Genomic DNA, 55,267 nt, shown 5'->3' with positions numbered 1-55,267 from the left:
CTGGAAAAACTCCCGCCGGGTCGACCTCGGCTCGCTCGCCGCCGCACCGTTCGCGGCCATGCAGTGGCGCCTGCTGCTGTTGTGGGTGGTCCTGCTGCTGCTGCCCACTGCCGCGGTCGCGCTGCCGTTGTGGAAGGCGCTCGGCGATTTGCTCGATCACTCGGTGCGCGTGCCGGAGTGGGCGCAGTCGTTCCACGCGATGATGTTCGGTGACGTGCTGGCGCAGTTCGTTCGCCACGATGGCTGGCTCGGCGGCGCGGCATTGGCCGGTCTGGCGCTGACCGTGGTGTTGCTGCCGCTGCTGCACGGCATGGTGGTGGCGGCCGGCCGCGCGGGGCGTGCGCTTGGTTTCGGCCACCTGCTGCAGAGCGGCCTGATCGAGTACGGCCGCATGTTCCGCCTGATGTTGTGGTCGCTGCTGCCGTATGCGGTGATGCTGGGGTTGTCCGCTTTTGCCATGAAGACGGCAAGCCGACACGCACAGGCCGACGTATTGCAGTCGCAGGCCGATGCGGCCGCGCACGCGGCGCAGTGGACGGTGCTGGTGCTGTTCGTGCTGGCGCAGGCGATCGTCGAGTCTTCCCGTGCCGCCTTCGTGGCCGATCTCGGGTTGCGTTCGGCCACGCGCGCGTTCGGCCGTGGCGTGATGCAGCTGCTGCGACGCCCGCTGAGCACCCTGCTGAGCTATCTGGTGATCAGCGCCATCGGTCTGGCGATCGCGCTGGCGTTGGGGGTCTGGCGCGCCCACACGCCGGCGATCGGCTTCGGCGGCTTCCTGCTCGCGCTGGCGATCAGCCAGGTCACGGTCGCGGTGACCGGATGGATGCACGCGGCGCGGGTCTTCGCGCTGGCGCGGGTGGCCGGGTCGCTGGTGCCCGCACGCCGTGGAGGCTTCTCGCCGACGCGCTGAGTGCCGACGATCCCGGTCGCTCAGTCGGCCGGGATCGTGCGGAAGCGCACCAGCAGCAACTCGCCCCCACCCTCCAGCCGCAAGCGCTGGCCCGTCCCGGAAGGAAGCCAGGCCGGTACGTCGGTGGCAAGCTCCCAGTCCGACGTGCCCAACTGCACCGTGGCGCGGCCGGCAAGCAGCCAGGCCAGCCAGCCCTGGCCGGTCGTGGGAAGCAGCATGGGTCCCTGCAGCGGGCGTGCGATCAGTTCGGCGCCTTCAGGGTGGCCGCCCTCCAGGCGGACGACGCGCGTGGGCTCGTGCAGATGCAGTGTCTGTCCTGGGTGCAGGCCTGCCACCTGCAGTCGCAGCAATTGCCGGCCGTCGGCAGCGTCCAGCGTCAGCGGTGCGTCGAGGGGTGCGAGCTGGGTCGGGGCGTCGTCGCGAAACGCGGAATGGATCCCGGGACCGAGATGCTGGAGATGCAGCCGCCATGGCGAAGCGGCATGGCCGTGGCGGTCCGCCGAGGCCAGTTCGATGCCGGCCGCGTGGCCGCTGGGATCCGGCACTGCCGGCAGCGTGCGCAACGTGACCGGGCCGGCGTTCATGCCCAGGCGCGGCGGGGCTCGCGGAACGGTGGGTAGTAGGCGAACACGTGCGTGTTGCTGCCGTAGAAGTCCATGTCCTCGATGTGCTCGCCGCCCAGTCGCTCGGCGACGCGGTCGGAGGCTTCGTTGCCGATGCGCACCAGGCTGATCACGCGCCTGGCGTGCAGGGTGTTCCAGGCGAAGTCGAGGATGGCGGCACCGGCCTCGGTGGCATAGCCGTGGTGGCGATGCTCGGGCTTGAGCATCCAGCCCATCTCCAGGTCCGGCCAGCCCTCGGGGTACATCAGCCCGGCGCGACCGAGGAACTCACCGGTTTCCTTCAGCTCCAGCGCCCACATGCCGCAGCCACGCAATTGCCAGTGGCCCAGCAGCATGGCCAGCGAGCGCCAGGCGTTGGTGCGGTCCAGTGGCTGGCCGTCGCCGATCCAGCGGGTGCTCTCCGGATCGGCCAGCATGGCGGCGTAGTCGTCGAAGTGCCGCTCGGTGAGCGCGGTCAGGCGCAGACGTGCCGTTTCGATGGTGGGGATGTTGGACATGGCCATTCGGTTTTCAGCGACGGCTATCCAGCAGTCGGCTGAGTGCTTGCGTACTTGAGGCCAGGGCGTCCTCCCAGGCCAAGCCCACGATTCTCTCACCTGTGACCGAATCCACAAAATCCTCCGCCTCGCCGGGCGGCAGCAGATGTCGGTAGTCAACGGTCACCTCGGTGCCGGCCGGCAGGTCGGTCAGCGCGAAGATGAATCCCAGATGCCAAAGCCCGGTGGGCGAGAAGCTGTGGTTGACGTAGCACTCGTCGGGCCAGTCCGGCGACACCGTGTAGCGGTCCTCGAACCAGCGTGCGCTGGCGTGGCGCAGGGCGGCGAGCTCAGGATCGCTCTCCAGTTCGGCGTGGCGCCAGGTGCGGTCGATCGCGTCGGGCGCGGTGATGATGCTGCCGGCGCGAACCGCTTCGTCGAGGAACAGGCCCTGGCCGGCACCGCCAATGGTGGAGGCGGCGATGCGGTAACGCGGAAGAATCATGGAAAGCACGGCGCTCGGGGCCCGGATCGGGCGCGGCGGAGTGTAGCGCAAGCGCGGCGGGTCGCCAGCGACCCGCCGCGCCGCCCCATCCATGGGTCGGGGACTCCTTCGGGGGGATTACTTGGCGCTGGCCTTGTGCTTCACCTTGGCGGCTTTGGCCGGTGCGCCGGCGGCGTTGCCGCTGAACTGGATGGCCTGCTGGTTGCGCTTGAGCGTGGCCGGGCCCATGCCCTTCACCTGGGCCAGGTCGTCCAGCGTCTTGAACGGACCATGCGCCTCGCGCCAGGCCACGATGGCCTTGGCCTTGGCCGCGCCCACGCCGTCGAGCGAGCTGGCGATGGTGGCCGCATCGGCCTTGTTGATGTTGACCGGGGTGGCAGCGATGGCCGGCAGGGTGATGGCCAGCGCAAGGGCGGCGGCGAGCAGGGTGCGAAGCATGGCGTTTCCTCCGTGAAAGCGGGACAGGGGCCGAATCGGGCCGTGGAGCACTGTGCGGCAACCGCGGCGGCGCCGATGCCGGTGCGGACCGCATTCGGCCCGGGAGCCGGCCGGCCGAGACTGTGGGCATGCCCCGACCCCGGTGTCGGACCCGGGAGGACGCCGGGTGGGCGCTGTTACAATGGCAACCTTTGCCAGCATCACGGAGTTGCCGATGGATACCACCCGCCTTTCCCGTTTCGTCAGCGGCCTGTGGGACGACGAGATCGTGCCGCAGCTGGTGGAGTACATCCGCATTCCCAACAAGTCGCCGATGTTCGACAAGGACTGGGTCGCCCACGGCTACATGGACCAGGCCGTCGAGCTGATGTCGAGCTGGGCCCGCGGCAAGCTGGCCGCGTTCCCCGGCGCCACGCTGGAGGTGGTGCGGCTGGAGGGGCGGACGCCGCTGATCTACATCGAGGTGCCGGGCGAGGGCGACGACACCGTGGTGCTGTACGGCCACCTGGACAAGCAGCCGGAGATGACCGGCTGGGCCGACGACCTCGGTCCGTGGAAGCCGGTGATCAAGGGCGACAGGCTCTACGGCCGCGGCGGTGCCGACGACGGCTACGCGATCTTCGGCTCGCTCGCCGCGCTGCTGGCGCTGCGCGAGCAGGGCATCGCGCACAGCCGCTGCGTGATCCTGATCGAGGCCTGCGAGGAGTCCGGCAGCTACGACCTGCCGTACTACGTCGACCATCTCGCCGACCGCATCGGCAACCCGTCGCTGGTGGTCTGCCTGGATTCGGGCTGCGGCAACTACGACCAGCTGTGGCTGACCACCTCGCTGCGCGGCATGACCGGCGGCGAGCTGACCGTGCAGGTGCTGGAAGAGGGCGTGCACTCGGGCGATGCCTCGGGCGTGGTGCCGTCGAGCTTCCGCATCCTGCGCGAGCTGCTGTCGCGACTGGAGGATCCGGCCACCGGCCGGATCGTGCCGAAGGAGCTCTATGTCGACATCCCGGCCGAGCGCGTCGAGCAGGCGCGCCACTCCACCGAGGTGCTGGGCACGGCGATCTACGACAAGTTCCCGTTCGTCGAGGGCATGCAGCCGGTCACCGACGACCTGGTCGAACTGGTGCTCAACCGCACCTGGCGTCCGCAGCTGGCGGTCACCGGCGTCGACGGCATGCCGCCGCTGGAAAGCGCCGGCAACGTGCTGCGTCCGAAGACCGCGGTGAAGCTCAGCCTGCGCGTGCCGCCGACGCTGAACGGCTCGAAGGCCGGCGACTTCGTCAAGCAGCTGCTGGAGAAGGACCCGCCGTACGGCGCCAAGGTCAGCTTCAAGGTGGAGAAGGACGGCAGCGGCTGGAACGCGCCGCAACTCTCGACGTGGCTGGCCGAAGCGGTGAAGGAGGCTTCCGAGCACTACTTCGGTGCGCCGGCGGCCTACATGGGCGAGGGCGGCTCGATCCCGTTCATGGGCATGCTGGGCGAGAAGTTCCCGCAGGCGCAGTTCCTGATCACCGGCGTGCTCGGTCCGCACTCCAATGCGCACGGTCCGAACGAGTTCCTGCACATTCCCACCGGCAAGAAGGTGTCGATGGTGGTGGCCGAGGTGGTGGCCCGGCACTACGAGAAGCAGGGCAAGTAAGCATGTCGGGGACGGTCGATCCGGTCGCGCTCGCCGCCAACCTGGCGGCGGTGCGCGCGCGGGTCGACGCGGCCTGCCTTGGGGCGGGCCGCGATCCGGCCGGGGTGCGCGTGCTGCCGGTCAGCAAGACCTTCGGCGCCGAGGCGGTGCGTGCGGCGTTCGCCCTGGGCGAGCGCCGCTTCGGCGAGAACCGCGTGCAGGAAGTGCGCGAGAAAGCGCCGCTGCTGGCCGATTGCGCGCTGGAGTGGGTGATCATCGGTCCGCTGCAGACCAACAAGGCCAAGGATGTCGCGCGCCTGGCACACGAGGTGCAGACGCTGGACCGGATCGAGCTGGCCGAAGCTTTGGATCATCGCCTGCAGCTGGAGGGGCGCGCCATCGACGTCCTCGTGCAGGTGAAGACCTCGCCGGAAGAGAGCAAGCACGGGCTCGCCGCGGAGGCACTGCCGGGCCTGCTGGCCGCATTGCGTCGCTTCGATACGCTGCGCGTGGGCGGCCTGATGACCATTGCCACGCATACCGACGACGAGACCGAGGTGCGCCGCTGCTTCCGGCAGCTGCGCGAGCTGCGCGATGCGATGGCGGCTGCGGGACACGATTTGCCGAGGTTGTCGATGGGCATGAGCGGCGACTTTGCCCTGGCCATCGCCGAAGGAGCGACCGAGGTACGCATCGGCAGCGCGATCTTCGGTGCGCGGCCGGCCATGACCGGCTGAGTCACGTTTCAGCGATCCGCATCGCGAATCGCGGGGGGAATGCTGACCTTCGGGGTTTAGTTAACCTCAATCCAACAAACCCGCCGGTCCGCTTTGATAGCTTTCGCCAGCTGTCCCCGGTCTGCGTGTCGCTGGTCGGGATTCCGACCTTCCGCGAGGGGCTGTCCCGCATGACGATCAAGCCGTTGACCGCGCTCGCTGCGCTGGCCATCGCCATGTTCGCCGCTCCGGTGCATGCCGCCGACGCCGCCGTCCCGACACCGTCGATGACCCCGGTGGTCGCTCCGCTGACCCAGGTGTTGCCGCTGGCCGATCCGGCCTCGAAGCTGGCCCTGGCGGTGTTGCCGACCGATCCGGCCGCACTGCTCGCCAGCGGCGAGGCCCGGTCAGGAAACGCCGGTACGGAAGCGGCCAGCCTGCGCCAGTCGCTGATCGGCCTGGCCATGACCCTGCGCCACATCCGCTACGTCCGTGGCGGACGGACCCCGTCGACCGGTTTCGACTGCAGCGGCTTCGTGCACTACGTGTTCGCCCAGGCCGTCGGCATGAACCTGCCGGCCAATGCTGCGGCCCAGTTCCTGGCCGGGTTCAAGGTGAGCCGCAAGGACATGCAGCCGGGCGACCTGGTGTTCTTCCGTACCGCCGGCCGGCGCGGTCGCATCTCGCACGTGGGCATCTATCTCGACAACGGCCGGTTCATCCACTCGCCCTCGCACGGGCAGACCGTGCGCGTGGACAACCTGGCCGATGCCTACTGGGCCCGGCACTTCGCCGGTGCCGCCCGCCCCGAAGGGCTGGCCGATGTCAGCCCGGTGCCCGGCAAGAGCTGAGCCACGATCCAAAGCATGATCCGACAGGGCCGCCGCATGGCGGCTTCTTTTTGCCTGCGGCCGGGAGTCGCAGGTGCCCGGCGCGTGCCGGGGTGTTGTGCCCTGTCGCCCGGCCCCCATCTCATCGGTCTGTACCCGTCACTTCCGAGGAGCCCCTGCGATGCCGTTGTCGACCCTGCTGGACCTGCCCGGCGTGACCGCCCAGCCGGAGGCCGCCACCCATGGCTATGTGTTCAACCACACCATGATCCGGGTGAAGGACGTCGCGGCCTCGCTGGACTTCTACACGCGCGTGCTCGGCTTCACGCCGGTGCACCGGCAGGTATTCGAGGAGGCGAAGTTCACCATCTACTACCTGATGCTGCGGGCCGATCGCGCGGCGATCCCCGACGACGACGCCGAGCGGCTGGAGTGGGTGCTGGGCCAGCCCGGCGTGCTCGAACTGACCTACAACCACGGCACCGAGGACGACCCGGATTTCCACTACCACGACGGCAACGGCGAGCCGCGCGGCTTCGGCCACCTGTGTGTGTCGGTGCCGGATGTGCATGCCGCCTGCGCGCGCTTCGAGGCGCTGGGGGTGCCGTTCCAGAAGCGCCTTTCCGACGGGCGCATGAAGCACATCGCCTTCATCAAGGATCCGGACGGCTACTGGATCGAGATCCTGCAGCCGGCGCGTTTCGTCGGCTGAGTCCGGAACCGCCGCGACGTGGCGCGGTCCGTGCCACGCCCGTCCCCCGACTGGAAACGCATCGATGCCCCTCTCGCTTGCCCCGGTGACCCGGAACCTGCTGATCGCCAACGTGGCGATCTTCCTGTTGCAGATGGTGATGCCCGGCATCGCCGGCTGGCTGGCGCTGTGGCCGCTGGGCAGCGGGTACTTCGAGCCGTGGCAGATCGTCACCGGCGGGTTCCTGCACGGCGGCTTCGCCCACATCGCGTTCAACATGCTGGCGCTGTACATGTTCGGCAGCCAGATCGAGCGGCTGTTCGGCTCGCGCCAGTTCACCGTGTACTACTTCACCTGCCTGGTGGTGTCCTCGCTGCTGCAGCTGGTGGTGCTGCGCTGGTTCATGCACGACTTCCAGACACCGACGGTGGGCGCGTCCGGGGCGATCTTCGGCCTGCTGCTCGCCTTCGGCATGTTCTATCCGCACGAGAAGGTCTACTTCATCCTGCTGCCGATCCCGATGCCGGCCTGGCTGTTCGTGATCCTCTACGGCGGGCTGGAGCTTTTGTCGGGCGTATTCGGCTGGATGCCGGGCGTGGCGCACTTCGCCCATCTCGGCGGGATGCTCGGCGGCTGGGTGCTGATCCAGTACTGGCGCGGCAAGCTGCCGATCAAACCGCGGCGACGGCTAATGTGGTGAGGTTTCGCCGGGACACGAAAAAGGCGGCCGGGTGGCCGCCTTTTTCGTAGTGCGGGGGTAGTCCGCTCAGCGCAGCGCGAGGAAGTCCGCGCTGACCACGAAGCGCACCGCATCCAGCCGCAGGCGGGCCTTGGGCAGCGCGTCGAGCAGGGCGTTGCGCTCGGCCTGCACCAGGGCGATCTCGGCCGCGCTGATCGACGGGTTCACCGCCCTCAACGCCTGCAGCCGGGCCAGTTCGGCGTCCAGCGTCTCGCCGGCCAGCGCCGTGGCTTCGGCCACCCGTTCCTGCGCCTGCGCGGTGGCGACGGCTTCGGCCTTTTCCAGCATCGGCGGCACCAGCTTGTTGAGGAATTTGCGGTAGCGAGCCACCTCGATGTTGCGGTCGGCGGCCTTGCGCAACGCGATCTCGCTGGGCTGGAAGTCGGGCCGCTCGGCCAGCCGGGTGTCGATGGTCACCGGCAGCGGCAGCACCGGCAGGAAGCGTTCGGCGTCGAGTGCGCGGTCGGCCACGCACTCCAGCACGAACACCGCCTGCAGCAGGGCGCTGCGCGGCCCCAGCGCGTCGTCCACCATGAACGCGGCATTGCCCTGTTCGCCGGACAGCACCAGGTCCATCGCGCCGAGCACCAGCGGATGGTCCAGCCGCAGCAGCGGCAGCTCTTCGCGGGCCAGCGCGGTGTCGCGGTCGAAGGTGACCGAGATCGGGCCTTCCGCGAAGCCGGGCAGGGCATCGGTGGACAGGTACTGCGGGTCGAGCAGCAGCACCTTCGGCCCCAGCTCCTCGGCGTGGATGCCGAACTGCTCGAGCAGGCGCTGGATGAAGGCATCGCGGGCCGGGTCGACATCCTCGCGGCGGAACGCCTGGGCCAGTTCCTCGGCGTGCAGGTCGCGGCTGGAGGCCAGTTCCAGCAGGTGGTCGCGACCCTCGCGGATCAGCGCGGCCAGCTCCTCATGGCTGGCGCGGGTCTCGGCAACCAGCACGTCCAGTTCCTGGTCGCGGCCATCGGCGCTGCGCGCGTGCTCGTCGGCCAGGCGGGCGAGTGGCTCGCCATAGCGTCGCAGCAGCTCACGACCGTCGGACGGACTCACGCGGAACGCATCCAGGCCCTCGTCGTACCAGCGCGCCAGCACGTGCTGTGCGCTGCCCTCCACGGCGAGCACATGGATCGAGATGTCGTGACGCTGGCCGATGCGGTCCAGTCGGCCGATGCGCTGCTCGAGCAGATCCGGATCCAGTGGCAGGTCCCACAGCACCAGATGGTGGGCGAACTGGAAATTGCGGCCCTCCGAGCCGATCTCCGAGCACAGCAGCAGGCGCGCACCGTCGGGCTGGGCGAAGAACGCCGCGTTGCGGTCGCGCTGCACGATCCCCAGCCCTTCGTGGAAACGGGCAATGCCGGCGCCGGTACGCGTGCGCAAGGCTTCTTCCAGCGCCAGCACCTTGGCCTGGCTGCGGCAGATCAGCAGGAACTTGGCCTGCGGGTGCGCCTCCAGCAGATCGACCAGGGCCTGCAGGCGCGGATCGTCGGCATAGTCCAGGGTAAGCGCGGGCGGCGGCTGCTGGATGTCGGCATGGAACTCGGCCAGCAGCGCCTGGCGGCGACTGTCGTCAAGCGTGTCCGCGTCGATCAGGTGCCAGGCCGGTACACGCTGCGGGAAGCCGCCGATGCCGGCACGGCGGTTGCGGAACATCGCGCGGCCGGTGCCGTGGCGGTCGATCAGCGCGGCGAGGATGGCACGGGCGTGCTCGGGTGCCACGGTCTCGGCGAGCTGGCCGGTGAGCTCGGCATCGTCGGCCAGCACGCTGGCCAGCAGGCTGCGGTCCTCCACGGTGAGCGGCTGGCCCTGGGTCAGCCGGTCGGCCACCTGCGACAGGGCCTGGAAGCCGTCCGATTCGGCCAGGTAGGCGTCCAGGTCGCTGTAGCGCTGCGGGTCGAGCAGGCGCAGGCGGGCGAAGTGGCCGCTGCGACCGAGCTGCTCCGGCGTGGCGGTGAGCAGGATCACGCCCGGCGTCTTCGCGGCGAGCTGCTCGACCAGCGTGTAGCGCGGGCTGGCCGCTTCCGGGGTCCACTCCAGGTGGTGCGCTTCGTCCACCACCAGCAGATCCCAGCCGGCGTCGAGCAGTTGCTGCGCGCGCTTGGGCGAGGACTCCAGGAAAGCGAAGTCGGCGATCACCAGCTGCTCGTCCTCGAACGGGTTGCTGCCCGGCTCGGACTGCTCCAGCGCCTCGCAGCGCTCCTCGTCGTAGATCGCGAAGCTCAGGTTGAAACGGCGCAGCAGCTCGACGAACCACTGGTACACCAGCGTGTCCGGCAGCAGCACCAGTGCACGCGACGCGCGGCCAGTGGCGAGCTGGCGGGCCAGGATCATGCCGGCCTCGATGGTCTTGCCCAGGCCCACTTCGTCGGCCAGCAGCACGCGGGGCGGCCGGCGCGCGGAGGCGATGCCGGCCACGCGCAGCTGGTGCGGGACCAGTCCGACACGCGCCGCACCCAGCCCCCAGCTCGGCGAGCGGCGGGCCTCGGCGCGCCGGCGCAGCGCATCCAGGCGCTGCTCGAAATGGGATACCGGATCGGTGCGGCCGCCGATCAGGCGGTCGTCGGCCTGGCTTACGGCCTGCTCGTCGTCGAGCTGACCTTCCTCCATCTCGCGACCCTCGCCGCGGTACACCAGCAGACCCTCGCGCACGTCCACGCGCTCGACCAGGAAGGAGATGCCCTTGCCGGCGATGCGCTGGCCGGGACGGAATTCGGCGCGGACCAGTGGCGCGGACTCCATCGCATACGGCCTGAGCACGCCGGCCTTGGCGAACAGCACCTGCACGCTGCGTCCCTGGACGCGCAGCACGGTGCCGAGGCCGAGCTCCGGCTCGGCAGTGGAGATCCAGCGTTGACCGGGTACGAACATTGAAAAACCGCGTGTCGATAAAGGGCGTCGATTATCCGCCCCTTGTCGCGCGCAGGGAACAGCGGCGTGCGATCAGGTCTGCGACCACTCGCGCAGCAGGTTGTGGTAGACGCCGGTGAGCTGCAGCACCGCCACCTCGTCGCCGCCGGCCGCGCGCAGTCGCGAGATGGCCTGGTCCAGCTCCAGCAGGGTGCGCCGGTGCGCCAGGTCGCGGACCAGGCTCTGGATCCAGAAGAAGGCCGCCAGTCGCGCGCCGCGGGTGACCGGGGTGACCCGATGCAGGCTGCTGGACGGGTAGAGGATGGCGTCGCCTGCGGGCAGCTTCACTGCGTGCTCGCCGTAGGTGTCGCTGACCACCAGCTCGCCGCCGTCATAGTCTTCCGGTTCGTTGAGGAACACCGTGCAGGACACGTCGCTGCGCAGCTGGCTGCCATCGGCCAGCGCCATCACGGCACCGTCGACATGGAAGCCGTACTCGCCGCCGCCCCGGTAGCGGTTGAAGCGGGGCGGCAATTGACGCGCCGGCAGCGCGGCGGCATGGAACAGTGGATGCCGGGACAGCGCCGCCTGCACCACTGCGCCCAGTTCATGGCGCAGCGGCGAGCTGTCCGGCAGCTGCTCGTTGCGCTTGACCCGGGCGCCCTGGGCACCGACGGTCTCGCGACCGTCGGTCCAGTCGGCCGCTTCCAGCGCCTGTCGCAACGGGTCGACCTGCGCTGCGCTCAATACGCCGGGAAGATGCAGAAGCATGGGAACCTCGTCCGGATCAGAAGCGGAAATTGACGGTCAGCATCGCCGAGCGCGGCGCCCCCGGGGTATAGCGGTAGCCGCTCTTGTTGATCGCGGCGACGTAGGAGCGGTCGAACAGGTTGTAGAGGTTCAACTGCAGGTCGAGGTGCCTGCTCACCGGGTAGCTGGCCATCGCGTCGACCACCCAGTAGGCATCGGCGTAGGCCGGCGTGCCGATCGCGCCATCGCTGCCGCGCTTGAGCTTGCCCGAGTAGCGCGCGCCGCCACCGATGGTCAGGCCGAACGGCAGGTGGTAGGTGGTCCACGCGGTGAACGCGCTCTTCGGGGTGTAGGCCAGTGCATCGGAGCCGTCTTCGGCCACCGCGATGCCGTTCTGCACGGTCGCGTCCATCGTGGTGAGGCCGGCGCTGACTGCCCAGTTCCTGGTGATTTCGCCGACTGCGGTCAGCTCCACGCCCTGCACCCGCTTTTTGCCGATCTGGTAGTAGACCGAGGTGTCGACCGGGTCCTGCACCAGCTCGTTGCTCACCGCGGTGCGGTACAGCGCGCCGGTGACCAGCAGGCGGCCGTCGAGCAGGTTCCACTTGCTGCCCAGCTCGATCGTGCGGGCCTTCTGCGGATCGAGGTTGGGGTTGTCCAGGCTGTTGGCCGAACCGCTCAGGGTGAGCGTGCTGCCGCCCGGCGGCTCCTGCGACTGTGCGAGGTTGAGGTAGATGCTGCTGTTGGTCGTCGGCTTGTACAGCACGCCGAGTTTGTAGTTGGGCAGGGTGCCGCGCTTGCGGGCATCCACGCCGGGCACGATGCTGCCCGCCGGCAGGCTGCCGCAGGCCGGGCCGCGACGTCCGCCACAGACCACCATGCTGGAGAAGTCGGTGCTGTAGCGGTCCAGTCGCGCGCCGGCGTTGACCTGCCAGTGCTGGCCGAATTTCAACGTGTCGAACAGGTAGGCCGCCACGGTGTTGGTCTTGCCGGAGCTGTAGGCTCCGTTGCGTGCATACCGCAGGCCGCCGACGCCGGCATCGGGGTGATAGAGATTGGCCGCCGGCCAGGTGCTGCCGTCGATCGTGGCGATGCCGATCGTGGTGGCCTTCTCCTGCGACAGCTCGACGCCGGCGCTGAGGTCCTGCGCCACGGTGTCGCCGTCGAAGTGCGCGGTGACATTGGTCTGGTTGGCCAGGATGCGGTTGGCCTGGTGCTTGAACGTCGGGTTGCTGCGGGCGACGGTCCAGGTCGACGGATCGGCCGGATCCGGGGTGAGCAGGTTCGCCGCCGAGGCCATGAACGAGGTCAGCAGGTAGTCCTGCCGGGTGCGGCCCCAGCGGGTGGTGTTGCTCAGCGCCACGTCCGGCGAGACGTCGTGCTGCACGATCGCGGTGAACATGTCCGCGGTGACGTCGTCGTGGTCCTGCGAGGTGCCGTAGAAATTGCCCGGGTCGACCTTCGGTGCGTCACCGATGAAGGGGCGGGACGGGTCCGGGCTGGTGTAGCCGGGCAGGCCGATGGTGGAGACGCCGCCATCCGGCACGTTGGTCTGCTTCACGTGCAGCGCATCGAGATAGACACGGGTCGGGGTGCCGATGCCGAAGGCGAGCGAGGGCGCGACGCCCCAGCGGTCGTTCTTCACCCGGTCGCGGCCCGGCACGCCGCTGTTCTGGCCCATCACGTTGAGGCGGAAGGCCGAATGCTCACCGGTCTGCTGATTCCAGTCAGCGGTGCTGCGCCTGTGCTGGCCACTGCCGTAGGAGACCGAGGCCGTCACGCCTTGGCCCAGCTCCGGCTGCTTGCTGACCAGGTTGACCGCGCCGGTGGGAGCGGTGCGGCCGTACTCGGTGCCGTCCGGTCCCTTGGTCACTTCGACCTGCTCGATGTTGAACACGTCGCGCGAGATCGAGCCGAGGTCGCGCACACCATCGACGAAGATGCTGCCGGAGGTGTCGAAGCCGCGCATGTAGATGGCGTCGCCGGTGCTGGTCGAGCCGTTCTCGCCGACGTAGAACGTGCCCACGCCGGGGCTGTTGCGCAGCGCCTCGGTCAGCGTGGTCGCGCCCTGTTCCTGCAGCAGCTCCTTGCTGATCACGGTGATGGTCTGCGGCGTGTCCAGCAGCGGCTGGGTGAACTTGGGCGAGGACAGCGTATCGACGCGATAGTCCGGCGCGCGGTTGGCCTCGACCTTGAGGCCGGGCAGGGTGCGGGCCTGTGCGATCTGCGCGTCGGTGTCGACAGCGCCGGCGGTCTGGGCGGCCGCCATGCCGGCGAGCAGGGCGGCGGCGGTGGGAAGGGTGTGCTTGCGCGCGGTGATGAAAGCCATGCCGATGTCCTTGTTGCTTCGGTTCGCCGGTCCGGTCGGCTGTTGCAGGCAAAGCGTCACCTTCCGATGAGCTCCTCGAGGAGGCATCGGAGACCGGGGCGGTGTGATGCGCTGGCGACCGTGGGGCGGGCTGTGCGCGGATGTCCTCATGTTATCTAAATGAGAATGATTTGCAACAATATTCGCAATGATGGCAAAGAAAAGGCCCCGCACTCGCGTGCGGGGCCCGTTGGCTCAACCGTGCCGGGCGGCTGCCCGGCGGGGGTCTTACCAGATCTTCACCTGCTGGTCGCCGGAGCGGACCATCGGATCGGTCGGCTTGCACTGGAACGCGGTGGCGAAGGCCGGCATGTTCGACGGCGCACCGATCGCACGCAGCGAAGCCGGGGCGTGCGGATCGGTGTTCAGGCGCAGCAGCGCTTCCTTCTCGCGGATGTTGCCGCGCCACACGCGGGCCCAGTTGAGGAAGAAGCGCTGGTCCTCGGTGTAGCCGTCGATCTTCTTGCCGGCTTCCTCCGGATGCTGCTTCAGCGCCTGTTGCAGGGCGTCGTAGGCCACGTTCAGGCCGCCCAGGTCGGCGATGTTTTCGCCCAGGGTCAGCTTGCCGTTGACGTGCGCGTCCGGCTTGTCCTTGATCGGCGTGTAGGCGTTGAACTGCGCCACCAGCTTGTCGGTGCGGGCGTCGAACTTGGCGCGGTCGTCCTTGGTCCACCAGTTCACGTTGTTGCCGGCGCCGTCGAACTGGCTGCCCTCGTCGTCGAAGCCGTGGCTGGCCTCGTGGCCGATCACCGCGCCGATGCCGCCGTAGTTGATCGCGTCGTCCGCCTTGGCGTCGAAGAACGGCGGCTGCAGGATCGCGGCCGGGAAGTTGATCGTGTTGTCGGTCGGGTTGTAGTAGGCGTTGACCGTCTGCGGGGTCATGCCCCACTCCTTGCGGTCGGTCGGCTTGCCGATCTTGTCGATGTCGTAGCGGTAGTTGAACTTACCGGCCGCCATCACGTTGGCGTAGAAGTTGTCCGGGGTGACGCTCAGGCCGTCCCAGCTGCGCCACTTGTCCGGGTAGCCGATCTTCGGCAGGAAGGTGTTCCACTTGGCGATCGCCTTTTCCTTGGTCTCGGCGCTCATCCAGTCGAGGTTCTCGATGCGCGCCTTCAGCGCGTTGCGCACGTTGTCGACCAGCTCCTGCGCGCGGGCCTTGGCTTCGGGGGTGAACTCCTTCTTCACGTACAGCTCGCCCAGCGCCATGCCCATCGCGCCGTTCACCGTGCCCAGCACGCGCTTCCACAGCGGCTTCTGCTCCGGCTGGCCGGACAGCGTCTTGCCGTAGAAGTCGAACTTGTTGTCCTGGAACGCGGTGCTGAGATACGGCGAGGCGTCGTCGATCACGTGGAAGCGCAGGTAGGCCTGCCACTGCGACACCGGCGCCTTGGCCAGCAGCTTGTCGAACTCGGCGAAGAACGCCGGCTGCGACAGCGAGAAGCCCTTGTCGATGGTCACGCCCTGGTCCTTGAAGAACTCCTCCCACTGGAAGTGCGGGGTGACCTTGTCCGCCTCGTTCACGCTGACGAAGTGGTACTGGTTCGACGGCTCGCGCAGATCCACCGGCGCCAGCGACGCCTTGGCCAGCTCGGTCTCGAACGCCATCACCTGGTCGGCCTGCTTCTTCGCGTCGGCCTCGGATACGCCGGTCAGCTGCAGCGTCTTGGCGATGTAGTCGAGGTAGGCCTTGCGCTCTTCGGCGTGCTTCGGATCGAGGTAGTAGTCCTTCGTCGGCAGACCCAGGCCGCTCTGGAAGGTGTAGCCGATCTGCGTCTCGGCGTGCTTGAAGTCGGCACCGGAGCCGAACGCGAACACCTGCTGGTCGCCGTCGGCAAAGCTCTTCATCAGGTAGTCGGCCACGTCCTTGCCGTTCTTCAGGCCGGCGATCGCCTCGAGCTTGGGCTTGATCGGAGCGAAGCCGGCCTTGTCGCGGGCCGCCTCGTCCATGCCGGACTGGTACAGGTAGCCGATCTTCTGCTCGATCGAGCCGGCCGGGGCGGTGGTGGCGTTCTTGGCGGCGTTCTCGACGATCTCGTGCTGGGTGTTGAGGCTGTCCTCGGCCAGCTTGTCGAAGGCGCCCCAGCGGGTGCGGTCGGAAGGAATCGGGTTGGCGGCCACCCACTTGGCGTTGACGAAGGTGTTGAAGTCCTGGCAGGCCTCGCTGGCCGGGCCGAGTTCACTCACGTCGAACACGCTCTTGGTGGCAGGCGCTGCGGCAGCGGTGGCTGCAGTGGAGGCCTTGGCCGGTGCGGTCGGGGCCGGCGTTGCAGCCTGCTCATGCTTGCCGCACGCGGTGAGGGACAGGGTGAGTGCGAGCGCAAGCGCGGTCGGCTTCAGGAAGGAATGGGACATGGATATCTCTCTGGCGGAAACGGGAGCCGGTCCGGAGACCGGAAAAGACAACCGCCCCGTCATGCCGCCGGTGGGCGGCATGACGGGGCGGCAAGGGCGATTACCAGATCTTCACCTGCTGGTCGCCGGAGCGGACCATCGGATCGGTCGGCTTGCACTGGAACGCGGTGGCGAACGCCGGCATGTTCGACGGCGCGCCGATCGCGCGGAATTTCTCCGGCGAATGCGGGTCGGCGTTGAGGTAGACCATCTGCGCCTTGTCGCGGATCGAGCCACGCCACACGCGGGCCCAGTTGAGGAAGAAGCGCTGGTCCTCGGTGTAGCCGTCGATCTTCTTGCCGGCTTCCTCGGGGTGGTTCTTCAGCGCGGTCTGCAGCGCGTCGTAGGCGATGTTCAGGCCGCCCAGGTCGGCGATGTTCTCGCCCAGGGTCAGCTTGCCGTTGACGTGGAGGTCCGGATGGCTGGGGATCGGCGCATAGGCGTCGAACTGCTTGACCAGCTTGTCGGTGCGGGCGTCGAACTTGGCGCGGTCTTCCTTGGTCCACCAGTTCTCGTTGTTGCCGTCGCCATCGAACTGGCTGCCCTGGTCGTCGAAGCCGTGGCTGGCCTCGTGGCCGATCACCGCACCGATACCGCCGTAGTTGATCGCGTCATCGGCATTCGCATCGAAGAACGGCGGCTGCAGGATCGCGGCCGGGAAGTTGATCGTGTTGTCGGTCGGGTTGTAATAGGCGTTGACCGTCTGCGGGGTCATGCCCCATTCCTTGCGGTCGGTCGGCTTGCCGATCTTGGCGATGTCGTAGTCGTAGTTGAACTTGCCCGCCGCTTCCATGTTGGCGTAGTAGTCGCCCTTGCTGATGGTCAGGCCGTCCCAGCTGCGGAACTTGTCCGGGTAGCCGATCTTCGGCAGGAACTTGGACCACTTGTCCAGCGCCTTGGCCTTGGTCTCGGCGCTCATCCAGTCGAGATTCTCGATGCGGGTCTTCAGCGCATTGCGCACGTTGTCGACCAGCTTCTCCGCGCGCTCCTTGGCTTCCGGCGGGAAGTACTTGGCGACGTACAGTTCGCCCAGCGCCATGCCCATCGCGCCGTTGACCGACCCCAGCGCCAGCTTCCACTGCGGCTTCTGCTGCGGCTGGCCGCGCAGGGTCTTGCCGTAGAAGTCGAACTGCGCGTCGACGAACGGCTGCGACAGCGCGGAGGCGGCGCCGGAGATCGTGCGGGCCTTGAGGTAGGCTTTCCACTCGGCCAGCGGGGCTTTGGCCAGCAACTGGTCGAACTCGGCGAAGAACTTCGGCTGCGACAGCGAGAAGCCCTTGTCGACGGTCACGCCCTGCGCCTTGAAGAAGCCGTTCCAGTCGAAGTGCGGGGTGACCTTGTCCGCTTCCTTCACCGTCACGAAGTGATACTGGTTTTCCGGCTTGCGCATCTCCACGCGCGGCACCGAGTGCGCGGCCAGCTCGGTTTCGAACTTCATCGCCAGGTCGGCCTGCTTGGCCGCATCGGCCGGCTTGTCACCGGTCAGTTCGAACAGCTTGGCGAGGTACTTCACGTAGGCGTCGCGCAGATCCTTCTGCTTCGGGTTGCTGTAGTAATCCGGGGTGGGCAGGCCCAGACCGCCCTGCTCTGCGTAGCCGATCTGGATCTTGGCATCCTTGAAGTCGGCGCCGGAGCCGAATCCGAACACCGCGCCATCCCCCTTGGCGAAGGACTGGTTGAGCCAGGCGGGCAGGTCCTTGTTCGACTTCAGCGCGTCGATCCCGGCCAGGTCCGATTTGATCGGGTCGAAGCCGGCCTTGTTGCGTGCATCCATGTCCATCGCGGAGGAGTACAGCCAGCCGATCTTCTGCTCGATCGAGCCGGCCTTGGCGCTGTCGGCGTTCTTGGCGGCGTCCTCGACCAGCTGGTGCTGGTCGGCCAGGCTCTTTTCATAGAGCACGTTGAACGAGCCCCACGAGGTCTGGTCGGCCGGGATCGGGTTGGCGGCGATCCACTTGGCATTGACGAAGGTGTTGAAGTCCTGGCACGCCTCGCTGGACGGGCCCAGTTCGCCGACGTCGAACACGCTCTTGGGCGCGGCCGGGGCGGCGGCCTTGGCGACCGTTGCGGCCTTGGCCGGTGCGGTTTCGGCAGGCTTGGCCGCGTCCTCGTGCTTGCCACAGGCCGAGAGCGAGAGCGCGAGGCTGACGCCGAGCGCCAGCGGTTTCAGGAACGGCTTGGTCATGGGATTCCCTCTGTGGATGATCCGTATACGGATGGAACGGAAAGCGGCGGGCCCGGCGGCATCGGACCGCCAGGCATGACTTTCGACGCTAGGTCAAGAGTCATGGTCCAGACAGTGTCAAAGGTCAGGGGTGGGGGAGGCGTCCGATCGGGCGTCGGCGCCGCGCAGCGTGCGCAGCTGGGTGGGGTCGAGACGGAGGACGGGGTAGGCGCCCACGCCCTGCGCGGCATACCAGGGCGAGCGGCGGTAGAACCAGTCCAGCCGCGCACGGGGATCGGCGGCGAACGACGGGTCGGTGGCGAGGCGGTCGCGGAACGCGGTGGCCAGCGCCTGATCGCGGGCCAGCATGTCGCGGGCGAGCTGCTCCAGCACCCGGGGCTCGCCGTACTCCTTGGCCTCGAACACAGCATCCAGGCAGCCCCAGCGCAGCAGCGAGTCGGGCGCCTGCGGTTCCAGCAGTTCGATGGCGACGTTGGCCGCACGCTGGTCCATCGGCACGATCACCGACTCCGGTGGCAGGGTGACGGTGCGGGTGGCCGGCGTCACGTCCACCGAGCGCAGCATGTGATGGCCCTCGAACGGCGACGCGCCCCAGACCGGATGGTCGAGCTGGTAGCCGCCCGCGGTCAGCGTGACGGCGTGGTCGAGCCGCTGCATGGCGACGCCGTGGGCGGCGAGGCGGTCGATCACCGCCGTCCACTGCGCCGGCACCGCGTAGGCGGCCGGCGGCGTGACGGAAAGATCCGGCAGCAGCGTGTTCCAGTTCGGGATGGTCCAGGTGCGCGGCTTGCCGGGGTCGTAGTGGATCCAGCCCGCCCCCGAGATGTCGCTGGGCGTGACGGTGAACGCGTAGCCCCTGAAGGTGTAGGGCGTGGATTCGGGCGACAGCCTGAAGGTGAGCGGCACGCGTGCGTCGGGCTGGCCCGCCCGGGCGATCACGCGCGCGTCGGCGGCGGCATCGACGGCCAGCAGGGATGTCGGATCGGCGTCGATCCGCGCCAGCAGCAGCTGCACCAGGTCGTAGACGGCGCGCACGCGCACCGCGTACGGCTTGAGCATGTGCGTTTCGATCAGCAGGGCGGGCCGGTTCTGCAACGCGGCGTAGCCGGTGGAGAAGCGAGGACCGGAGCCGAAGTTCTCGATACCCTTGGTCGGATCGCGGCCGTCCTTGAATTCCAGGTAGATCGAGGCGAGGTGACCGCGCTTCTCGTAGGCCGGCAGCGTCCGGTCCATCAGCGCCTGCTGCCACGCGGCGACGCCGGGTTCGAGCTTGTGCGGGTCCTCGGTGTACCAGGTCAGGTCGTAGGGGTAGTCGGCGCCGTCGGTGGTGTGGACGTCGATCAGGAAGTCCGGCAGCCAGCGCTGCCAGAGCTTCAGCCACGCGCGCATCTCCGGCGCGTCCGCCTTGATGTAGTCGCGGTTGAGGTTGAGGTACTGCGACTGGCCGCGGAAGCCCTGGCTTTCCGGGCCATTCTGGTTGATGCGGTGGTACGGCGAGCTGTTCTCGTGGCCGTCCACGCTGAACACCGGGATGAACACCAGCACCACGTGGTCGAGCAGGTGCGGCCACCGGCCGGTGACGGCGATATCGCGCAGCAGCATCAGGCCGGCGTCCTTGCCCTCGATCTCGCCCGGATGGATGCCGGCCTGCACCAGCACCACGGCCTTGTGCGCGGCGCGTGCGGCGGCCGGGTCGAACGTGCCGTCGCCGCTGGCGATCACCGCGGTCATCGGCCGGCCCTCTGGCGTGGTGCCGAACGTCACCAGCTTCAGCCGATCCGGCGCGGCGTGACGCAGGCGTTCGAGGTAGGCGACCGTATCGGCATAGCTGGGCGTGGTGCGGAAGTGCGTCGCCTCCGCGGGCGTGGTCCAGTCGGTGGCATGGGCGCCCAGGGCGGCGAGGCCGAGCAGGCCGGCGAGGATCAGTCGGGGCATGAGGTGTCCTGGATGAGAGCGATATCGGCTGGACTGCAGGAGCGCACCGTGTGCGCGACCGCCTGGTGTCGGCTCATGAAACGAACAGGCCTTCCTGCGGGGCACTCCTTCCAGACCGTCATTCCGGTTCTCGCGGGAATGACGACTCGCGGAGCCGTGGCGCATGGGTGTCATCGCGTTCCGTGGCGCTGCCACTGCGAGGTCGCGCACAGGGTGCGCTCCTACCGTGGAAGGGTGCGGCTGGCGGGCAGGGTATCCGGCGCCACGGCACCGCCGGAGATGATGAAGGCCATCGCCTGGTCCATGCTCCAGTCGGTCGGCGTGAGCTCGTCCACCGGCACCACCACCAGATAGCCGCCGGTGGGGTTCGGCGTGGTCGGGATGTACACCGCGGCCATCTCGCGACCGCTGCCTTCCTCGGTCATCACCCGGGTGACGAAGCCGGCCACCTTCATGCCGGGGCGGGGAAAGTCGATCAGCACCACGCGCTGGGTGTTGGAGGGTTTCTGCTGCAGCACCGCCATCAGCTTCTTGGTGCCGCCATAGATGGTCTGCACCAGCGGGATGCGGGTGAGCAGGCCGTCGAAGGCATCGATCAGGCGACGGCCGACCATGCGGCTGGCCAGCCAGCCCACCGTGTACAGCCCGAGCAGGGTCAGCACCAGCGCCATGATCGCCAGCACCCAGCCGTGGTCCAGCGCCGCCGCCGCATCCGGAGCAGCCAGGCCGAGCGCGCGGCGCACCAGGGTGGCCATCGGCGCGCCGACCCCGGCCAGTACGCCGAACACGAACTTGAACACCAGCCAGGTCACCCACAGCGGCAGGAAGGTGAGCAGGCCGGTGAGTACGTAGCGTTTGACGCGCAGCGGTCGCATGGAGGTTCCCCGAAAAGGCCAGCCCCGGATTGTATGGCGGCCGGTGGCTGTGATTTTTTTCCCGAGCTAGCGAATCATCCCTGCGAGTCCCTTGTCGACCCTTGCCGATGACCCGTCCCGATCCCGAACGTTTCCAGCACCTGCTCCACGAGCACCAGGGCATCGTGCTCAAGGTCGCGGCGATCTACGCCCCGCACGCCGAGGACCGGCGCGACCTGGCACAGGAGATCGGCCTGCAGGCGTGGCGCTCGTTCGCCCGCTACGACCCGGCCCGCGCGAAGTTCTCCACCTGGCTGTACCGGGTCGCGCTGAACGTGGCGATCTCGCACCTGCGTCGCGGCGAGGCGGCGTGGCGCACGAAGCTGGAGCCGCTTGATGCCCACCACCTCGACACCGTGGCCGGCGAGCCGGCGCCCGAACCGGACGAGCGGATCGCCGAGCTGCACGCCTTCATCGGCCGGCTCGACCCGCTCAACCGGGCACTGATCGTGCTGTACCTGGACGAGCGCTCCTACGCGGAGATCGCCGAGATCCTCGGCATCACCGAAACCAACGTGGCCACCAAGATCGGCCGCATCAAGCAGACGCTGCGCGGCCGGATGGCCGCCGCGGCCCCCACCGGAGCGTGAGCATGGAACTGGATGAGATGAAGCTGGCCTGGCAGGCGCTGGACCAGCGCCTGGCGCGGCAGCAGACGCTGCATCTGCAGCTGTTTCGCGACAGCGGTATGGAGCGTGTGCAGCGACGACTGCGGCCGCTGGTCTGGGGCCTGATGCTGCAGCTTCCGCTGGGCATCGCGCTGATGCTGTGGGGGATCAGCTTCTGGTCCGGTCACCTGGGCGACGTGCGCTCCATGGCCTGCGGCATCGCCATGCAGGTGTTCGGTACGCTGGCGGTGATCGTTGCGGCGCGGACGCTGGCGATGGTCCAAGGCATCGACTATGCCGCGCCGGTGCTGGAGATCCAGCGGCGCATCGCCGATCTGCGCGCCTGGCGGGTCAAGGTGGAGGCGCCGCTGTTCGCGGTGCTGGGCAGCGTGATCTGGATTCCCGCCCTGCTGATGTTCGCGCAATACGCGGGCGACCGTGCCGGCGTGAGCCTGTGGGACCACGTCCGTCCCGGGTTCGTGACCTGGCTGGTGCTGTCGGCGGTGGTTTCGCTGGCTGTGGTCGGCATGGCCTACCTCGTGCTGCGTCGCCTGGGGCTGCTGCGCTGGCTGGCGAACCAGGCCGCCGGCAAGGCGGTGCAACGGGCGGAGGCCGAGCTGGACGCGGTGATCCGCTTCGAGCGGGAGAATGGCTGAAGCGGTCGCTCGTCGGGTACGCCATGCCGGATGCTCGCGCACGCAGCGTTTTCACCGGAGGCGGAGCAGCGGGCACTCTCCGCTTCCGTACGAGCGGGCAGGACCACGCTGGACCTCAGGGGCAGGGTGTCGTCGCCTGTGGCAGGTACGCTGACGCCGCCCGGATCGCCAGCCATACCCCGCGGAATCGCTGCACATGCAGCGCGGGGCAGGCGCGGGCTTCGGCCTCGGTTTTCGGGTAGGTCACCACCACGCCCTGCGGATGCGCAGCGGCCCACTGGCGCAGCGTCACGGGGCCGGCGCCCTCGTCGATCCGCAGGGTCAGCCGCCCGGCGAAGGTGAACTGCCCGTTGTAGCCCTCGTTGTTGAAGATCGGCCGGTGCTCCGCCTCGGCTTTCGCCAGCACCACGGAGGCCTCGCGCAGGTCGAAGGCGTGCCACCAGGTCAGGGTGAACAGGGTGTTGATCGCCAGCACACCGACAAGGGCCGAGAGCACGATCTTCTCCAGCTCTGCCCCGCGGGTGGCGAGCAGCGCGGCCAGCAGCACGAACAGCCCGCCGAAGCCGCGGCTGTGGGTGGCGAAGGACTGCAGCATCGGCGACTGCGCCACGCCGCGTGCCACCAGCGTGGGCAGCGCCAGCAGCCCGATCCCCAGCAGCAGAGTGAACAGGGCCAGCGGCCACGGCCCGAGTCCACGCGGGCTCCCCGACGGGGCGTACGCCAGCGCCGCCGCCAGCAGCAGCGCGAAGCCGGCGTACTCGGGCAACAGGTAGTACGCCTGCTTGCCGGAGACCAACGAAAAGCCGAGCAGCACCGGCAGCAGCCAGGCGGCGAGGAAGCGCAGGCCATCGTCGCGACCTAGCGGCAGGGCAGCGATGCCGAGCCAGGGGCGCGGCCACAGCACGAACGGGAACACCAGTACCGGCAACACCGGCAGGTACCACCAGATCGGTTGCCGGTGCGCGAACGCGTCGACCACCCGCCCGGCAGTCTGGTGGAACAGCAACTGCTGTCGATAGACCTCCCCGCCCACAGCGCTGGCGCTCAGTGCCCAGGCCAGCAGCACGGCCAGCGCAGCCAGCACCGCCAGCGCACCGGTGCCGTACCAGCGTGCACGATGGCGCGATGCCCACGGCTGCCACAGCGGGCCGAGCAGCCAGGGCAGGCCGGCATGCAGCAGCATCACCGGACCCTTGGCCAGCAGCCCGAGCGCCATGGCGGCGGCGAAGCCGGGCAGGTTCGGTCGTACCTCGCCGGGCCCGGGGCGCAGCGCCAGCAGCGCCGCCAGCACGCAGTCGGCGAGCAGCACCTCGTACATCGACTGCAGGCCGAACTCGAACGCGTAGCTGAAGCTCATCAACAGCAGCGGCGCGGCGTACGCGATCGCCGCCTGCGCCGGAAACAGCCGCCGCGCGAGCCGGATGCACAGCAGCAACTGGAGCCCGCCGAGCAGCACTTCGAGCAGGCGCGGCCAGCCGTCGCCGACACCCACGACGGCCCAGCCGGCGTGGATCAGCCAGAACAGCAGCGGCGCCTTGTCGCTGTAGGGCGCTCCGTTGAGGTAGGGCACCAGGAGGCTGTGCCGCTGCCACATCTCCCACGCCACCGCGAGGGTGCGGGTGGAGTACATCGGCACCGGACCGTGCTGGAAGATCGCCACCAGCGCCACGCCGAACCACAGCGCCAGCCATCCGGCCAGGCGGCGGTTCCACGGTGACGCAGGGGCCGGCGACGCCGGACCTGCATGCGACTGCACCCCGCTCACCGGGCAGGCTGGCGGGCGATGACGAAACCCGTGGGCAGGCGGCCGAGCAAGACGTACGGCAGCCGGTGTTGCTGCAGCACCGCCATCGCGTGTGCGTCAACCAGGGCGACGCCGTGGGCGGAGGTGCGCCAGCGCGCCTCGAAGGCTTCGAGCGTCGGCAGATAGCCGCCGGGACGGGAGTCGATGAAGGGCGTGAGGTCGTCGCGGTCCTGCGCCACGATGGTCACCGGGCGCTCCAGGTAGAACGGCAGGCCGCGGACGAAGCCGCCGACCATGTAGACCGGCGTGTCCACGGTGAGCGCCGGCGCCATCAGCCGCGCCACCGGCTCGCCCGAGCGTGGGCCGACCCAGGCCTGCGACGCCAGCAGGGTGATCGTCCAGCCGACGATGCCGGCCAGTGCCAGCGCATGCATCGCCGCATCGTGATGGCGGTGCCGGGTCAGCCGGCGGGTCGCGTAGCCCGCCGCGAACGCCATGATCGCCAGGCTCGCGGCCAGTCCGCCGAGCGCGGTCGGCATGCCTGCGTGCGCCGGGTGGTGGCGCTGCATGAGCGCAGCGGCCAGCGCGGCGGCCGCGCCGATGGCGGCCGCCCAGGCGGTCACGCGCATGCGACGCGCCAGCGCCTCATGCGGCAGTCGGGCGGCGATGCGGCCGAGCAGCAGGGCGGCCGCGGGGAACAGCGGCAGGATGTAGAACGGCAACTGCGAATGCGAGATCGAGAAGAACACGAACACCACGCCGACCCAGGCCAGCAGCAGCCGATCCACCGGTGCGCCGCTCCACATCGCCCGCCAGCCGAGGCGGGTGAACGGCACCAGCGCGGTCCATGGAAACAGTCCCAGCAGCACCACCGGGAGGAAGAAGCCGGGCGGCTTGCCGCGGTTGTCGGCCGAGGTGAGGAAGCGCGTGAAATGTTCGCGGATGAAGAAGTAATCGAAGAACTCCGGGTGCCGCCGCGTCACCTCGATGAACCACGGGGCCGACACCACCAGCAGCAGGACCAGGCCCGGCAGCAGCGAGACGCGCCCGAGCACGCGCCAGTCGCGCTGCCACAGCATGTACACCGCCAGCACCATGCCGGGCAGCACCACGCCGATCAGTCCCTTGGACAGCACCGCCAACGCCAGCGCCGCCCACATTCCGAGGTTGATCGCCGTGCGGTGGGACGCCGACGCCGGGTCGAACTGCGCCACCACGAAACAGGCCATGCCCAGTGCCAGGAAGGCGGCGACGCCGAGGTCCAGCGTGCCCACGTGCGCGCTCACCGCGAACAGCAGGCTGCTGCCGAGGATCGTCGCGGCATAGAAGCCGGTCGCACGCCCCCACACCCGCCACCCGGCCCAGGCCACAGCGGCGATCGCCAGCAGGCCGGCCAGTGCACCCCACAGACGTGCCACCCAGGGCTCGGTGCCGAGCAGCGCGTATGCAGCCGCCGTTCCCCAGTAGTGCAGGGGAGGCTTGTCGAAGAACAGGAAGCCGTCGAGGCGCGGCGTGATCCAGTCGCCGCTGGCGAGCATCTCCCGCGCGACCTCGGCGTAACGACCCTCGTCCGGCTCGCCCAGGCCACTGCGCATCAGTCCGGCGATCCACGCCACGCCCCACAGCAGGGTGACGAGCAGCGACAGCAAGCCGGCGCGCTCGACGTGGACGGGAACGGTACGGTGCGCAGGAGCACCGGAGTGTGCACTCATCATGTGGGGTGGATCGCTTGAGAAGGGGGCGTCCTGCCTGCGGCTACCCCACTGTCCCTCCCCACTCTTTCAGGACGTTTTCAGCGGTCCTGCAATTGCTCCCGCCGGTGAGGGTTCATGCCCGCCGCGGCGTTGCGCTCGCGCACGGCAGGCTTCAGGCGGACATAGAGCTGCTTGCGGACGCGCGCCACCACCTCGCCGTTCGCGGTGGTGATCTCGGTCTCGAACCAGCGCAGCACCTTGTCGCCGCCGGCCGCCGCCGAGCGCAGCTCGTCGACCACGGCGTCCGGCATCCGGAACGCCGCGTGGACGGTGGCGCGGCCAGGCGCCACGAAGTCGATCGCGCCGGACTTGTCCCATACGAGGTAGTCGCGCCCCAGCCGATGCATCGCCAGCAGCATCCAGAACGGATCGCTCATCGCGAACAGGTTGCCGCCGAACTGGGTCCGCACGTAGTTGCGGTTCCATGGCCGCAGCCGAAGGAGCACGCGCGCTTCGCTCCAGTCCGGCGCGATCGACTGCACGCGGATGCTGTTGGCCAGGAATGGGGGCCACAGGTTGATGAGGCGGCGGAAGGTGTTCGGACGCATGCGAGAACATCGGCTGGCGAAGAGGACCGCCAGTCTATCTGAGCATACGCATGCGTATGTTGCGTCTTGCTGATCTGGTCAGAACAAGAGCGAAGCCATGCGGCGCCGGTAGCGGCCGACGAGTTCGGCGTCGTCGAGGGTGGCGAAGGCGGCGATCAGGCGCTTCTTGGCAGCGCCGTCGTTCCAGTCGCGGGCCTTCTCCAGGATGACCAGGAACTGCTCGAGCCCAGCCGCCGGCTCGTCCTCGATCAGCAGGCGCACGCCGAGCAGGTCGCGCGCTTCCCAGTCGGTCGGATCGGCGGCTACCCGCTGGCGCAGGGCCTCCATCGTCGGCGCACCAGCCAGGGCACCGGCCAGCTCGAGCTGATGGCGCAGGCGCACGGCGCGAGTGTCGGTGGCGAGGTTGGCGGGCAGGGCATCGAGCTCGGCCTGCGCGGCGTCCACGTTGCCCAGGCGCATCAGCGCCACCGCCAGGTCGAGCTTCAGCTCCGGCTGGTCGGGGGCCGCCGCGATCGCCTGCTGCAGGCGGTTGACCGCCTCGGTCGGCGACTCGGCGGGGGCGGTGGCTTCGTCAGCCGCGTCGGCGGCCTCGCCGTCGAGCGGCTGCACGTGGCGGGCCAGGAACTCGCGCAGCTGGCCTTCCGGCAGTGCGCCGGCGAAGCCGTCGAGGATCTGCCCGTCCTTGACCAGCATCACCGTGGGAATGGAGCGGATGCCGAACATCGCCGCCAGCTGCTGGTTGGCGTCCACGTCGACCTTGCCGAGGCGGAAGGCGCCGTTGAACTCGGCTGCCAGCTTCTCGAGCATCGGGCCCAGGGTGCGGCATGGACCGCACCAGGTCGCCCAGAAGTCCACCAGCACCGGGGTGTCGAGCGAGGCCTGCAGTACGTCGCTCTCGAAGTTGCTCTCGGTGACGTCGAAGACGTGCGGGTGGGCGGTGTCGGTCACGGTGTCGCTCCGGTGGTCAATGGCGCCCCAGATCTGGGCCGGACGGCAGCATATCAAGGGCATGGCGACCGGCCGGTGCGGTCGAAGCCGGTTCAGCGCCACGCGCCGAGATTTGCGAGAATCCATGGATGACCAGCCCGGGACACGGCACCACACGCATGGGCGCGAACACGCCACCCACCACGGCAGGGCTGCTGATCTGCGAGCACTGCGACACGGTGTATCGCCGGCGCCCGCTGTCGCGGGGCGAGGTGGCCTGCTGCGAGCGCTGCCACAACATCCTCGAGCGGCATGCGCGGCTCGGACCGGACCAGCTGCTGGCACTCACCTTCACCGCGATGGTGGTCTTCGTGCAGGCCAACATCTGGCCGATCGTGACGCTCGAGCTCAACGGCCGGCCGAGCAGCGCCACGCTGTGGGGCACCATCGTCACGATGTGGCAGCAGCACGCCGAGGTGGTGGCGGTGCTCGCCGCGCTCACGCTGTTCTTCTTCCCGATGGCGAAGATGCTGCTGTTCGGCTGGGTGTTCTGGTTCGCCCGGCGCGGCGAGCGCGGCCCGGGCTTCCGCAGCGCGATGATCGTGCTGCATTACCTCGGGCCCTGGACGATGAGCGAGGTGTTCGTGCTCGGCGCGATGGTCGCCATCGTCAAGGCGCGGGTGTATTTCCAGGTGGTGCCGGATCCCGGCATCTTCGCCTACGGTGCGCTGATGCTGCTGATCACCGTGTTCGGCACGGTCGACCTGCGCCAGCTGTGGGACGTCACGCGGGAGCGGTCGCGGTGAGCGCGCTGCCGCGGGCCGACGAGCTGGGCCTGATCGGCTGCCACGTGTGCGGCCTGGTGTGCCGCGACGGCCACGTGCACGACCAGGCCTGCCCGCGCTGCGGCGCGCGCCTGCACCGGCGCAAGTCGGCCAGTGCCAGCCGCACCTGGGCGTGGCTGATCACCGCGTTCATCTTCTATCTTCCGGCCAACCTGTTGCCGATCATGCGCACGGTGAGCCTGGGCGACGTGGACGACAACACCATTCTCAGCGGCGTGGTCGAACTGTGGGTCAAGGGCTCGCCGGACCTGGCGGTCATCGTCTTCACGGCGAGCATCGTGGTGCCCATGCTCAAATTCCTGGTGCTGGGGACGCTGCTGGTATCCGTCCAGCGCCGCAGCCTGTGGGCGCAGCGCCAGCGCACCATGCTCTACCGGCTGGTCGAGTTCATCGGCTACTGGTCGATGCTCGACGTGTTCGTGGTGGCGCTGCTGACCGCGCTGGTGCGTTTCAACGTACTCAGCCAGGTGGAGCCGTTGCCGGGGGTGGTGTACTTCGGCCTGACCGTGGTGGCGACGATGTTCGCATCGATGAGTTTCGATCCGCGCCTGATCTGGGACAACAGGGACAACGATGACTGAAGAAACCAATCCTGCGGGCGACGAGTTGCCGCAGCCGGTGGTGCACCGGCGCCGGCTGGGTGCCTCGCTGATCTGGCTGGTGCCGATCCTCGCCGCCGTGGTGGGGCTGTCGCTGGTGGTGCACAGCTGGATGCAGGCAGGGCCGTCGATCACCATCAGTTTCCAGTCCGCTGAGGGTCTGGACGCCGGCAAGACCACGGTAAAGTACAAGAACGTGGTGATCGGCAAGGTCACCCACATCCGGCTCAGCCCGGATCGCAGCAAGGTGCTGGTCAAGGTGGCGCTGGACAAGAGTGCCGAGGGCTTCGCCCGCGCCGACACCCGCTTCTGGGTGGTGCGTCCGCGGATCGGCCTGGGGGGCGTGTCGGGGGTCGACACGCTGCTGTCCGGCGCCTTCATCGGTGCCGACGTCGGCACATCGGACGAGACGCGTTACGACTTCAAGGGGCTGGAGAATCCGCCGGCGGTCACCTACGGGGCGCCGGGCAAGAGCTTCGTCCTGCATGCCGAGGACCTCGGCTCGCTGGACATCGGCTCGCCGCTGTACTTCCGCCGCGTGCAGGTGGGCCGCGTGGCGTCCTACGAGCTGGACAAGGACGGCAAGGGTGTCACCTTCACCATCTTCATCGACGGTCCCTACGACCAGTTCGTCACCCGGTCCTCCCGCTTCTGGAACGCCAGTGGCCTGGATGTCTCGCTGGGAGCGAACGGCCTGAAGGTGAACACCCAGTCGCTGGCCACCGTGCTGGCCGGTGGCGTGGCGTTCCAGGATCCGGCCGGTCCGCACGACGCCACCCCGGCGCAGCAGGGGGCCTCCTACCGCCTGTTCGACGACAAGGCCACCGCGATGGCGCCGCCGGATGGTCCGCCGCAGTACATCCGCATGCGTTTCGACCAGTCGCTGCGCGGGCTGGCGGTGGACGCGCCGGTGGAGTTCCTCGGCATCAACATCGGCCGGGTGGTGTCGATCACCATGGACTACGACGCCAAGCGTGAGAGTTTCCCGGTGACCGTGGGCGCCGTGGTCTATCCGCAGCGGCTTGGTCGTGCCTACGACAAGCTGGTGGCCCAGGCGCAGGAGCAGAACGGCAGTCCCGACCTGGCCCCGATCATGGGCAAGCTGGTCGCCCATGGCCTGCGCGCGCAGGCGCGCACCGGCAACCTGCTGACCGGCCAGCTCTACATCGCGATGGATTTCCTGCCGAAGGCGCCTAAGGTCGCCTTCGACCCGACGGTCCGCCCGCTGCAGATCCCCACCGCTCCGGGCAGCTTCGACAAGCTGCAGGAGCAGCTCGCGGAGATCGTGGACAAGGTGCAGAAGATCCCGTTCGACAGCATCGGCAAGCATCTGGACCAGACGCTTGCCGACCTCGATGGCACGCTCAAGCAGGTCAACGGCCAGGTGCTGCCCGAGTTCAAGGGCACGCTGAAGGATGCGCGCCGGACGCTGGGCACGACCGACAATGCGCTCTCGCCGGATTCGCCACTGCAGCAGAACCTGCAGGGCACGCTGCAGGAACTGCAGCGCATGGCGCGCTCGTTGCGGGTGTTCAGCGATTACCTCGGCACGCATCCGGAGGCGCTGATCCGCGGGCGCAAGAGCGACCCCGCGCCGGCGAAACCCGCGAACGAGACCCAACCCTCCAAGCAAGGAAACAAGCCATGACGCGCCTGCGCAACCTGTCCGGCCGGCTCGTGGCGCTGGGCGCCGCGCTGGCGCTCGGTGCCTGTGCCTCCGCGCCGACGCATTACTACACCCTGGTGCCGCCGGCTTCCGCCGCATCCGGGCAGGGCGGCATCGGGCCGGCGTTCGAGCTGTTGCCGGTGAGCATCCCCGCCCAGGACGACCAGCCGCAGCTGGTCGTGCGCCAGGGCGGGCAGGGCGTGGCGCTGCTGCAGGGTGAGCGCTGGATCGCGCCGCTGGCGGACGAGATCCGCAGCGCGCTGTCGGCCGACCTCGCCGGTGCGCTGGGCCATCCGGACGTGTCCGGGCTGGCGCATCCGGGCGAGCCGGTGGTGCGGATCAAGGTGGATGTGCGCCGTTTCGACTCGCAGCCCGGCGGCTATGCCCTGCTGGAAGCCGGATGGAGCCTGCGCCTGATCGATGGCGACAGCACCTCACGCAGCCTGGCCTGCGCCAGCACCTTCAACCAGCCGGTGGGGGCCGGTTATGACGCGCTGGTCCAGGGTCACCAGCAAGCACTGGGTCGGCTGGCCGACCAGGTGGCCCAGGCGGCCCGCGATCTCGCCGCCGGGGATGCCCGCTGCCCTGGAGGCTGAGCGCCCCCACACTGTTTTCAGCTTGGCGAGCCGTCGGCGCTTCGGCTAGGCTGGCCGGCTATCGCGACGGCGGCTCGGATCGGCCACAGGCCCCGTCGCATCACGTACCCACGGCACCGGACACATGCAGAACAACGACGAACAGGGTTCCCCTTCCGCTGGCACCGAGGCGGGCGAAAACGCCTACCGGCCGCAGGCGGTGGAGGCGGCAGCGCAGCAGTACTGGGCCGCCGAGCGCGCCTACGAGGTGACCGAGGATGCCAGCCGTCCGAAGTTCTACTGCCTCTCGATGCTGCCGTACCCATCCGGCGCGCTGCACATGGGCCATGTGCGCAACTACACCATCGGCGACGTGATCAGCCGCTTCCAGCGCATGCAGGGCAGGAACGTGCTGCAGCCGATGGGCTGGGACGCGTTCGGCCTGCCGGCCGAGAACGCCGCGATCAAGAACAAGACCGCGCCGGCCAAGTGGACCTACGCCAACATCGAGCACATGCGCGGCCAGCTCAAGTCGCTGGGCTACGCGATCGACTGGTCGCGCGAGTTCGCCACCTGCCGCCCCGACTACTACGTGCACGAGCAGCGGATGTTCGTGCGCCTGATGAAGAAGGGCATCGCCTACCGCAAGAACAGCGTGGTGAACTGGGATCCGGTCGACCAGACCGTGCTGGCCAACGAGCAGGTGATCGACGGCCGCGGCTGGCGCACCGGCGCGCTGGTGGAGAAGCGCGAGATCCCGCAGTGGTTCCTGAAGATCACCGACTACGCGCAGGAGCTGCTCGACGGCCTGGACACGTTGCCCGGCTGGCCGGACGCGGTGAAGACCATGCAGCGCAACTGGATCGGTCGCAGCGAAGGCCTGGAGATCCATTTCGCGGTGGACGGCGAGGCCGACCCGCTGACCGTGTTCACCACGCGTCCCGACACCCTGATGGGCGTCACCTTCGTCTCGATCGCCGGCGAGCATCCGCTGGCGCTGAAGGCGGCTGGGAACAACCCCGCGCTGGCCGCGTTCCTCGCCGAGCTGCGCCAGGGCGGCGTCTCCGAGGCCGAGCTGGAAACCCAGGAAAAGCGCGGCATGGCCACCGGCCTGTTCGCGATCCACCCGGTCACCGGCGACAAGGTGCCGGTGTGGGTGGCCAACTTCGTGCTGATGGGCTACGGCACCGGCGCGGTGATGGCGGTGCCGGGCCATGACGAGCGCGACTTCGAGTTCGCCGGCAAGTACGGCCTGCCGATCCGCCAGGTGATCGCGGTCGAGGGCGAGAGCTACGACGCGACGCGCTGGCAGGAGTGGTACGGCGACAAGACCCGCGCCGACATGCGCGTGGTGAATTCCGGCGTGCTGGACGGCAAGAACTACCGCCAAGCCTTCGACACCATCGCCGAGGTGCTGGGCAAGGACGGCAAGGGCGAGCGCCGGGTGAACTACCGCCTGCGCGATTGGGGCGTCAGCCGCCAGCGCTACTGGGGTTGCCCGATCCCGGTGATCCGCTGCGCCAAGTGCGGCGACCTGCCGGTGCCGGAAGACCAGCTGCCGGTGCTGCTGCCGGAGGACGTGGCGGACGTGTACTCGAAGGGCGGCGGCGTGCAGTCGCCGATCAAGGCCGACCCGGAGTGGCGCAAGACCACCTGTCCGGAGTGCGGCGGCGCGGCCGAGCGCGAGACCGACACCTTCGACACCTTCATGGAGTCGAGCTGGTACTACGCCCGCTACACCTCGCCGGGCGCCGCCGAGCAGGTCGATGGGCGCGCCAACTACTGGCTGCCGGTGGACCAGTACATCGGTGGCATCGAGCACGCGATCCTGCACCTGCTGTACTTCCGCTTCTATCACAAGCTGATGCGCGACGCGGGCCTGGTGCAGTCGGACGAGCCGGCCACCAACCTGCTGTGCCAGGGCATGGTGATCGCCGAGACCTTCTACCGCGAGAACGCCGACGGCTCGAAAGACTGGATCAATCCGGCCGACGTCGAGATCCAGCGTGACGACAAGGCGCGGGTGGTTGGTGCGCTGCTGAAGGCCGATGGCCAGCCGGTGCTGATCGGCGGCACCGAGAAGATGTCCAAGTCGAAGAACAACGGCGTCGATCCGCAGTCGATGGTCGGCAAGTTCGGCGCCGACACGGTGCGCCTGTTCTCGATGTTCGCCGCGCCGCCGGAGCAGTCGCTGGAATGGAGCGAGGCGGGCGTGGAAGGCATGGCCCGCTTCCTGCGCCGGTTCTGGCGCGAAGTCACCACGCACGCCTCGCAGCCGGATCATCCGGTGGTCGATCCGGCCGCGCTCGATGCCGGCCAGAAGGCGTTGCGCCGCCAGCTGCACGAGACGATCCAGAAGGTCGGCGACGATTTCGGTCGCCGCCACGCGTTCAACACCGCGATCGCCGCGCTGATGGAGCTGCTCAACGCACTGGGCAAGTTCAACGACATGAGCGACCAGGGCCGCGCCGTGCGCCACGAGGCGCTGGAGGCGATGGTGCTGCTGCTCAATCCGGTCACGCCTCACCTGAGCCATGCGCTGTGGCAGGTGCTCGGCCACCCGGAAACCGTGCTGGAGACGCTGCCGTGGCCGGCGGTGGATGAGTCCGCCTTGGTGCGCGATTCGCTGACCCTGGCGGTGCAGGTCAACGGCAAGCTGCGTGGCACCATCGAGGTACCGGCCAGCGCGTCCAAGGACGAGGCCGAGGCGGTGGCCCGCGCACATCCGCAGGTCCTCGCGTATCTTGAGGGCCTGACCGTGCGCAAGGTGATCGTGGTGCCTGGCAAGATCGTCAACATCGTCGCAGGATGAAATCCATGAGCCGCCTCGTGAAGCTGTTGCCCCTGCTGGCCACTGTCCTGCTGCTGGCCGGCTGCGGATTCCATCTGCGCCAGAGCGTGGCGCTGCCACCGTCGATGCAGCGCATTCACCTCGCCATGAGCGGCGGCGGCGACCTGCAGCGCAACCTGGCGCGAGCCCTGCGCAATTCCGGCATCACGATCGAGGATGCCTCCGGCCCGGGTATCGCCGAACTGGCCGTGCCGGTGGCTCGCTTCGGCACGCAGATGCTCAGCATCAGTGGCGGTGCCCGCATCACCGAGTACTCGGTGCAGTACACCGTGAAGTTCAGCGTGGCCGACGCGACGGGGGCCGTCCTGCTGCCGGAGCAGAGCATCCAGATGTCGCGCGAATACAGCTACGACGCCACCAACACGATCGGCAACCAGGCGCAGGTGGAAGAGATCCAGCGCAGCCTGATCGACGACATGGTGCAGTCGATCCTGTTCCGCCTGCAGGCGGCCGCCCGCCATGCCGATGCCGCCGCTGCCAGCGGCGGTACCACGCCCTAAGCGCGATGCCGCTGGCACCCGCCCAGTGGCAAAAGACGCTGGCGGCCGATCGGCTGCAGGGCGTCTATCTGCTGGCGGGCGAGGAGCTGCTGGTGCTGGAGGCGGCCGATGCGGCGCGTGCACGGGCGCGCGAGCTCGGCTACACCGAGCGCGAGGTGCTCGAGGCTGGCCAGCATTTCGACTGGGATGACCTGGCCCGTTCCGCGGCCGGCCTGTCGCTGTTCGCCACGCGCCGCCTGCTCGATCTGCGCCTGCCCACCGGCCGCCCCGGCGTGGAAGGCGCCAAGGCCATTGGGGCCTTCTGCGAGGACCTGCCGCCGGATGTCACCCTGCTGATCACCGCCACCGAGTGGAGCAGCAAGCACGAAGGCGCGTGGACCAAGAAGGTCGACGCGGCCGGCGCCATGGTGGTGTTCAACGCGCCGCGCCCGCATGAATGGGCCGGCTGGATCGGCGCGCGGCTGGCGTCCCGTGGGCTGAGTGCCACGCCCGACGCGGCAGCCCTGCTGGCGCAGCGCGTGGAGGGTAACCTGCTTGCCGCCGCGCAGGAGATCGACAAGCTGGTGGTGCTGCACGACGGCAAGAGCCGCATCGATGCGGCCGAGATGGAGCAGCTGGTTGCCGACAGCGCCCGCTACGACGCCTTCAAGCTCACCGACGCGGCGCTGGCCGGAGACGGCGGTCGCGCGCTGCGCGTGCTGGCCGGGCTGCGTGCCGAGGGTGAAGACCTGATCCCGCTGATGGGCTGGGTGGTCAACCAGCTGCAGCTCGCGCTGCGCCTGGCCAATGCGCGCGACTTCGGCGCCCAGGCCAAGGCCGAGCGGCTGTGGCAGTCGCGTGAGCAGTTGTTTCGCCAGGCGCTGCGCCGCGCGCCGCGCGAGCACTGGCTGAAGTGCCTGGCACGTGCCGCCCGCATCGACCGCATCGCCAAGGGGCGCGAGCAGGGCGATGCGTGGCGCGAAGCCGAGCGACTGATCGCCGCGATGGCCGAGCCGCGTTCCGCCGCGGCACTGGCATGAAGCCGCTGGCGATCCTCGGCGGAACCTTCGACCCGGTGCACATCGGGCACCTGTGCGTGGCCTGGGAAGCCTCCGAACTGCTCGATGCCGAGGTGCGGCTGATGCCTGCCGGCGTGCCGCCACACCGCACGCCGCCGGTGGCCTCGGCAGAGCAGCGCGTCGCCCTGCTGCGCGCCGCCCTGGCCGGCCAGGACCGCCTGCAACTGGACCCGCGCGAACTCGGGCGTGACGGTCCTTCGTACAGCGTGGACACGCTCGAGGCGCTGCGTGCCGAGCAGGGTGATCGCCCACTGGTGCTGCTGATGGGCGCCGACGCCTTCGCAAGCCTGCCGAGCTGGCATCGATGGTCACGCCTGTTCGAGCTGGCGCACCTGGGCGTGTTCACCCGGCCGGGGTTCAAGGCCGCGTGGCCGGCGGACCTGGACGCAGCGATCACCGGGCGCCTGGTCGATCCGGCCGGTGACTGGTACGTCAGGGAAGCCGGTTCCGTGTTGCAGCTGGAGGTGACGCCGCTGGAGATATCCGCCACTCGCATCCGCCGGCTGCTCGCCGAGGGACGGGTGCCGCGCTACCTGCTGCCGGAGGGGGTGTTCGACGTGCCAGGGTGGCTTGAAGTCTATCGGCGGAGTCCGGGCTGACGCGTGCCACGGGATGTCGGCCGGTCGTTGTCCTGACGTGATGGCGTAGCCAACCGGTGAGCGGCCGGTGATGAGGCAACTGGACGCAGCGACGTGGCAGTGTCGCGCGCTGGTGGCGGCTACCGTGGTCCCGCTGCTGGCCCTGGGCGCGTTTCTGGAGTTTTCCCCCCTTGACACCCTGGTCGATGTGCTGAGCATCGATGGCCTGCGGCTGCGGCTTGGGATCCCGCTGACCGGGGTGCCTCTGCCACTGCTGCTGATGGCCGTGATCGGGGGCGGTCCGTTGGTGCGGTACGTGGGCCGGGCGACCGGTGATTCCCTGCCCGATCATGGCGGCCCGGTCGGGCAGCATGGCTATCTGCGGCTGGGCGTGCGCGTCGATTCTGCCTGAGTCTTGCATTGAGGTGAGGCGGCGGATGGAGTCGGGGCTGCGGCGTACGCAGTCACGATCCGAGCGGTCGCCGCTTGCAGTAGGCGTGCCCGAGTGAGAAGGCGGCGATGCCTCAAATGATGCAGTCAGGTGCCGGGTCGAAAGAGCGGTGAGGATTCGTGCCCGCAGCTTGTCCACGCGAGCGCCTGCACGGCAACGGTAACTTTGCGCGGGCGTGAGCTGATGCGCTTCATCAAAGTAGGTGAATAACTGCTTGCGACTTTGATGTCGGTAGCAGAGCGTCATCAGCCATTTGACACGATTGTTACCACATGGTTAAGTCGAAGCTTCGCCTTCATCCCCCAGTTCGTCGGACCAACCGCTCCGCGGACTACGAAGGCGGATAACAAGAGCGTCATCTAACTGGCCCCGGCCCCGCGTTGCGAAGCCGCGCCATGCTTTTTTTGTCCCTCGCTTGGGACGTGCACTTATTGCAGGAGTTTGGCTTTACATGAAGATTGGATCCAACAAGCTATCGCTCGCCGTGAAGTTTGCGCTGGCCATTGGCGTGAGCGCGGTCGCCACCTCGGCGTTTGCCCAGGACGCCTCGTCCACCGATCAGAAGGCAGATGCTTCCAAGGCCCAGCAGCTTCAGACCATCACGGTCACCGGCTCGCGCATCCGGAGTGTCGACATCGAGACCCAGCAGCCGGTATTCGTGATGACCCAGGACGACATCAAGAAGACCGGCCTGACCACCGTCGGTGACATCGTCAGCCGCATGTCGATGGTCGGCACCCCGGACTTCACCAGCGCCTCGGTGCTGGCTTCCAACTCCGAGCAGGGCGGCTCCTACGTTGACATGCGCAACCTCGGTGCGCAGCGCGTACTGGTGCTGGTGAACGGTAAGCGCTGGTCGACCAGCGTTGCCGGCTACACCGATGTGTCGAACATTCCTGCCGCGCTGATCCAGCGCGTCGAAGTGCTGAAGGACGGCGCCTCGTCGGTCTACGGCTCCGACGCGATCGCCGGTGTGATCAACTTCATCCTCAACGATCACTTCCAGGGCGCCCAGTTCGACGGCACCTATGGCGTGAACCAGAAGGGTGACGGCAAGACCACCAACTACAGCCTGACACTGGGCCAGAACAACGAGAAGGGCTCGATCGTCTTCAACTACACCTACAACAAGCAGGGTCCGGTGTGGGCGAGCAAGCGTGCGCTGACCAACGGCAACGACGGTCCGTACCATGAGAACCGCCTGTTCCTGGGGCCGTGGGGCGAGTTGTACGATCCGAACTCGGGTACCGACATCGTGCTGAACCATGCCAATGGCGTGGGTGCCTCGCCGTCCAATGACCCGGCCAGCTACCACGACTGGGATGGCCGCGTCGCGGACTCGTTCAATGCCTCCAGCCAGATGCTCGAGCGCACGCCGACCACGCTGAATTCGATCTTCACGCACGGCACCTACAACCTCACCGACAACGTGACGTTCAAGGGCACCGCGATGTACTCGCAGCGCCACGCGTTTTCGCAGATCGCCGGTTATCCGTTCAGCTCCGGCGCGTTCACCGATCCGGTGCTGCTGTCGGGCCAGAGCTACTACAACCCGTATCCGGGTACCAACTTCCAGGTCTACCGTCGCACCGTCGAGTTGCCGCGCCAGACTCGCAACAACACCAACACGATGCATCTGGATGCCGGTCTTGAGGGTTATTTCAACGTCGGCGAGCACGAGTGGAACTGGGATGCCGGCATCGCCTACAACCGTAACGAAGGCACTCTGGCGGGTTCGGGCAACCTTAACCGCCAAGCGATGGCGCTGGCGTTGGGGCCGTCGTTCCTCAATGCCGATGGCGTCGTGCAGTGCGGGACTCCGACCAACCCGCTGCCGCTGGGCACCAGCATCAACCAAGGTCAGTGCACGCCGTTCGACATCGCCGGTGGTCCCTCTGCCTCGACCGCGGACGCGCTCAAGTTCATCAACGCGCTTACCACCACCCGCTACGGCTCCAGCGAGCGTTCGGCCACCGCCAACATCACCGGCGGTCTGTTCAATCTGCCGGCCGGCGAGTTCAGCTTCGCCGCTGGCATCGAGAGCCGTCAGGAGAAGGGTTACCTGTACCCGGATCTCGCCAGCCAGTCGGGCAACACCACCGATCTGGCTGCCAACTCCACGGCCGGCCGTTACCGCGTGAACGAAGGTTATGTCGAGTTCAACGCGCCGATCCTGAAGGATCTGCCGGGTGCCAAGTCGTTGAGCGTCGACGTGGCCAGTCGCTACTCGCACTACAGCAACTTCGGCAGCACCACCAACAACAAGTACGGATTCAGCTGGAGGCCGATCGACGACCTGCTGGTGCGCGGCAACTACGCCGAGGGCTTCCGCGCCCCGACGCTGGACGATACCTTCGGCGGTGGTTCGCAGAGCTTCGACACGTTCCTCGACCCGTGCGATACGGTCTATGGTGCTGCAGCGACCAATGCCCAGGTGGCAGCACGCTGCACGGCCGATGGCGTGCCCGCCGGCTACCGTCAGCTCAAGCAGGACAAGAGCACGATCACCAGCGTGAACGGTGCGCAAGGCCTGACCGCATTCAATGCAGGCGCTGGCAATGCCAACCTGAAGCCGGAGACGGCCATCACCCGTACCCTGGGCCTGGTGTACAGCCCGGATTACGTGCCCGGCCTGGACATGTCGCTGGACTGGTACAGCATCCGAGTCAGCAACCTGATCTCCGCGATCAGCGCCGGCTACGTGCTTGACCAGTGCTACTCGCAGGGTTCGCAGCAGTACTGTGGCCAGTTCTCGCGTGACCCGGACACCCACCAGGTGGTCAACCTCAATCGTGGCAACGCGAACCTGGGTTACCTCGAGACGGAAGGCTACGACTACTCGATCCGCTACCGCCTGCCTGAGTATTCGTTCGGTCGCCTCGTCGCGCAATTGGGCGGCAGCTACGTGTCCAAGTACGAGCAGCAGAGCTCGCCGGGTGCCGTGGTGCAGGAGTCGGTGGGTCAGTACCCGATCTACCGCAACCGCGCCAACGTGTCGCTGGACTGGTCGAAGGGTGACTTCGGTGCCACCTGGACCGTCCGCTACTACAGCTCGATCCGGGACGTCTGCTACAGCGCCAACGAGTGCAACCAGCCCAACTACACCAGCCCGAGCTGGGGTTACATGGGTGCGAACCGCCACGGTGCCACGGCGTTCAACGACGTCCAGTTCCGCTGGAATGCGCCGTGGAACGGTCAGTTCCGCGTGGGTATCAACAACGTGTTCAACAAGCAGCCTTCGGTGAACTATCTGGCGAACCAGCTGGGCTACAACAGCGCGTCGTCGGTTGATCCGAACCTGGATCTGGACCGTTACTTCTACGTGGGCTACACGCAGAAGTTCTGATCCCGACCATCAAGTGCAAAGCAAAAAAGGCGGGCCGCAAGGCCCGCCTTTTTTCTTTCGCCAGTTCCCTGGGAATGAAGTGATCGCGGCAGCGGAGAAACGCCTGGTACATGGGGGATGACACCACCCTATCTCTGCCCTCCACACATTCGGCAGGGGCAGCGGGACGACCTTGGCTCATGTCCAGTCAGGGCGTCGGGCTCGATGCGGGAGAATCAGGCTGCCGCATGCGGCACGAACTTCAGCGCCACCGAATTCATGCAGTAGCGCAGCCCGGTCGGCCGCGGGCCGTCGTCGAAGACGTGGCCGAGGTGGCCGTCGCAGCGGGCGCAGCGCACTTCGGTGCGGACCATGCCGAAGCTGGTATCGCGCTTCTCGATCACGTTGGACGCGGCGATCGGCTGCCAGAAGCTGGGCCAGCCGGTGCCAGAGTCGAATTCGGTGGCGGCATCGAACAGCGCAGTGGCGCAGCCGACGCAGCGGAACAGGCCGGGCCGCGCAGGCTTTTCGTGGTCGCCGCTGAAAGCGCGCTCGGTACCGTCCTGGCGCAGCACGTAGTAGGCCATCGGTGACAGCCGGCGGCGCCATTCGGCATCGCTCAGGACGACCCGCCGCACGGTGCACGCCCCCAGTGCGCGGCCGTCGTCGGCAAAGCACTGCAGGCGCACCTCGGTGGCGCTGCCGGGGCTCGTGCCGGCAGCAGGGCCGCGCTCGCGGGCGAACAGGCGGGGGACCGCGGCCAGCCCGGCGATCGTCGCCAGCGCACCACCGGCCAGAGCCATCCGCAGCAGGCGGCGGCGCTCGATCATCACGATTTCCTGGTTTGAGGACATGCGGCGCTTCTCCGGCACAGGACGGGTACTCCGGCCATTCGTCCGGGCCGGAGGGCAGGTTACGCCGGTGCTGTACGCGGTAACCGCGCGGGGCGATGCAGCGAATCGCACGAAGATCCGCCCGAAGAGCCCGTGCATGTCCGCCATCTTGACCAATGCCCTCGTGATCGGTGTAGATGGCGGCCTTGCCTCGTATCAGGACGCCGTCCGCGCCGTGGACGATTCTTCGCTCAGCGACAACCAGCAGGCCGACCTGCGCCGCGCCGCCTGGATGGCGGCCGCGCAGACGGGCGACCGCGTGGCCTACGAGCGGGTGCTGGGGGAATCGGTCGGGCTGGTCCGCGCAGTGGCCCGACGCCAGGGTGTGCCTGCCGACCTGCTCGACGACGTGGTGCAGGAGACCCTGATCACCATCCATCGTGTCCGGCACACCTACGACCCGGCCCGTTCGTACCATGCCTGGCTCTCGGCCATCGCCAGTCGCCGGGCCATCGACAGTCTGCGCCAGAGCGGTCGGCGCGGTCGCCGCGAGCTGCACGAGCCGCTGGCCGTCGAACAGCATGCCGACGAGCGGCAGGCGAACGACGCCGCCGAGCAGTCCGAGCGGGCGGCGGCGTTGCGCGCGGCCATCGCTACGCTGCCGCCGGGCCAGCGCGAGGCGGTCGAGCAGTTGGGGCTTCACGAACATACGCTGGCCGAGGCGTCGGCCTTGACCGGGCGATCCACCGGCGCCCTGAAGGTAAACCTGCACCGTGCTCTCAAGGCGCTGCGCAACCGACTCCACGGAGAACACTGACGTGGCCGATGCGCCCAACCACCAGTCGCTGATCCACGCGCTGGGTGCCGATCTGGCGCCGGTCCGGCGCCTGCGCCCACCGCTGTGGCGGGCGCTGGGCTGGACGCTGTTGCTGACCGCGATGGCCGCACTGCTGGTCTGGCATTACGGGCTCACGCCGATGCTGACCCGCTGGCGTGGTGCGCCCGATCTGGCCTGGGCCGGCGTCGGTGCCGTGCTCACCGCGCTGGTGGCCGGCTGGGTGGCGTTCTCGCTGGGCGTACCAGGACGACCGGTATCGCGTGCCTGGCTGGTACTGCCGCCGGCGTTGCTGTGGATCGGCGCCAGTGGTGTGGGCTGCCTGCGCAGCTGGGTGGCGCCGGATACGGTGGTCGCCACGATGGCCGGTGCGCGCGGCTGCCTGGAGTTCATCCTGGCCTTCTCGCTGCCCTTGTCGGCGGTGCTGGTGGTGTGGCTGCGCCGCGCGTATCCACTGCGCCCGGTGCTGACCGCGGCGATGATCGGCGTGGCCAGTGCCGCCGGTTCGGCCAGCCTGCTGGAGATCTGCCACGAGTTCGATGCGGCGGCGACCGACCTGGCCGTGCACGCCCTGGCCGTGGGTCTGGTGATCGGGGTGAATGCGTTGTGCGGGGGACGCCTGCTGCGTCCGCGTCGCCCGGTCGGCGGCATGTAACCACCGGCCGGCTCCGGGCGAAAGGCAGGTGTGCGGCAACGGTCGCACGTCCCTTTTCCAGGAGTAACGCCGCATGAAAATTCTCGCCAAGCTCGCCCTCGGTCTCGCTTTCGCCGGCCTCGCCGGTGGCTTTGCCAGCGCTGCGCTCGCGCAGGACAGCATGGCCCAGGACACCGGCATGAAGCACGACGCCATGAAGGGTGACTCGATGAAGCACGACTCGATGAAGCACGACGCCATGAAGGGCGACTCGATGAAGCACGATTCGATGAAGCACGACGCCATGAAGGGCGATTCGATGAAGCACGACTCGATGAAGCACGACGCCATGAAGGGCGATTCGATGAAGCACGATTCGATGAAGCACGACGACGCGATGAGCGGCGGCGGCATGTGACGCGTCCGGCCCCGGGCGGGTGCCGGCGAGCCGCACCGCACCGGGGCCGACGATTCCGGGCCGAGGCCGATCCCGGCAGGTACGGGGCGCTATAATGGCGGCGCGCGATCCCGCGCTGCTCTCCGTACCGAGGCCTCTCCTCTTGGCTAATTCCGCCCGCAACGACACGCCGGTTTCCACCTCCAGGCTGCGCCAGCAAGTGCTGCAGGCGCTGGAGGACCTGAAGGCCAAGGACATCCGCGAGATCGACGTCCGCGGCCGCACCTCGATCGCCGATCTGCTGGTGGTCGCCTCGGGCACTTCGACCCGGCACGTGAAGTCGATCGCCGACGAGGTGGTGAAGTTCGCCAAGAAGGCCGGTGTGATGCCGCTGGGCGTGGAAGGCGAGCAGGAGGCCGAGTGGGTGCTGGTGGATCTCGGCGACGTGATCGTCCACGTGATGCTGCCGCGCATCCGCGAGTTCTACGGGCTCGAGCGGCTGTGGACGGTGGGCGATCGTGAGCCCGATGCCGGCGCCGCCAGCGTCGGCTGATTCCCCGCATCGATGCGCGCACGGCTGATCGCCGTCGGTGAGCGCATGCCCGGCTGGGTGGCCGAGGGCTTCGCCGAATACCGCAAGCGACTCTCGCACGAGCTGCCGCTTGAGTTGGTGGAGCTCAAGCCCGGTGCTCGTGGCAAGGGCCGCGACGACGCGAAGGCGATCCTCGACGAGGGTGCGGCGATCCTCGCCGCGATCGGTCGGGACACCCACGTGGTCGCGCTCGACGGCCGAGGCAGGACCTGGTCCAGCGAGGATCTCGCCGCCCAGCTTCAGCAATGGCGCATGGCCGGTCGCGACCTGGCCTTCCTGATCGGCGGACCCGACGGCCACGCGCCCGAGGTGCTGGCGCGGGCCGACCAGCGCTGGTCGCTGGGGCCGTTGACGCTGCCGCACATGCTGGTGCGGCTGGTGCTGGCCGAACAGTTGTACCGGGCTACCACCATCGTGGCCGGACATCCCTACCATCGTGCCTAGGCCGGCCGGGCGCCGGGCGGCTATGCTGCCGGTTTCCTCGACGACCTCCCGCCGATGACTCTCTCTGTACGTATCGCCGACATCCACGATCTCGATCGACTGGCGCCGCTGTTCGACGCCTACCGCCAGTTCTACCGCCAGCCGGCCGATCTGGCACGGGCCCGCGACTTCCTCGCCGAGCGTCTGGCCCGGCAGGAGTCGCTGGTACTGCTGGCCGAGCTGGACGGCGAGGCGATCGGCTTCACCCAGCTCTATCCCCTGTTCTCCTCCGTGCGCACGGTGCGTACCTGGCTGCTCAACGATCTGTTCGTGGCTCCGTCGGCGCGCCGCGGCGGTGCCGGACGGGCGCTGTTGCAGGAGGCCGCGGCGCAGGCGCGGGCGCGCGGAGCAGCCAGTCTGAGTCTGTCCACCGCGCTGGACAATGCGCCGGCGCAGGCGCTGTACGAATCGCTGGGCTGGGTGCGCGACACGCAGTTCTGCGGGTACGGTCTTGCCCTCTGAGCCCTCCGGGCGATGCGGACCACCTATGCTCTATCTCGCCTCGCAATCGCCGCGTCGTCGCCAGCTGCTCGAGCAGATCGGCGTCGCCTTCGAAGTCGTCCACGTGGACATACCCGAACAGCGCTCGCCGGAAGAGTCGCCCCGCCATTACGTCAGCCGGGTCGCGCGCGACAAGGCGCAGGCAGGGCTGGCTCGCGTCGGCGATCCGGGGGCGGTCGTGCTCGGCAGCGACACCGAGGTGGTGCTGGACGACGAGGTGTTCGGCAAGCCGGCCGATGCCGCCGATGCCGCGGCCATGTTGCGCCGGCTGTCCGGACGCACGCACGAGGTGATCTCGGCGGTGTGGCTGGTTGGCGAGCGGCACGAGGACAGCGAGCTGTGCGTGTCACGCGTGCGCTTTGCCGAGCTGGACGAGGTCACCATCGCCACCTACGTCGCCACCGCCGAGCCCTTCGGCAAGGCGGGCGCCTATGCCATACAGGGACGCGGTGCGACCCTGGTCGAGCACTTGGATGGCAGCTACTCCGGCGTGATGGGATTGCCGGTATTCGAGACCGCCCGACTGCTGGCGCGCTTCGGTGCCTGAGGCTTCGCCCGGTGCTCAGGCGGCCGGGTGAAGCAAGAGAAACCAGCTGGCTACGGCCAGTGCGTTGTTGATGGCGTGGGCGAGCACTGCGGGCCACAGCGAGCCGGAGTGCAGGCGCAACCAGGCGCAGCCCAGCCCGAGCAGGGCCAGATTGGGCAGGGCGTACCAATGCCAATCCAGGTCGGGCAGGTGCACCGTGGCGAACAGTGCGGCGCTCAGCAGCATGGCGGCGGCGACGCGCGTGCCGCCGAGGTCGCGCCGGGTCGACATGCGTTGCCGGAAATCCAGCAGTGAGGAGAACAGCACGCCGCGGAACATCGTTTCCTCCACCAGTGGGCCCAGCGTCACGGCCAGCGCCGCCAGCGCGATTCGGCCCGGCAGCGCGGCCTCATGGCCCATCTGCGAGATGGTCTGGGTGACCGGGTGGGACCCGGCCAGCCAGTGGGTCAGCAGGCCGCCGAACACCGGCACCCCCACACCGAGCGCCAGCGCCGCGGCATAGAACGCCGGGTTGGCGCTGGGCGTGAAACCGAAACCTTGCCAGGCCACCGCCACCGACCACTGTCGCGGCCAGCGCCGGTGCACCAGCCACAGGGTGATGCCGGCGGCGAGCAGCAGGGTGGCCGCGGTCACGGCCGTGCGCACGTCGGGGTTCGCCATCGCCGACTGCAACGGGTTGTCCGGATGCTCGCCCGGAGCGGTCGCCAGGGTCAGGCCGGCGAGGAAGGCGGCGCCGAAGCCGATCACCAGCTGCAGGCAGAAATACAGCACCAGCAGCGCCAGCGCCTCGACCACGCCCGGTGCGTGGACAGGGCGGGTCGCGGGCGGCAACGGCGGTGGTGCGGCCAGTGCGTCGGCGGCGGCATTCACGATGGGGGTGTTCCGAGAGGCGATGGACGCGGCCAAGCTAGCCGGACGGCTCGTGCTCCGGCAATCCCTGCCATCGGTCATGGCCGATCCGGCCCTGCTTGTATAGTGTGGTTTCCTGAGCACGGAGGACCCGGGCGCCCTCGCGCTACCCATGTTCGCATTCGACTGGCTTGCCGACCCCACCGCCTGGGCCGGCCTCCTCACCCTGCTGGTGCTGGAGGTGGTGCTGGGCATCGACAACCTCGTCTTCGTGGCGATCCTTGCCGACCGGCTGCCGCCGGGGCAGCGCGACCGGGCGCGGGTGAGCGGCCTGGCGATCGCCCTGGTCATGCGGCTGGTGCTGCTCGGCGCGATGAGCTGGCTGGTCAAGCTGACCGCGCCGATTGTCCAGTGGCACGGCTTCGCGTTGTCCTGGCGCGACATCATCCTGCTGCTCGGCGGCGCCTTCCTGCTGTTCAAGGCCACACTGGAGCTGCACGAGCGGCTCGAGTCCGGCGGCATCAGCGAGCACGGCAGCCGCGCACCTTCGCGCTTCTGGCTGGTGGTCGCGCAGATCGTGGCGCTGGACGCGGTGTTTTCCCTGGACTCGGTGATCACCGCGGTCGGCATGGTCGATCAGCTGTCGGTGATGATGATCGCGGTGGTCGCCGCGATGGTGCTGATGATCAGTGCCAGCAAACCGCTGACTGCCTTCGTCAACGCGCGACCGACGGTGATCGTGCTGTGCCTGTCGTTCCTGCTGATGATCGGCTTCAGCCTGGTCGCCGAAGGCTTCGGCTTCCACATCCCGAAGGGCTACCTGTACGCGGCGATCGGCTTCTCGATCATGATCGAGGTGTTCAACCAGACCATGCGGCGCAACCGCCAGCGCAGCCTGCTCGGCAGCGCGCGGCATCTGCGCGACCGCACCGCGCAGGCCGTACTGCGGCTGCTCGGCGCCGGTGGCGTGGAAGAGGATGGCGAGCCGGCCAAGCCGTCCACCGGCATGGACGAGGACGCGCCGGCAGTGGCGGTGTTCGGCAAGGATGAGCTTTCCATGGTGCAGGGCGTGCTCGACCTGGCCCAGCGCCCGGTACGCTCGATCATGACTCCGCGGCCGGAGATCCGCTGGATCGATCCGCGCGACGACGTCGACACCGTGCGCCGCGAACTGGCCGAGGCCGGCCACGACTGGCTGCCGCTGGCCCACGACGATCTGGACGAACTGCTGGGCGTGGCTTCCACCCGCGACCTGCTCGGCTGCCTGCTCGACCACGGTCGCATCGAGCTGGAGCCGGTGGCGCGCAAGCCGCTGATGGTGCTCGAGTCGCTGAGCGTGCTGCGCCTGATCGAGGAGTTCCGGCGTGCTCCGCTGCAGGTGGCGCTGGTGGTGGACGAATACGGCAGCCTGCTCGGCCTGGTCACGCCCAGCGATGTGCTGGAGGTGATCGCCGGCGAGTTCCCGGATGCGCTGGGCGGGGATCCGTCGGCCAGCCAGGACGAGGACGGTGCCTGGCTGCTCGACGCTGGCCTGGACGTGCGTCGTGCCGAGCAGCTGCTGGGCCGGCGTCTCCAGGTGGACGACAGTTTCTCCACCCTGGCCGGGCTGGTACTCGAACGCCTCGGCCGCCTGCCGGAGGTGGGCGACAGCGTGACCGCCGACGGTTGGCGCTTCGAGGTGGTGGCGATGGATGGAGCCCGCATCGGCCGCCTGCGGGTGGTGCCGGCGGCCGACTAGGCAGAGTCGGCGGCTCAGCCGGCCAGCATGGCCCGGACCACGCCGATGCCGGCGAGCACCAGCACTGCCAGCCAGGCCAGCATGCCCACGGCGAAGCCGCCCTCGCGCTTGGCCGGGTCGCGCAGATAACCCGCCATGTACCAGACGCGACCGACGATCCACACCAGCCCGGCGATGCCCGCCCAGCCGGCGAAGCCATGCGTGGCGGCCAGCCACAGCGCCGGCAGGAACATCACCGTCTGCTCCAGCGTGTTCATCTGCACGCGGTAGGCGCGCTCGAAGCCCTCGTGGCCGGTCGTGGCCGGCGCCTTGATGCCGTATGTGGCACGGGCCTTGCCCACCGCGAACGCGGTGGCGGAGAGCAGCAGGACGTTGAGAAAGGTCACGAGGGCGGGCAATTGAGCGAGCATGCTGGTGCGGCGTCCGATCAGGGGTGTAGCCGCCTACATTAGCCGGTGCCGTGGCGAGTGTGGTGGCAAGCGGCTATCGTCGCCGCCAACGATGCGAGAACGGGGCGGGCGATGGACTGGGGCAAGGGGCGTTCGAGCGACAACGTGGAGCAGGGCAGCGGCGGTGGCGGCGGGTTCTCCCCGCGCGGCGGCGGCCGGCTGGGGCTCGGCGGGCTGGTGGTGCTGGTGATCCTCAGCCTGGTCTTCAAGCGCGACCTGATCACGCCGTTCCTGTCCGGCGAGGGCACCGGATCCCAGCAGACCAGCGGCCAGATCCAGCCCACCACGGCAGTGGACTGCCACAATCCGGCGAACCAGCAGATCGATTTCGTCTGCCGGGTGTTCGGCGCCACCGAGGACACCTGGGGGCAGATCTTCGCCGAGCACAACGCCCGGTACGTGCAGCCGAAGCTGCACCTGTTCCGCGGCAGCGTGCAGACCGCCTGCGGTGCGGCGTCGACTGCGGTCGGGCCGTTCTACTGCCCGGGCGACCAGAAGGTCTACCTCGACCTGGACTTCTTCCAGGAGCTGCAGGACCGCTTCCACGCCGCCGGCGATTTCGCCCGCGCCTACGTGATCGCGCACGAGGTCGGGCATCACGTGCAGAAGCTGATCGGCGTGTTCGACAAGACCGAGCAGGCGCGTCGCCAGGGGGCAGCGATGGAGGGAGCGACCGGCCTGTCGGTGCGCCAGGAACTGCAGGCGGACTGTTTCGCCGGCGTCTGGGCGAACCGCAGCCAGCAGCGGCTGAACTGGCTGCAGCAGGGCGACATCGAGTCGGCTCTCAACGCCGCCAGCCAGATCGGTGACGACACCCTGCAGCGTGAGGCGCGCGGCACGGTGGTGCCGGACTCGTTCACCCACGGCACTTCGGCGCAGCGCGTGAAGTGGTTCAGGACCGGCTTCCAGAGCGGCGACATGGCCAGCTGCAACACCTTCGCCGGGCCGCTTTGAGCGACGCCCGCCGGGCGATCGGCAACGCCGGCTAAAGGGCGCGTTGCGAGACGTCGGCGACCCATGTTCCGACAGCGGGGACTCTGGATAGAATCCGCCGGCTGCGCGCCGAGGGGTGCGCCTTCCCGGTCCGCTCCATGGTCCATCCCTGCCTCGCCTGCGGCGCCTGCTGCGCCTATTTCCGGGTGGCTTTTCACTGGTCCGAGGCCGAGTCGTTCCTCGGCGGTACCGTGCCCGAAGCGCTCACCACCAAGCTCGATCCGCACCGCCTGGCCATGCGTGGCACCGAGGCGAAGGCCGTGCGCTGCGTGGCCTTGCAGGGCGAGGTCGGTGTGCAGGCCAGTTGCGGCATCTACCCGCAGCGTCCCTCGGTGTGCCGCGAGGTGGCCCCGTCGTGGGAGTTCGGTGAGATCAGCGCGCAATGCGACAAGGCGCGCGTGGCGCACGGGCTGCTGCCACTGACGCCGGAAGACTGGATCGATCCAAGCGGCGCCGGCGTGCCGCCACTGCCGCGCAGCGCCTGATCGCCGACCCATCCGATCAGTGCGGTCCGGGGGAGGTGCTTGCGGCAAATGGATTACGCGTGTAATTTCAGTGCGAATTACATGCGTAATCCTGGAGGCGTCGCATGGCTCAGGGCGGATCGAGGCGGGACGGTCGATGGCCGTCGGCCGGGCGTGGGCTCCTGCTGGCGGGCCTGATCACGGCGCTGGGCGGATGCGCTTCGTCGCCGAGGCAGCCCGCACGGCCGCCGGCCCATGAAGGATCCGCTTCCTGGCACGCGGTCGAGCAGCCTGACACCGTGCATTACCAGCTGGCGCTGGGTGAGGTCTCCAGTGGCGGGACGGTGGCGGCGCGGGTGGCTCCGGCGTATCCCGGTGGCGAGCTGGCCGCGTGTCCGCCCGCGGTGGAGGTGATCGCCCGGCTGATCGTCGACACCCATGGGCGCGTGATCGAGGTGCAGCCAGGCAATGCGGATGCGGCCGCGCCGGAACGTCGCCCGTTCCTCGCGGCAACCCGCGCCGCGGCGATGCAGTGGCGGTTCGCCCCGTTGCAGATCAACCACTGGTCGGCCGATGCCAACGGCGAAAGCCATGTGGTGGACAGCCGTACCGAGCCCTTCAGCCTGGACTATGTGTTCCGCTTCACCTGCCACGCCGGCAGCGCGCAGGTGAGCGCAGGCGACAAGGTCGCGGCCGGCTGATCAGGCCGCCGCGTCGAAGCGGTAGATGTCCATGGCCAGGAAGCCCAGGTCGACGCCCGCATCCAGCCGCTGCGCCCGGGCGCCTTCGCCGGCGGCGCCGTGCGCCACGAACAGCGGCAGCAGGTGTTCGTCGGTGGGATGGGCGCGCTCGGCGAACGGTGCCTGGCGGCGGTAGTCGAGCAGGGCGGCGGTATCGCCCTGCGCGAGCCGCTGTTCGACCCACTCGATGAAGGGGCGTACGTAGGGGGCCTCGTGGTCAGCGTCGTAACCAGCGCGGAAATCGTGCAGGTTGTGGGTGATCGAGCCGGAACCGATCAGCAGCACGCCCTCGCCACCAAGCCCGGCAAGCGCCTGGCCCAGCGCGTACTGGTGCGCCGGCCCGAGCATCGGCTGGATCGACAGCGGCACGACCGGGATGTCGGCCTTGGGGTACATCAGTCGCAGCGGCACCCATATGCCGTGATCGAGTCCGCGCTGCGGATCCACCTGTGCGGGAAGCCCGGCCTGGTCGAGCCTGTTCGCGATGCGTGCAGCCAGTCCGGGATCGCCGGGGGCGGGATACTGCAATTCATAGAGTTCCTGCGGGAAGCCGCCGAAATCGTGCACGGTCGACGGTTGTCCGGCACCGCCGACGAGCGGCGACCGCGCCAGATAGTGGGCACTGGCCACGACAATGGCACGCGGGCGCGGGAGCGCCGCGGCCAGCTCGGCCAGCCGCGTGCCGGTCAGGCCGGGCTGCAGTGCCGTCATCGGCGAGCCGTGGGAGATGTACAGGCTGGGCAGATGGTTCATGCGCTACATGATGGGGGCTGATCGCGGCGAGTGCGCGGCCGGCCCCGCGCACAGACTGTTGCTCCGTGCGAACGGCGCGCTCAGGGTCCGGTGCGGGCGGCCAGCCCCTTGCGCAGCGGATCCAGCAGGGGGCCGTAATGGTCGGCGCGGGCGGTGTCGCTGCGCAGCGGCTGGCGCACCTGCGAGGCGCTGGGCGTGCGCACGCTGCGCATGGCGCGGTGGTAGTCGAGGCAGGCCGGGTCGAACGGCAGGCCGCAGAAGTCGAGCAGGGCACGGATCTCGTCCTCCGGCCGCTCCAGCAACGCCTCGTAGCGCTGAATGCGCACCCGTCGCGGGCGGGCGGCCTGCCAGTCGCCCATCGCCCGCTCGTAGTCGCGGGTGTAGGCAGCGATGTCGGCCAGGTCGCAGGCGAAGTGCGGCAGCCGGTAGAACTGCTGCTTGAAGCACGACCAGCCGGCCTCCATGGCATCGCGCCGCACATCGACGATGTGCGCGCCGGGCAGCATCGCGGCAAGCAGGCCGGCATGCAGCCAGTTCTCAGGCAGCTTGTCGGTGTGCCGTGGCCGTCGCGTGCGCCAGCGCGCGGTGCGTTCCAGGTAGCGGCGGCCGAGCCGTGCCCAGTCCCCGGCGCTCGCCGCGGCCAGCCACGCCGGCAAGGGCTGACGGCGCCGGTTCGACTCCTCGGCGATCACCGCGTCGAGATCGTCCAGCTCGCTGGCGCCCTCGACCTGCGGGTGCGCGGCGAGGATCTGCTCGAACAACGTGGAGCCCGAACGCGGCAGCCCGACGATGAAGATCACCTCTTCGCCCAGCGCCGGATCGACGGGTGCGGGCAGGTGTCGCGTGGCCTCGACCAGCCGCGCCACGTGCGCGCTGAAGGCAGGCGCCTGCCACGGCGCGAGCCGGCGCATGCGGGCGTTGGCCTCGGCCAGCGCGGCGAACGCCTCGGGATGGCGCCCATGGTCCTCCAGCGCCTTGCCCAGCGCGAAGCCCATCGCGATGCGGTCGCTGTCGACGAGGTCCTGCCGCGCCAGCTGCGCCTGCAGTGCTGCAATGTCATCGCTCGAAAGCGGGCGCGTCTTGATGTTGCCCAGTCCGCGCCAGGCGTCGCCGCAGCACGGATGGACGGCGAGCGCGGCGCGGTAGTGCGCGGCGGCATCGTCGAAGCGGCCCAGGTGCACCAGCGCGTCGCCGGCCAGGATGTGCGCGGGCAGCAGGTCCGGCGCCAGTACGGCGGCGCGTTCCAGCGCGCGCACGGCTTCCTCGCTGTCGCCGAGCTGCTGCAGGTTGCGACCGAGGTTGAACCAGGCCATCGGGTAGTCGGGTGCGGCGACGCAGGCCTGTCGCCAGACGGTCAGTGCTTCATCCGATTCGCCGCGCCGGGCCAGCGCGCTGGCCAGATCGTTCATTGCCAGCGCGTCGTCCGGAGCCAGCGCCAGCCCCTTGCGCAGCACGGCGACGGCGTCGTCGAAGCGGCCGCGGCGGGTGGCCGCGATGCCCTGCAGCCGGAGTACCTCGGCCTGCCTTGGTACCAGGCGGTGCAGCTGCTCGAGCAACTGGTCGGCGGCGTCGAGCTGGCCGTCGCGGATGGCGCGGGCGGCGGCGTGCAGCCGCTCGCGCTCGGAGGCGGACAGGCCGGCCATGCGCGGATCCGGGGAGGTGCTCATGCGGGAGGGCGGGCGCGGGTCATCGCACGATGTTACGGGTCGCAGGCGGTCACCGACGAGTCCCCAATTCAAAAAAACACCGCGCCGGAGCGCGGTGTCGGAGGGGTCAGGAATGACGCCGCGGCGGCTTGCCGTGTCCGCCCGGCCGGGGCTTGCCCTTGAAGCCGCCCGGGCGCGGACCGCTGCGGCGCGGCGGCGGACGGTCGGCGGCACCGTCGTCCTGGCCGTCCCACTCGTGGATGCGCAGCTGGCGCTGCACCACCCAGACCTTCTTCAGGTGCTCGAAGATGTCTTTCGGCATGCCGTCGGGCAGGTCGATCAGACTGTAGTCGCCGCGGATGCTCAGTCGGCCCATGTGGCTGCTTTCCAGGCCGGCCTCGTTGGCGATGGCGCCGATGATGTTGCCCGGCTTCACGCCGTGCTCGTGGCCCACTTCGATGCGGTAGGTGCGCTTGCCCGGCTCGGTGACGTGGGCGCGCACAGCGGGACGGAAGCCTTCGCGCGGTGCGCCGTCGCGGCCACGGCTGTCGCGTGCATCCCGCGGCTCGCGCTCGGCGCGGGCCGGCCGCTCGCGCGGCTCGAACTCGCGCTTCGGCGGCGGAGTCAGCAGCAGCGGCTGGTCGCCCTGGGCGATCCGCGCCAGGGCGGCGGCGATCTCGATCGCCGGCACGTTGTGTTCGGTCTCGTACTGCTCGATCAGCTGCTGGAAGAACTCCAGGCCGCCCTGCGCCAGGGTATCGCTGATGCGCTGCTTGAACTTGCCGATGCGCACATCGTTCACCGCCTCGACGGTGGGCAGCTTCATCTCCTCGATCGGCTGGCGCGTGGCGCGTTCGATCGCCCGCAGCATGCCCTTCTCGCGCGGGGTGACGAACAGGATCGCCTCGCCGTTGCGGCCCGCGCGGCCGGTGCGGCCGATGCGATGCACGTAGCTCTCGGTGTCGTACGGGATGTCGTAGTTCATGACGTGGCTGATGCGCTCCACGTCCAGGCCGCGCGCCGCCACGTCGGTGGCGACCAGGATGTCGAGCTTGCCGTCCTTGAGCTGCTGGATCACCCGCTCGCGCTGCGGCTGGGCGATGTCGCCGTTGATCGCGGCCGCGGCGAAGCCGCGCGCGGACAGCTTCTCGGCCAGCTCCTCGGTGGCCTGCTTGGTGCGCGCGAAGATGATCATCGCGTCGAACGGCTCGGCCTCCAGGATGCGCGTCATCGCGTCCAGCTTGTGCAGGCCGGAGACGAACCAGTAGCGCTGGCGGATGTTGGCCGCGGTGGTGGTGGAGGACTTGATGGTGACCTCGACCGGATCCTTCAGGTGCTGCTGCGCGATCTTGCGGATCACCGTGGGCATGGTGGCCGAGAACAGCGCCACCTGGCGGGTCGGCGGGGTCGCCTCGAGCACCTTGGTGACGTCGTCGATGAAGCCCATGCGCAGCATCTCGTCGGCCTCGTCGAGCACCAGGTACTTCAGTTCCGACAGGTCCAGCGTGCCCTTGTCCAGGTGGTCGATCACGCGGCCGGGAGTACCGACCACGATCTGCACGCCGCGGCGCAGCGCCTGCAGCTGCGGGCCGTAGCTCTGGCCGCCGTAGATCGGCAGCACCTGCAGGCCGGGCAGATAGGTGGCGTAGCGCTGGAATGCCTCGGCGACCTGGATCGCCAGCTCGCGCGTCGGCGCCAGCACCAGCGCCTGCGGCTTGCCGGGCTTGAGCTCGATGCGCGACAGGATCGGCAGGGCGAATGCGGCGGTCTTGCCGGTGCCGGTCTGCGCCTGGCCGAGCACGTCGCGGCCTTCCATCAGCGGCGGGATGGTGGCGGCCTGGATCGGCGAGGGCGACTCGTAGCCGACATCGGCGAGGGCGCGCAGCAGGTCCGGTGCGAGGCCAAGCGCGGTGAAGCCGGCGGCTGCCGGTACGGAGTCGGAAGACGGGGATGACATGGGGAACCTCGGGGTGGCACGCCGGTCGGCGTGCGGGAGAATGACGGCTATTGTAGCAGTCCGCGGGCCGCCGGCCCGCGCGGTAATACGTTCAAGGCACAGGAGATTCAGGCATGGCGAAGCGTCTGGTGGGCAAGGTGGCGCTGGTGACCGGGGCGTCCTCGGGTATCGGCGAAGCGACGGCGATCGCGTTGGCCGAGGAGGGGGCGCGGGTCGCGGTGACCGCGCGCCGCCGCGACCGGCTGGAAAAGCTGGCGGAAACCCTCGCCGGGCTGGGTGCCGAGCCGCTGGTGCTGGAGGCGGATCTGCTCGACGAGCACGAGGCCCAGCGCGTGGTGCGCGAGACCGAAGCACACTATGGACGTCTGGACGTCCTGGTCAACAACGCCGGCGTGATGTACCTGGAGCCGGTGGCCGAGGCCGATCTCGGCCGCTGGCGCCGGATGCTGGAGCTCAACGTGCTCAGCCTGATCGCTTCGACCCAGGCGGCGCTGGCCGGCATGACCGCGCGTGGCGATGGTCACATCGTCAACGTCTCCTCCACCGCCGGGCGCATCGCCAACCCCAACGCGGCCGCCTACTCGGCGACCAAGTTCGGCGTGGTGGCGTTCTCCGAGGCGCTGCGCCGCGAGGTCTACAGGCACGGCATCCGTGTCACCGTGATCGAGCCGGGCGTGGTGGAGACCGAGCTGCGCGACCACATCGGCCACGCTGCGACCAGGGACGCGCTGAACGCATGGGCCGACAGCATGCGACAGCTGCAGTCGCACGACGTGGCCGAGGCGATCGCGTTCTGCGTCACCCGCCCGCCGCACGTGAACATCAACGAATTGCTGATGCGACCCACCGACCAGGAGCGTTGACCGCAAGGGGCGGTTCGGGTGGCAGGGGTATGATCGGTGTTTGGCCAGGCCTCAGGAGGCAAGGATGAGCGGCTTCGAGACCCTTTCCGAGCAGGCATGCTTCGGCGGCGTGCAGGGCTTCTACCGGCACGATTCGGTCGTGTGCGGAGGGCCGATGCGCTTCGCCGTGTACCAACCCCCGCAGGCGGTGCAGGGACGGCGACCGGTGCTGTACTACCTGGCCGGTCTCACCTGCACCGAGGAAACCGCCACCATCAAGGCCGGCGCGCAACGGTTGGCCGCCCAGTACGGCATGGTGCTGGTGATGCCGGACACCAGTCCGCGCGACACCGGCATCGATGGGGCGACCGGCGACTGGGAGTTCGGCGAAGGGGC

52 protein-coding genes (2 of these 52 cut by a window edge) are annotated in these 55,267 nt (G+C 68.8%); 31 read left to right on the top strand and 21 right to left on the bottom strand.

Annotated elements, in window-relative coordinates; genetic code table 11:
• Positions 1-910, top strand: the 3' portion of a protein-coding gene (locus tag ATSB10_RS08435; RefSeq protein WP_063672065.1) for a hypothetical protein. The gene continues 5 nt to the left of window position 1, outside the view; 910 of the gene's 915 nt are visible here — the last part of the coding sequence; its start codon lies off the left edge, out of view; its stop codon occupies positions 908-910.
• Between the two features lie 20 nt (positions 911-930).
• Here the strand turns inward: ATSB10_RS08435 and ATSB10_RS08430 are convergent, their stop codons facing one another.
• The 4 genes from ATSB10_RS08430 to ATSB10_RS08415 all read right to left on the bottom strand — a co-directional run bounded on the left by ATSB10_RS08430 (position 931) and on the right by ATSB10_RS08415 (position 2,952).
• Positions 931-1,494, bottom strand: a complete 564-nt coding sequence (locus tag ATSB10_RS08430) for a hypothetical protein (protein WP_063672063.1) — start codon at positions 1,492-1,494, stop codon at positions 931-933.
• Entirely contained in the window at positions 1,491-2,030 is a 540-nt protein-coding gene (locus ATSB10_RS08425) for a GNAT family N-acetyltransferase (RefSeq protein WP_063674400.1), read from the bottom strand. Before ATSB10_RS08425 ends, ATSB10_RS08430 begins: the two co-directional genes overlap by 4 nt.
• Positions 2,031-2,043: 13 nt before the next feature.
• Positions 2,044-2,514: an SET domain-containing protein-lysine N-methyltransferase gene (locus ATSB10_RS08420; RefSeq protein ID WP_063674399.1), complete on the bottom strand. Its 471-nt coding sequence runs from the start codon at positions 2,512-2,514 to the stop codon at positions 2,044-2,046.
• A 117-nt stretch (positions 2,515-2,631) separates the two neighbouring features.
• Positions 2,632-2,952, bottom strand: a complete 321-nt coding sequence (locus ATSB10_RS08415; RefSeq protein ID WP_017463236.1) for a ComEA family DNA-binding protein — start codon at positions 2,950-2,952, stop codon at positions 2,632-2,634.
• Between the two features lie 214 nt (positions 2,953-3,166).
• On the opposite strand from ATSB10_RS08415, the gene ATSB10_RS08410 reads away from it, so the two are divergent.
• The 5 genes from ATSB10_RS08410 (at position 3,167) to ATSB10_RS08390 (ending at position 7,504) form a co-directional block, all read left to right on the top strand.
• Entirely contained in the window at positions 3,167-4,588 is a 1,422-nt protein-coding gene (locus ATSB10_RS08410; RefSeq protein WP_063672062.1) for a M20 family metallopeptidase, read from the top strand.
• A 2-nt stretch (positions 4,589-4,590) separates the two neighbouring features.
• Positions 4,591-5,304 (top strand): YggS family pyridoxal phosphate-dependent enzyme, encoded by a 714-nt coding sequence (locus ATSB10_RS08405; RefSeq protein WP_063672060.1) that lies wholly within the window; start codon positions 4,591-4,593, stop codon positions 5,302-5,304.
• Between the two features lie 170 nt (positions 5,305-5,474).
• Positions 5,475-6,134: a C40 family peptidase gene (locus ATSB10_RS08400; protein WP_063672058.1), complete on the top strand. Its 660-nt coding sequence runs from the start codon at positions 5,475-5,477 to the stop codon at positions 6,132-6,134.
• A gap of 160 nt (positions 6,135-6,294) precedes the next feature.
• Positions 6,295-6,825 carry a lactoylglutathione lyase gene (gene gloA, locus ATSB10_RS08395; protein WP_063672056.1) on the top strand — a complete coding sequence of 177 codons (531 nt, stop codon included), beginning with the start codon at positions 6,295-6,297 and terminating at the stop codon, positions 6,823-6,825.
• A 64-nt stretch (positions 6,826-6,889) separates the two neighbouring features.
• Complete coding sequence (locus ATSB10_RS08390; RefSeq protein ID WP_063672054.1) at positions 6,890-7,504, top strand: rhomboid family intramembrane serine protease; 615 nt, start codon at positions 6,890-6,892, stop codon at positions 7,502-7,504.
• 66 nt (positions 7,505-7,570) lie between these two features.
• On the opposite strand, the gene rapA is transcribed toward ATSB10_RS08390, so the two are convergent.
• The 7 genes from rapA to ATSB10_RS08355 form a co-directional block, all read right to left on the bottom strand.
• Positions 7,571-10,411: an RNA polymerase-associated protein RapA gene (rapA, locus tag ATSB10_RS08385; RefSeq protein WP_063672053.1), complete on the bottom strand. Its 2,841-nt coding sequence runs from the start codon at positions 10,409-10,411 to the stop codon at positions 7,571-7,573.
• A 72-nt stretch (positions 10,412-10,483) separates the two neighbouring features.
• Entirely contained in the window at positions 10,484-11,161 is a 678-nt protein-coding gene (locus ATSB10_RS08380; protein WP_063672052.1) for a Fe2+-dependent dioxygenase, read from the bottom strand.
• Between the two features lie 16 nt (positions 11,162-11,177).
• A complete protein-coding gene (locus ATSB10_RS08375; protein ID WP_063672051.1) occupies positions 11,178-13,469 on the bottom strand; it encodes a catecholate siderophore receptor Fiu in 2,292 nt (763 codons plus the stop codon).
• A 267-nt stretch (positions 13,470-13,736) separates the two neighbouring features.
• Positions 13,737-15,860 (bottom strand): M13 family metallopeptidase, encoded by a 2,124-nt coding sequence (locus ATSB10_RS08370; protein WP_063672050.1) that lies wholly within the window; start codon positions 15,858-15,860, stop codon positions 13,737-13,739.
• Between the two features lie 100 nt (positions 15,861-15,960).
• The gene (locus ATSB10_RS08365) at positions 15,961-18,084 is read right to left on the bottom strand and encodes a M13 family metallopeptidase (RefSeq protein ID WP_063672048.1); all 2,124 of its coding nucleotides are present in this window, start codon (positions 18,082-18,084) and stop codon (positions 15,961-15,963) included.
• Between the two features lie 117 nt (positions 18,085-18,201).
• Positions 18,202-20,019: a M14 family metallopeptidase gene (locus ATSB10_RS08360; protein WP_063672046.1), complete on the bottom strand. Its 1,818-nt coding sequence runs from the start codon at positions 20,017-20,019 to the stop codon at positions 18,202-18,204.
• Between the two features lie 221 nt (positions 20,020-20,240).
• The gene (locus ATSB10_RS08355; RefSeq protein ID WP_063672042.1) at positions 20,241-20,894 is read right to left on the bottom strand and encodes a DUF502 domain-containing protein; all 654 of its coding nucleotides are present in this window, start codon (positions 20,892-20,894) and stop codon (positions 20,241-20,243) included.
• Between the two features lie 101 nt (positions 20,895-20,995).
• On the opposite strand from ATSB10_RS08355, the gene ATSB10_RS08350 reads away from it, so the two are divergent.
• Together ATSB10_RS08350 and ATSB10_RS08345 are read left to right on the top strand one after the other, a co-directional pair.
• The gene (locus ATSB10_RS08350) at positions 20,996-21,523 is read left to right on the top strand and encodes an RNA polymerase sigma factor (protein WP_425478185.1); all 528 of its coding nucleotides are present in this window, start codon (positions 20,996-20,998) and stop codon (positions 21,521-21,523) included.
• A 2-nt stretch (positions 21,524-21,525) separates the two neighbouring features.
• Positions 21,526-22,197 (top strand): hypothetical protein, encoded by a 672-nt coding sequence (locus ATSB10_RS08345; RefSeq protein ID WP_063672037.1) that lies wholly within the window; start codon positions 21,526-21,528, stop codon positions 22,195-22,197.
• Between the two features lie 115 nt (positions 22,198-22,312).
• Here ATSB10_RS08345 and ATSB10_RS08340 read toward each other — a convergent pair whose 3' ends face one another.
• The 4 genes from ATSB10_RS08340 to trxA all read right to left on the bottom strand — a co-directional run bounded on the left by ATSB10_RS08340 (position 22,313) and on the right by trxA (position 27,191).
• Complete coding sequence (locus tag ATSB10_RS08340) at positions 22,313-23,953, bottom strand: glycosyltransferase family 39 protein (protein WP_063672036.1); 1,641 nt, start codon at positions 23,951-23,953, stop codon at positions 22,313-22,315.
• 5 nt (positions 23,954-23,958) lie between these two features.
• A complete protein-coding gene (locus ATSB10_RS08335) occupies positions 23,959-25,656 on the bottom strand; it encodes a glycosyltransferase family 39 protein (protein WP_063672034.1) in 1,698 nt (565 codons plus the stop codon).
• A gap of 77 nt (positions 25,657-25,733) precedes the next feature.
• The gene (locus ATSB10_RS08330) at positions 25,734-26,243 is read right to left on the bottom strand and encodes a DUF4442 domain-containing protein (protein ID WP_063672032.1); all 510 of its coding nucleotides are present in this window, start codon (positions 26,241-26,243) and stop codon (positions 25,734-25,736) included.
• A 78-nt stretch (positions 26,244-26,321) separates the two neighbouring features.
• Entirely contained in the window at positions 26,322-27,191 is an 870-nt protein-coding gene (trxA, locus tag ATSB10_RS08325) for a thioredoxin (protein WP_063672030.1), read from the bottom strand.
• Positions 27,192-27,349: 158 nt separating this feature from the next.
• Between trxA and ATSB10_RS08320 the strand changes: the two genes are divergently transcribed.
• The 10 genes from ATSB10_RS08320 to ATSB10_RS08275 all read left to right on the top strand — a co-directional run bounded on the left by ATSB10_RS08320 (position 27,350) and on the right by ATSB10_RS08275 (position 39,639).
• The gene (locus ATSB10_RS08320) at positions 27,350-27,976 is read left to right on the top strand and encodes a paraquat-inducible protein A (RefSeq protein WP_063672028.1); all 627 of its coding nucleotides are present in this window, start codon (positions 27,350-27,352) and stop codon (positions 27,974-27,976) included.
• Positions 27,973-28,596, top strand: a complete 624-nt coding sequence (locus tag ATSB10_RS08315) for a paraquat-inducible protein A (protein WP_063672026.1) — start codon at positions 27,973-27,975, stop codon at positions 28,594-28,596. The genes ATSB10_RS08320 and ATSB10_RS08315 overlap by 4 nt, the downstream gene beginning before the upstream one ends.
• Complete coding sequence (locus ATSB10_RS08310; RefSeq protein ID WP_063672024.1) at positions 28,589-30,262, top strand: PqiB family protein; 1,674 nt, start codon at positions 28,589-28,591, stop codon at positions 30,260-30,262. Before ATSB10_RS08315 ends, ATSB10_RS08310 begins: the two co-directional genes overlap by 8 nt.
• Entirely contained in the window at positions 30,259-30,876 is a 618-nt protein-coding gene (locus ATSB10_RS08305) for a PqiC family protein (protein WP_063672021.1), read from the top strand. Before ATSB10_RS08310 ends, ATSB10_RS08305 begins: the two co-directional genes overlap by 4 nt.
• Positions 30,877-31,000: 124 nt before the next feature.
• The gene (gene leuS / locus ATSB10_RS08300; protein WP_063672019.1) at positions 31,001-33,667 is read left to right on the top strand and encodes a leucine--tRNA ligase; all 2,667 of its coding nucleotides are present in this window, start codon (positions 31,001-31,003) and stop codon (positions 33,665-33,667) included.
• 5 nt (positions 33,668-33,672) lie between these two features.
• Positions 33,673-34,206, top strand: a complete 534-nt coding sequence (locus ATSB10_RS08295) for an LPS-assembly lipoprotein LptE (protein WP_157469166.1) — start codon at positions 33,673-33,675, stop codon at positions 34,204-34,206.
• A gap of 5 nt (positions 34,207-34,211) precedes the next feature.
• Complete coding sequence (holA, locus tag ATSB10_RS08290) at positions 34,212-35,225, top strand: DNA polymerase III subunit delta (protein WP_063672015.1); 1,014 nt, start codon at positions 34,212-34,214, stop codon at positions 35,223-35,225.
• Complete coding sequence (nadD, locus tag ATSB10_RS08285; RefSeq protein ID WP_063672013.1) at positions 35,222-35,863, top strand: nicotinate-nucleotide adenylyltransferase; 642 nt, start codon at positions 35,222-35,224, stop codon at positions 35,861-35,863. The genes holA and nadD overlap by 4 nt, the downstream gene beginning before the upstream one ends.
• 70 nt (positions 35,864-35,933) lie before the next feature.
• The gene (locus ATSB10_RS08280) at positions 35,934-36,254 is read left to right on the top strand and encodes a hypothetical protein (protein WP_063672011.1); all 321 of its coding nucleotides are present in this window, start codon (positions 35,934-35,936) and stop codon (positions 36,252-36,254) included.
• A gap of 490 nt (positions 36,255-36,744) precedes the next feature.
• On the top strand, positions 36,745-39,639 hold the full coding sequence (locus tag ATSB10_RS08275; protein WP_063672010.1) for a TonB-dependent receptor plug domain-containing protein: 2,895 nt from the start codon (positions 36,745-36,747) through the stop codon (positions 39,637-39,639).
• A gap of 215 nt (positions 39,640-39,854) precedes the next feature.
• Here ATSB10_RS08275 and msrB read toward each other — a convergent pair whose 3' ends face one another.
• Entirely contained in the window at positions 39,855-40,472 is a 618-nt protein-coding gene (gene msrB / locus ATSB10_RS08270) for a peptide-methionine (R)-S-oxide reductase MsrB (RefSeq protein WP_063672008.1), read from the bottom strand.
• Between the two features lie 136 nt (positions 40,473-40,608).
• Between msrB and ATSB10_RS08265 the strand changes: the two genes are divergently transcribed.
• The 7 genes from ATSB10_RS08265 to ATSB10_RS08235 all read left to right on the top strand — a co-directional run bounded on the left by ATSB10_RS08265 (position 40,609) and on the right by ATSB10_RS08235 (position 44,440).
• Positions 40,609-41,268 carry a sigma-70 family RNA polymerase sigma factor gene (locus ATSB10_RS08265; RefSeq protein ID WP_169816708.1) on the top strand — a complete coding sequence of 220 codons (660 nt, stop codon included), beginning with the start codon at positions 40,609-40,611 and terminating at the stop codon, positions 41,266-41,268.
• A gap of 1 nt (position 41,269) precedes the next feature.
• Positions 41,270-41,941, top strand: coding sequence for an NrsF family protein (locus ATSB10_RS08260; RefSeq protein ID WP_063672006.1), 672 nt, complete (start codon positions 41,270-41,272; stop codon positions 41,939-41,941).
• Between the two features lie 73 nt (positions 41,942-42,014).
• Complete coding sequence (locus ATSB10_RS08255; RefSeq protein ID WP_063672004.1) at positions 42,015-42,338, top strand: pentapeptide MXKDX repeat protein; 324 nt, start codon at positions 42,015-42,017, stop codon at positions 42,336-42,338.
• Positions 42,339-42,480: 142 nt separating this feature from the next.
• Positions 42,481-42,870 (top strand): ribosome silencing factor, encoded by a 390-nt coding sequence (rsfS, locus tag ATSB10_RS08250; protein WP_063672002.1) that lies wholly within the window; start codon positions 42,481-42,483, stop codon positions 42,868-42,870.
• 12 nt (positions 42,871-42,882) lie between these two features.
• The gene (rlmH, locus tag ATSB10_RS08245) at positions 42,883-43,353 is read left to right on the top strand and encodes a 23S rRNA (pseudouridine(1915)-N(3))-methyltransferase RlmH (RefSeq protein WP_063672000.1); all 471 of its coding nucleotides are present in this window, start codon (positions 42,883-42,885) and stop codon (positions 43,351-43,353) included.
• A 54-nt stretch (positions 43,354-43,407) separates the two neighbouring features.
• Positions 43,408-43,854, top strand: coding sequence for a GNAT family N-acetyltransferase (locus tag ATSB10_RS08240; protein ID WP_063671999.1), 447 nt, complete (start codon positions 43,408-43,410; stop codon positions 43,852-43,854).
• Positions 43,855-43,879: 25 nt separating this feature from the next.
• The gene (locus ATSB10_RS08235) at positions 43,880-44,440 is read left to right on the top strand and encodes a Maf family protein (protein WP_063671997.1); all 561 of its coding nucleotides are present in this window, start codon (positions 43,880-43,882) and stop codon (positions 44,438-44,440) included.
• Between the two features lie 15 nt (positions 44,441-44,455).
• Here the strand turns inward: ATSB10_RS08235 and ATSB10_RS08230 are convergent, their stop codons facing one another.
• Complete coding sequence (locus tag ATSB10_RS08230) at positions 44,456-45,310, bottom strand: CPBP family intramembrane glutamic endopeptidase (protein WP_063671995.1); 855 nt, start codon at positions 45,308-45,310, stop codon at positions 44,456-44,458.
• Between the two features lie 151 nt (positions 45,311-45,461).
• Between ATSB10_RS08230 and ATSB10_RS08225 the strand changes: the two genes are divergently transcribed.
• Positions 45,462-47,027 (top strand): TerC family protein, encoded by a 1,566-nt coding sequence (locus tag ATSB10_RS08225; protein WP_063671993.1) that lies wholly within the window; start codon positions 45,462-45,464, stop codon positions 47,025-47,027.
• 14 nt (positions 47,028-47,041) lie between these two features.
• Here the strand turns inward: ATSB10_RS08225 and ATSB10_RS08220 are convergent, their stop codons facing one another.
• Positions 47,042-47,437: an MAPEG family protein gene (locus ATSB10_RS08220; protein WP_063671991.1), complete on the bottom strand. Its 396-nt coding sequence runs from the start codon at positions 47,435-47,437 to the stop codon at positions 47,042-47,044.
• 111 nt (positions 47,438-47,548) lie between these two features.
• Here ATSB10_RS08220 and ypfJ point away from each other — a divergent pair, with 111 nt between their 5' ends.
• From ypfJ to ATSB10_RS08205, 3 genes are all read left to right on the top strand, one after another.
• Entirely contained in the window at positions 47,549-48,430 is an 882-nt protein-coding gene (ypfJ, locus tag ATSB10_RS08215; RefSeq protein WP_063671989.1) for a KPN_02809 family neutral zinc metallopeptidase, read from the top strand.
• Between the two features lie 137 nt (positions 48,431-48,567).
• Positions 48,568-48,954 (top strand): YkgJ family cysteine cluster protein, encoded by a 387-nt coding sequence (locus ATSB10_RS08210; RefSeq protein ID WP_063671987.1) that lies wholly within the window; start codon positions 48,568-48,570, stop codon positions 48,952-48,954.
• Positions 48,955-49,232: 278 nt separating this feature from the next.
• Positions 49,233-49,634: a hypothetical protein gene (locus tag ATSB10_RS08205; protein ID WP_236886530.1), complete on the top strand. Its 402-nt coding sequence runs from the start codon at positions 49,233-49,235 to the stop codon at positions 49,632-49,634.
• Here the strand turns inward: ATSB10_RS08205 and ATSB10_RS08200 are convergent, their stop codons facing one another.
• From ATSB10_RS08200 to ATSB10_RS08190, 3 genes are all read right to left on the bottom strand, one after another.
• Complete coding sequence (locus ATSB10_RS08200) at positions 49,635-50,426, bottom strand: dioxygenase family protein (protein WP_063671985.1); 792 nt, start codon at positions 50,424-50,426, stop codon at positions 49,635-49,637.
• 80 nt (positions 50,427-50,506) lie between these two features.
• Entirely contained in the window at positions 50,507-52,093 is a 1,587-nt protein-coding gene (locus ATSB10_RS08195; protein ID WP_063671983.1) for a tetratricopeptide repeat-containing sulfotransferase family protein, read from the bottom strand.
• Positions 52,094-52,199: 106 nt separating this feature from the next.
• Positions 52,200-54,029: a DEAD/DEAH box helicase gene (locus ATSB10_RS08190; protein WP_063671982.1), complete on the bottom strand. Its 1,830-nt coding sequence runs from the start codon at positions 54,027-54,029 to the stop codon at positions 52,200-52,202.
• Positions 54,030-54,142: 113 nt separating this feature from the next.
• On the opposite strand from ATSB10_RS08190, the gene ATSB10_RS08185 reads away from it, so the two are divergent.
• Both ATSB10_RS08185 and fghA read left to right on the top strand, forming a co-directional pair.
• The gene (locus tag ATSB10_RS08185; RefSeq protein ID WP_063671981.1) at positions 54,143-54,892 is read left to right on the top strand and encodes an SDR family NAD(P)-dependent oxidoreductase; all 750 of its coding nucleotides are present in this window, start codon (positions 54,143-54,145) and stop codon (positions 54,890-54,892) included.
• A gap of 64 nt (positions 54,893-54,956) precedes the next feature.
• Positions 54,957-55,267, top strand: the 5' end (the start) of a protein-coding gene (gene fghA, locus ATSB10_RS08180; protein WP_063671980.1) for an S-formylglutathione hydrolase. The gene runs 538 nt beyond the window's last position; the window shows 311 of its 849 coding nt (coding positions 1-311); the start codon lies at positions 54,957-54,959; its stop codon lies beyond the right edge, outside the window.

This window comes from Dyella thiooxydans (assembly GCF_001641285.1).
Taxonomy (GTDB): Bacteria; Pseudomonadota; Gammaproteobacteria; order Xanthomonadales; family Rhodanobacteraceae; genus Dyella_A; species Dyella_A thiooxydans.
The sequence above is the reverse complement of the archived record's forward strand: the minus strand, read 5'-3'. Positions and strand labels throughout refer to the sequence as shown.

What these genes read in the sequence shown, in the direction of transcription:
- ATSB10_RS08430 (WP_063672063.1), bottom strand. Translation starts at nt 1,494, where the DNA reads ATGAACGCCGGCCCGGTCACGTTGCGCACGCTGCCGGCAGTGCCGGAT.
- ATSB10_RS08425 (WP_063674400.1), bottom strand. Translation starts at nt 2,030, where the DNA reads ATGTCCAACATCCCCACCATCGAAACGGCACGTCTGCGCCTGACCGCG.
- ATSB10_RS08420 (WP_063674399.1), bottom strand. Translation starts at nt 2,514, where the DNA reads ATGATTCTTCCGCGTTACCGCATCGCCGCCTCCACCATTGGCGGTGCC.
- ATSB10_RS08415 (WP_017463236.1), bottom strand. Translation starts at nt 2,952, where the DNA reads ATGCTTCGCACCCTGCTCGCCGCCGCCCTTGCGCTGGCCATCACCCTG.
- ATSB10_RS08410 (WP_063672062.1), top strand. Translation starts at nt 3,167, where the DNA reads ATGGATACCACCCGCCTTTCCCGTTTCGTCAGCGGCCTGTGGGACGAC.
- ATSB10_RS08405 (WP_063672060.1), top strand. Translation starts at nt 4,591, where the DNA reads ATGTCGGGGACGGTCGATCCGGTCGCGCTCGCCGCCAACCTGGCGGCG.
- ATSB10_RS08400 (WP_063672058.1), top strand. Translation starts at nt 5,475, where the DNA reads ATGACGATCAAGCCGTTGACCGCGCTCGCTGCGCTGGCCATCGCCATG.
- gloA (WP_063672056.1), top strand. Translation starts at nt 6,295, where the DNA reads ATGCCGTTGTCGACCCTGCTGGACCTGCCCGGCGTGACCGCCCAGCCG.
- ATSB10_RS08390 (WP_063672054.1), top strand. Translation starts at nt 6,890, where the DNA reads ATGCCCCTCTCGCTTGCCCCGGTGACCCGGAACCTGCTGATCGCCAAC.
- rapA (WP_063672053.1), bottom strand. Translation starts at nt 10,411, where the DNA reads ATGTTCGTACCCGGTCAACGCTGGATCTCCACTGCCGAGCCGGAGCTC.
- ATSB10_RS08380 (WP_063672052.1), bottom strand. Translation starts at nt 11,161, where the DNA reads ATGCTTCTGCATCTTCCCGGCGTATTGAGCGCAGCGCAGGTCGACCCG.
- ATSB10_RS08375 (WP_063672051.1), bottom strand. Translation starts at nt 13,469, where the DNA reads ATGGCTTTCATCACCGCGCGCAAGCACACCCTTCCCACCGCCGCCGCC.
- ATSB10_RS08370 (WP_063672050.1), bottom strand. Translation starts at nt 15,860, where the DNA reads ATGTCCCATTCCTTCCTGAAGCCGACCGCGCTTGCGCTCGCACTCACC.
- ATSB10_RS08365 (WP_063672048.1), bottom strand. Translation starts at nt 18,084, where the DNA reads ATGACCAAGCCGTTCCTGAAACCGCTGGCGCTCGGCGTCAGCCTCGCG.
- ATSB10_RS08360 (WP_063672046.1), bottom strand. Translation starts at nt 20,019, where the DNA reads ATGCCCCGACTGATCCTCGCCGGCCTGCTCGGCCTCGCCGCCCTGGGC.
- ATSB10_RS08355 (WP_063672042.1), bottom strand. Translation starts at nt 20,894, where the DNA reads ATGCGACCGCTGCGCGTCAAACGCTACGTACTCACCGGCCTGCTCACC.
- ATSB10_RS08345 (WP_063672037.1), top strand. Translation starts at nt 21,526, where the DNA reads ATGGAACTGGATGAGATGAAGCTGGCCTGGCAGGCGCTGGACCAGCGC.
- ATSB10_RS08335 (WP_063672034.1), bottom strand. Translation starts at nt 25,656, where the DNA reads ATGATGAGTGCACACTCCGGTGCTCCTGCGCACCGTACCGTTCCCGTC.
- ATSB10_RS08330 (WP_063672032.1), bottom strand. Translation starts at nt 26,243, where the DNA reads ATGCGTCCGAACACCTTCCGCCGCCTCATCAACCTGTGGCCCCCATTC.
- ATSB10_RS08320 (WP_063672028.1), top strand. Translation starts at nt 27,350, where the DNA reads ATGGGCGCGAACACGCCACCCACCACGGCAGGGCTGCTGATCTGCGAG.
- ATSB10_RS08310 (WP_063672024.1), top strand. Translation starts at nt 28,589, where the DNA reads ATGACTGAAGAAACCAATCCTGCGGGCGACGAGTTGCCGCAGCCGGTG.
- ATSB10_RS08305 (WP_063672021.1), top strand. Translation starts at nt 30,259, where the DNA reads ATGACGCGCCTGCGCAACCTGTCCGGCCGGCTCGTGGCGCTGGGCGCC.
- leuS (WP_063672019.1), top strand. Translation starts at nt 31,001, where the DNA reads ATGCAGAACAACGACGAACAGGGTTCCCCTTCCGCTGGCACCGAGGCG.
- ATSB10_RS08295 (WP_157469166.1), top strand. Translation starts at nt 33,673, where the DNA reads ATGAGCCGCCTCGTGAAGCTGTTGCCCCTGCTGGCCACTGTCCTGCTG.
- holA (WP_063672015.1), top strand. Translation starts at nt 34,212, where the DNA reads ATGCCGCTGGCACCCGCCCAGTGGCAAAAGACGCTGGCGGCCGATCGG.
- nadD (WP_063672013.1), top strand. Translation starts at nt 35,222, where the DNA reads ATGAAGCCGCTGGCGATCCTCGGCGGAACCTTCGACCCGGTGCACATC.
- ATSB10_RS08280 (WP_063672011.1), top strand. Translation starts at nt 35,934, where the DNA reads ATGAGGCAACTGGACGCAGCGACGTGGCAGTGTCGCGCGCTGGTGGCG.
- ATSB10_RS08275 (WP_063672010.1), top strand. Translation starts at nt 36,745, where the DNA reads ATGAAGATTGGATCCAACAAGCTATCGCTCGCCGTGAAGTTTGCGCTG.
- msrB (WP_063672008.1), bottom strand. Translation starts at nt 40,472, where the DNA reads ATGTCCTCAAACCAGGAAATCGTGATGATCGAGCGCCGCCGCCTGCTG.
- ATSB10_RS08265 (WP_169816708.1), top strand. Translation starts at nt 40,609, where the DNA reads ATGTCCGCCATCTTGACCAATGCCCTCGTGATCGGTGTAGATGGCGGC.
- ATSB10_RS08255 (WP_063672004.1), top strand. Translation starts at nt 42,015, where the DNA reads ATGAAAATTCTCGCCAAGCTCGCCCTCGGTCTCGCTTTCGCCGGCCTC.
- rlmH (WP_063672000.1), top strand. Translation starts at nt 42,883, where the DNA reads ATGCGCGCACGGCTGATCGCCGTCGGTGAGCGCATGCCCGGCTGGGTG.
- ATSB10_RS08240 (WP_063671999.1), top strand. Translation starts at nt 43,408, where the DNA reads ATGACTCTCTCTGTACGTATCGCCGACATCCACGATCTCGATCGACTG.
- ATSB10_RS08235 (WP_063671997.1), top strand. Translation starts at nt 43,880, where the DNA reads ATGCTCTATCTCGCCTCGCAATCGCCGCGTCGTCGCCAGCTGCTCGAG.
- ATSB10_RS08225 (WP_063671993.1), top strand. Translation starts at nt 45,462, where the DNA reads ATGTTCGCATTCGACTGGCTTGCCGACCCCACCGCCTGGGCCGGCCTC.
- ATSB10_RS08220 (WP_063671991.1), bottom strand. Translation starts at nt 47,437, where the DNA reads ATGCTCGCTCAATTGCCCGCCCTCGTGACCTTTCTCAACGTCCTGCTG.
- ypfJ (WP_063671989.1), top strand. Translation starts at nt 47,549, where the DNA reads ATGGACTGGGGCAAGGGGCGTTCGAGCGACAACGTGGAGCAGGGCAGC.
- ATSB10_RS08210 (WP_063671987.1), top strand. Translation starts at nt 48,568, where the DNA reads ATGGTCCATCCCTGCCTCGCCTGCGGCGCCTGCTGCGCCTATTTCCGG.
- ATSB10_RS08200 (WP_063671985.1), bottom strand. Translation starts at nt 50,426, where the DNA reads ATGAACCATCTGCCCAGCCTGTACATCTCCCACGGCTCGCCGATGACG.
- ATSB10_RS08195 (WP_063671983.1), bottom strand. Translation starts at nt 52,093, where the DNA reads ATGAGCACCTCCCCGGATCCGCGCATGGCCGGCCTGTCCGCCTCCGAG.
- ATSB10_RS08190 (WP_063671982.1), bottom strand. Translation starts at nt 54,029, where the DNA reads ATGTCATCCCCGTCTTCCGACTCCGTACCGGCAGCCGCCGGCTTCACC.
- ATSB10_RS08185 (WP_063671981.1), top strand. Translation starts at nt 54,143, where the DNA reads ATGGCGAAGCGTCTGGTGGGCAAGGTGGCGCTGGTGACCGGGGCGTCC.